General features: G+C 60.0%; 57 protein-coding genes, 2 tRNA genes and 2 pseudogenes (1 of these 61 only partly in view). 21 read left to right on the forward strand and 40 right to left on the reverse strand.

All coding sequences use genetic code 11. The features are described from left to right. Positions 1–235 (reverse strand): annotated as a pseudogene (locus GXB78_RS24810) (IS110 family transposase); the annotation flags it as partial. Positions 236–399: 164 nt separating this feature from the next. Between GXB78_RS24810 and GXB78_RS24815 the strand changes: the two are divergent. After that, positions 400–2,889 carry a ligase-associated DNA damage response DEXH box helicase gene (locus GXB78_RS24815; RefSeq protein ID WP_329517404.1) on the forward strand — a complete coding sequence of 830 codons (2,490 nt, stop codon included), beginning with the start codon at positions 400–402 and terminating at the stop codon, positions 2,887–2,889. Further along, positions 2,886–3,539, forward strand: coding sequence for a ligase-associated DNA damage response endonuclease PdeM (gene pdeM, locus GXB78_RS24820; protein WP_401204697.1), 654 nt, complete (start codon positions 2,886–2,888; stop codon positions 3,537–3,539). The genes GXB78_RS24815 and pdeM overlap by 4 nt, the downstream gene beginning before the upstream one ends. 43 nt (positions 3,540–3,582) lie before the next feature. On the opposite strand, the gene GXB78_RS24825 is transcribed toward pdeM, so the two are convergent. Continuing rightward, on the reverse strand, positions 3,583–3,792 hold the full coding sequence (locus GXB78_RS24825) for a hypothetical protein (protein ID WP_016771389.1): 210 nt from the start codon (positions 3,790–3,792) through the stop codon (positions 3,583–3,585). Positions 3,793–3,899: 107 nt separating this feature from the next. Next, positions 3,900–4,466, reverse strand: a complete 567-nt coding sequence (dcd, locus tag GXB78_RS24830; RefSeq protein ID WP_007940589.1) for a dCTP deaminase — start codon at positions 4,464–4,466, stop codon at positions 3,900–3,902. 355 nt (positions 4,467–4,821) lie between these two features. Between dcd and GXB78_RS24835 the strand changes: the two genes are divergently transcribed. Continuing rightward, positions 4,822–5,031: a cold-shock protein gene (locus tag GXB78_RS24835; RefSeq protein WP_002554837.1), complete on the forward strand. Its 210-nt coding sequence runs from the start codon at positions 4,822–4,824 to the stop codon at positions 5,029–5,031. Positions 5,032–5,209: 178 nt separating this feature from the next. Here GXB78_RS24835 and GXB78_RS24840 read toward each other — a convergent pair whose 3' ends face one another. Then, on the reverse strand, positions 5,210–6,217 hold the full coding sequence (locus GXB78_RS24840; protein ID WP_329517405.1) for a DUF481 domain-containing protein: 1,008 nt from the start codon (positions 6,215–6,217) through the stop codon (positions 5,210–5,212). Positions 6,218–6,382: 165 nt separating this feature from the next. Here GXB78_RS24840 and GXB78_RS24845 point away from each other — a divergent pair, with 165 nt between their 5' ends. From GXB78_RS24845 to GXB78_RS24860, 4 genes are all read left to right on the forward strand, one after another. Then, positions 6,383–6,736: an MGMT family protein gene (locus GXB78_RS24845; RefSeq protein WP_329517406.1), complete on the forward strand. Its 354-nt coding sequence runs from the start codon at positions 6,383–6,385 to the stop codon at positions 6,734–6,736. Between the two features lie 43 nt (positions 6,737–6,779). Further along, complete coding sequence (locus GXB78_RS24850; RefSeq protein ID WP_329517407.1) at positions 6,780–8,339, forward strand: AmpG family muropeptide MFS transporter; 1,560 nt, start codon at positions 6,780–6,782, stop codon at positions 8,337–8,339. Between the two features lie 129 nt (positions 8,340–8,468). Then, entirely contained in the window at positions 8,469–10,184 is a 1,716-nt protein-coding gene (locus GXB78_RS24855) for a proline--tRNA ligase (RefSeq protein ID WP_329517408.1), read from the forward strand. Between the two features lie 17 nt (positions 10,185–10,201). Beyond that, positions 10,202–11,155, forward strand: coding sequence for a hypothetical protein (locus GXB78_RS24860; protein ID WP_329517409.1), 954 nt, complete (start codon positions 10,202–10,204; stop codon positions 11,153–11,155). Between the two features lie 94 nt (positions 11,156–11,249). On the opposite strand, the gene dinB is transcribed toward GXB78_RS24860, so the two are convergent. Next, entirely contained in the window at positions 11,250–12,311 is a 1,062-nt protein-coding gene (gene dinB / locus GXB78_RS24865) for a DNA polymerase IV (protein ID WP_329517410.1), read from the reverse strand. Between the two features lie 278 nt (positions 12,312–12,589). Between dinB and GXB78_RS24870 the strand changes: the two genes are divergently transcribed. The 5 genes and pseudogenes from GXB78_RS24870 (at position 12,590) to GXB78_RS24890 (ending at position 18,238) form a co-directional block, all read left to right on the forward strand. Further along, positions 12,590–12,666, forward strand: a tRNA-Met gene (locus tag GXB78_RS24870). 220 nt (positions 12,667–12,886) lie between these two features. After that, positions 12,887–12,963, forward strand: a tRNA-Met gene (locus GXB78_RS24875). A gap of 279 nt (positions 12,964–13,242) precedes the next feature. After that, the gene (gene mprF / locus GXB78_RS24880) at positions 13,243–15,882 is read left to right on the forward strand and encodes a bifunctional lysylphosphatidylglycerol flippase/synthetase MprF (RefSeq protein ID WP_329517411.1); all 2,640 of its coding nucleotides are present in this window, start codon (positions 13,243–13,245) and stop codon (positions 15,880–15,882) included. Then, entirely contained in the window at positions 15,882–17,177 is a 1,296-nt protein-coding gene (locus GXB78_RS24885; RefSeq protein ID WP_329517412.1) for a virulence factor family protein, read from the forward strand. Before mprF ends, GXB78_RS24885 begins: the two co-directional genes overlap by 1 nt. 747 nt (positions 17,178–17,924) lie before the next feature. Continuing rightward, positions 17,925–18,238, forward strand: a pseudogene (locus GXB78_RS24890) (DUF3077 domain-containing protein). 198 nt (positions 18,239–18,436) lie between these two features. Here the strand turns inward: GXB78_RS24890 and GXB78_RS24895 are convergent. Next, complete coding sequence (locus GXB78_RS24895; RefSeq protein WP_371857548.1) at positions 18,437–20,278, reverse strand: potassium transporter Kup; 1,842 nt, start codon at positions 20,276–20,278, stop codon at positions 18,437–18,439. A 349-nt stretch (positions 20,279–20,627) separates the two neighbouring features. Here GXB78_RS24895 and rimO point away from each other — a divergent pair, with 349 nt between their 5' ends. The 6 genes from rimO (at position 20,628) to tsaA (ending at position 26,141) form a co-directional block, all read left to right on the forward strand. Then, positions 20,628–21,965, forward strand: a complete 1,338-nt coding sequence (rimO, locus tag GXB78_RS24900; protein ID WP_310406802.1) for a 30S ribosomal protein S12 methylthiotransferase RimO — start codon at positions 20,628–20,630, stop codon at positions 21,963–21,965. Positions 21,966–22,396: 431 nt separating this feature from the next. After that, positions 22,397–22,870: a GNAT family N-acetyltransferase gene (locus GXB78_RS24905; RefSeq protein ID WP_329517413.1), complete on the forward strand. Its 474-nt coding sequence runs from the start codon at positions 22,397–22,399 to the stop codon at positions 22,868–22,870. A gap of 191 nt (positions 22,871–23,061) precedes the next feature. Further along, positions 23,062–23,772, forward strand: a complete 711-nt coding sequence (locus GXB78_RS24910; RefSeq protein ID WP_329517414.1) for an rRNA pseudouridine synthase — start codon at positions 23,062–23,064, stop codon at positions 23,770–23,772. Positions 23,773–23,841: 69 nt separating this feature from the next. Further along, the gene (locus GXB78_RS24915) at positions 23,842–24,309 is read left to right on the forward strand and encodes a YehS family protein (RefSeq protein ID WP_329517415.1); all 468 of its coding nucleotides are present in this window, start codon (positions 23,842–23,844) and stop codon (positions 24,307–24,309) included. A 197-nt stretch (positions 24,310–24,506) separates the two neighbouring features. Then, entirely contained in the window at positions 24,507–25,277 is a 771-nt protein-coding gene (locus GXB78_RS24920; protein ID WP_329517416.1) for an SDR family oxidoreductase, read from the forward strand. 165 nt (positions 25,278–25,442) lie between these two features. Then, positions 25,443–26,141: a tRNA (N6-threonylcarbamoyladenosine(37)-N6)-methyltransferase TrmO gene (gene tsaA, locus GXB78_RS24925; RefSeq protein WP_329517417.1), complete on the forward strand. Its 699-nt coding sequence runs from the start codon at positions 25,443–25,445 to the stop codon at positions 26,139–26,141. A 181-nt stretch (positions 26,142–26,322) separates the two neighbouring features. On the opposite strand, the gene fpr is transcribed toward tsaA, so the two are convergent. Continuing rightward, positions 26,323–27,102 (reverse strand): ferredoxin-NADP reductase, encoded by a 780-nt coding sequence (gene fpr, locus GXB78_RS24930; protein ID WP_007908723.1) that lies wholly within the window; start codon positions 27,100–27,102, stop codon positions 26,323–26,325. Between the two features lie 132 nt (positions 27,103–27,234). Here fpr and GXB78_RS24935 point away from each other — a divergent pair, with 132 nt between their 5' ends. Continuing rightward, positions 27,235–28,161 (forward strand): LysR family transcriptional regulator, encoded by a 927-nt coding sequence (locus tag GXB78_RS24935; protein ID WP_329517418.1) that lies wholly within the window; start codon positions 27,235–27,237, stop codon positions 28,159–28,161. Here GXB78_RS24935 and GXB78_RS24940 read toward each other — a convergent pair. From GXB78_RS24940 to GXB78_RS24950, 3 genes are all read right to left on the reverse strand, one after another. After that, complete coding sequence (locus GXB78_RS24940; protein ID WP_016771411.1) at positions 28,158–28,520, reverse strand: diacylglycerol kinase; 363 nt, start codon at positions 28,518–28,520, stop codon at positions 28,158–28,160. The genes GXB78_RS24935 and GXB78_RS24940 overlap by 4 nt on opposite strands. A gap of 74 nt (positions 28,521–28,594) precedes the next feature. Then, positions 28,595–29,245 carry a response regulator transcription factor ErdR gene (erdR, locus tag GXB78_RS24945; protein WP_329517419.1) on the reverse strand — a complete coding sequence of 217 codons (651 nt, stop codon included), beginning with the start codon at positions 29,243–29,245 and terminating at the stop codon, positions 28,595–28,597. Between the two features lie 223 nt (positions 29,246–29,468). Beyond that, positions 29,469–30,215, reverse strand: coding sequence for a tRNA-uridine aminocarboxypropyltransferase (locus tag GXB78_RS24950; RefSeq protein WP_329517420.1), 747 nt, complete (start codon positions 30,213–30,215; stop codon positions 29,469–29,471). A 190-nt stretch (positions 30,216–30,405) separates the two neighbouring features. On the opposite strand from GXB78_RS24950, the gene GXB78_RS24955 reads away from it, so the two are divergent. Continuing rightward, positions 30,406–30,831 carry a PA3611 family quorum-sensing-regulated virulence factor gene (locus GXB78_RS24955; protein ID WP_007908738.1) on the forward strand — a complete coding sequence of 142 codons (426 nt, stop codon included), beginning with the start codon at positions 30,406–30,408 and terminating at the stop codon, positions 30,829–30,831. Here the strand turns inward: GXB78_RS24955 and GXB78_RS24960 are convergent, their stop codons facing one another. Continuing rightward, positions 30,832–31,029 (reverse strand): hypothetical protein, encoded by a 198-nt coding sequence (locus GXB78_RS24960; RefSeq protein WP_253499713.1) that lies wholly within the window; start codon positions 31,027–31,029, stop codon positions 30,832–30,834. It lies immediately after the preceding gene. A gap of 341 nt (positions 31,030–31,370) precedes the next feature. Here GXB78_RS24960 and GXB78_RS24965 point away from each other — a divergent pair, with 341 nt between their 5' ends. Beyond that, positions 31,371–32,486: an LOG family protein gene (locus tag GXB78_RS24965; RefSeq protein WP_329517421.1), complete on the forward strand. Its 1,116-nt coding sequence runs from the start codon at positions 31,371–31,373 to the stop codon at positions 32,484–32,486. Between the two features lie 57 nt (positions 32,487–32,543). On the opposite strand, the gene recX is transcribed toward GXB78_RS24965, so the two are convergent. From recX to GXB78_RS25110, 29 genes are all read right to left on the reverse strand, one after another. Then, positions 32,544–33,014 carry a recombination regulator RecX gene (recX, locus tag GXB78_RS24970; protein WP_024011877.1) on the reverse strand — a complete coding sequence of 157 codons (471 nt, stop codon included), beginning with the start codon at positions 33,012–33,014 and terminating at the stop codon, positions 32,544–32,546. 8 nt (positions 33,015–33,022) lie between these two features. Further along, on the reverse strand, positions 33,023–34,081 hold the full coding sequence (gene recA / locus GXB78_RS24975) for a recombinase RecA (protein WP_024011876.1): 1,059 nt from the start codon (positions 34,079–34,081) through the stop codon (positions 33,023–33,025). A gap of 83 nt (positions 34,082–34,164) precedes the next feature. Further along, positions 34,165–34,665, reverse strand: a complete 501-nt coding sequence (locus GXB78_RS24980; protein ID WP_329517422.1) for a CinA family protein — start codon at positions 34,663–34,665, stop codon at positions 34,165–34,167. Positions 34,666–34,732: 67 nt separating this feature from the next. Further along, positions 34,733–35,251, reverse strand: a complete 519-nt coding sequence (locus GXB78_RS24985) for a lysis system i-spanin subunit Rz (RefSeq protein WP_329517423.1) — start codon at positions 35,249–35,251, stop codon at positions 34,733–34,735. Further along, entirely contained in the window at positions 35,230–35,796 is a 567-nt protein-coding gene (locus tag GXB78_RS24990; protein WP_329517424.1) for a glycoside hydrolase family 19 protein, read from the reverse strand. The genes GXB78_RS24985 and GXB78_RS24990 overlap by 22 nt, the downstream gene beginning before the upstream one ends. Before the next feature lie 36 nt (positions 35,797–35,832). After that, entirely contained in the window at positions 35,833–36,048 is a 216-nt protein-coding gene (locus tag GXB78_RS24995) for a hypothetical protein (protein WP_329517425.1), read from the reverse strand. 34 nt (positions 36,049–36,082) lie between these two features. Next, a complete protein-coding gene (locus GXB78_RS25000; RefSeq protein ID WP_329517426.1) occupies positions 36,083–37,261 on the reverse strand; it encodes a carbohydrate-binding protein CenC in 1,179 nt (392 codons plus the stop codon). Between the two features lie 51 nt (positions 37,262–37,312). Continuing rightward, a complete protein-coding gene (locus GXB78_RS25005) occupies positions 37,313–37,744 on the reverse strand; it encodes a phage tail assembly chaperone (protein ID WP_329517427.1) in 432 nt (143 codons plus the stop codon). A 2-nt stretch (positions 37,745–37,746) separates the two neighbouring features. Beyond that, complete coding sequence (locus tag GXB78_RS25010) at positions 37,747–38,487, reverse strand: gp53-like domain-containing protein (RefSeq protein ID WP_329517428.1); 741 nt, start codon at positions 38,485–38,487, stop codon at positions 37,747–37,749. Positions 38,488–38,516: 29 nt separating this feature from the next. After that, a complete protein-coding gene (locus GXB78_RS25015; protein ID WP_042607031.1) occupies positions 38,517–39,068 on the reverse strand; it encodes a tail fiber assembly protein in 552 nt (183 codons plus the stop codon). A gap of 7 nt (positions 39,069–39,075) precedes the next feature. Beyond that, complete coding sequence (locus GXB78_RS25020) at positions 39,076–40,173, reverse strand: phage tail protein (protein ID WP_329517429.1); 1,098 nt, start codon at positions 40,171–40,173, stop codon at positions 39,076–39,078. A gap of 124 nt (positions 40,174–40,297) precedes the next feature. After that, on the reverse strand, positions 40,298–40,813 hold the full coding sequence (locus tag GXB78_RS25025) for a phage tail protein (protein WP_329517430.1): 516 nt from the start codon (positions 40,811–40,813) through the stop codon (positions 40,298–40,300). Then, the gene (locus tag GXB78_RS25030; protein WP_329517431.1) at positions 40,810–41,967 is read right to left on the reverse strand and encodes a phage tail protein; all 1,158 of its coding nucleotides are present in this window, start codon (positions 41,965–41,967) and stop codon (positions 40,810–40,812) included. Before GXB78_RS25030 ends, GXB78_RS25025 begins: the two co-directional genes overlap by 4 nt. A 13-nt stretch (positions 41,968–41,980) precedes the next feature. Beyond that, complete coding sequence (locus GXB78_RS25035; RefSeq protein ID WP_329517432.1) at positions 41,981–42,580, reverse strand: YmfQ family protein; 600 nt, start codon at positions 42,578–42,580, stop codon at positions 41,981–41,983. Next, entirely contained in the window at positions 42,568–43,614 is a 1,047-nt protein-coding gene (locus tag GXB78_RS25040) for a baseplate J/gp47 family protein (RefSeq protein ID WP_329517433.1), read from the reverse strand. Before GXB78_RS25040 ends, GXB78_RS25035 begins: the two co-directional genes overlap by 13 nt. Then, the gene (locus tag GXB78_RS25045; RefSeq protein WP_101157940.1) at positions 43,604–44,002 is read right to left on the reverse strand and encodes a phage GP46 family protein; all 399 of its coding nucleotides are present in this window, start codon (positions 44,000–44,002) and stop codon (positions 43,604–43,606) included. Before GXB78_RS25045 ends, GXB78_RS25040 begins: the two co-directional genes overlap by 11 nt. Beyond that, positions 44,002–44,511: a phage baseplate assembly protein V gene (locus tag GXB78_RS25050; protein WP_329517434.1), complete on the reverse strand. Its 510-nt coding sequence runs from the start codon at positions 44,509–44,511 to the stop codon at positions 44,002–44,004. The genes GXB78_RS25045 and GXB78_RS25050 overlap by 1 nt, the downstream gene beginning before the upstream one ends. A 142-nt stretch (positions 44,512–44,653) precedes the next feature. Beyond that, positions 44,654–45,697 carry a phage baseplate assembly protein gene (locus GXB78_RS25055; protein ID WP_329517435.1) on the reverse strand — a complete coding sequence of 348 codons (1,044 nt, stop codon included), beginning with the start codon at positions 45,695–45,697 and terminating at the stop codon, positions 44,654–44,656. Positions 45,698–45,701: 4 nt separating this feature from the next. Further along, entirely contained in the window at positions 45,702–46,937 is a 1,236-nt protein-coding gene (locus tag GXB78_RS25060) for a DNA circularization protein (protein ID WP_329517436.1), read from the reverse strand. Then, positions 46,934–48,700: a phage tail tape measure protein gene (locus GXB78_RS25065; protein WP_329517437.1), complete on the reverse strand. Its 1,767-nt coding sequence runs from the start codon at positions 48,698–48,700 to the stop codon at positions 46,934–46,936. Before GXB78_RS25065 ends, GXB78_RS25060 begins: the two co-directional genes overlap by 4 nt. 130 nt (positions 48,701–48,830) lie before the next feature. After that, on the reverse strand, positions 48,831–49,127 hold the full coding sequence (locus GXB78_RS25070) for a phage tail assembly protein (RefSeq protein WP_024011858.1): 297 nt from the start codon (positions 49,125–49,127) through the stop codon (positions 48,831–48,833). Beyond that, on the reverse strand, positions 49,124–49,471 hold the full coding sequence (locus GXB78_RS25075; protein WP_007908779.1) for a phage tail tube protein: 348 nt from the start codon (positions 49,469–49,471) through the stop codon (positions 49,124–49,126). The genes GXB78_RS25070 and GXB78_RS25075 overlap by 4 nt, the downstream gene beginning before the upstream one ends. A 67-nt stretch (positions 49,472–49,538) precedes the next feature. After that, on the reverse strand, positions 49,539–51,035 hold the full coding sequence (locus tag GXB78_RS25080; protein WP_016771428.1) for a phage tail sheath subtilisin-like domain-containing protein: 1,497 nt from the start codon (positions 51,033–51,035) through the stop codon (positions 49,539–49,541). Beyond that, positions 51,035–51,217: a DUF2635 domain-containing protein gene (locus GXB78_RS25085; RefSeq protein ID WP_253499664.1), complete on the reverse strand. Its 183-nt coding sequence runs from the start codon at positions 51,215–51,217 to the stop codon at positions 51,035–51,037. Before GXB78_RS25085 ends, GXB78_RS25080 begins: the two co-directional genes overlap by 1 nt. Further along, entirely contained in the window at positions 51,214–51,798 is a 585-nt protein-coding gene (locus GXB78_RS25090; RefSeq protein ID WP_329517438.1) for a phage tail terminator protein, read from the reverse strand. The genes GXB78_RS25085 and GXB78_RS25090 overlap by 4 nt, the downstream gene beginning before the upstream one ends. A 157-nt stretch (positions 51,799–51,955) precedes the next feature. Next, positions 51,956–52,978 carry a phage late control D family protein gene (locus tag GXB78_RS25095; protein ID WP_329517439.1) on the reverse strand — a complete coding sequence of 341 codons (1,023 nt, stop codon included), beginning with the start codon at positions 52,976–52,978 and terminating at the stop codon, positions 51,956–51,958. A 9-nt stretch (positions 52,979–52,987) separates the two neighbouring features. Next, the gene (locus tag GXB78_RS25100; protein WP_329517440.1) at positions 52,988–53,200 is read right to left on the reverse strand and encodes a tail protein X; all 213 of its coding nucleotides are present in this window, start codon (positions 53,198–53,200) and stop codon (positions 52,988–52,990) included. After that, complete coding sequence (locus GXB78_RS25105) at positions 53,193–53,576, reverse strand: phage tail protein (protein ID WP_329517441.1); 384 nt, start codon at positions 53,574–53,576, stop codon at positions 53,193–53,195. The genes GXB78_RS25100 and GXB78_RS25105 overlap by 8 nt, the downstream gene beginning before the upstream one ends. Beyond that, positions 53,573–55,272: the 3' portion of a phage tail tape measure protein gene (locus GXB78_RS25110; RefSeq protein WP_329517442.1), read on the reverse strand. The gene runs 271 nt beyond the window's last position; 1,700 of the gene's 1,971 nt are visible here — the last part of the coding sequence; its start codon lies off the right edge, out of view; its stop codon occupies positions 53,573–53,575. The genes GXB78_RS25105 and GXB78_RS25110 overlap by 4 nt, the downstream gene beginning before the upstream one ends.

Below are 55,272 nucleotides of genomic sequence, written 5' to 3' on the forward strand. Positions count from 1 at the left end.
TCGCCCATGCTTGAGCGCCGGGCCCGGTTTCAACTAACACCGTAACGCTCGCGGAAAGCCCACGCAGAAATACCTGAAAGGCTTCTCGCGACTTGATTCGATCTTCGAAAATCACCTGACCGAGGGCATCCTCCCCAGCCACCTGAAAAACCCTCTTGGCAAGATCTATCGCAACTGTGGAGCATGCCGACACGTCGGCTGACAAAGATTGATCAATCGTCGTAAGCTTTTTCATGGCCTCGCCCTCGCTGTCGTTGGCTTCTATAAGAATGCCACCGTGGCGCACAGACGCCTCGGCTTGGGCGAGTCCATTTAATTACAAGGGAATCGCGTTGTTTTAAACCTTTGGTCTGTTGCTGTGGTCTCTGAAACAACACCTCCAGAGCGCACGCAGCCGGCATGGCGAAATCCCCCGACTTTGCAAAAACCTGGTTCAGCGCTCGCGCCTGGAAGCCGTTCGCCTTTCAGAAACAGGTGTGGGCGGCGGTGAAAAACGGCGAATCCGGCTTGCTCCACGCCAGCACCGGCGCCGGCAAAACCTATGCGGTGTGGTTTGCCGCGCTCAATCGCTTCGCCCGCTTGCAACCGCCCGTGGCCACGCCGCGCAAACGCAAACCGCCGGCCGAACCGCTGACGGTACTGTGGATCACGCCGATGCGCGCCCTTGCCGCCGACACTGCCCGCGCACTGCAAAACCCGGTGGATGATTTGCAGATTCCGTGGAGCATCGGCCTGCGCACTGGCGACACCAGCAGCAGCGAACGCGCTCGTCAGGGCCGGCGCCTGCCAACGACACTGATTACCACCCCGGAAAGCCTGACCCTGCTGCTCGCCCGCGCCGATGCACGCACCGCGTTGTCGACCTTGCGCATGATCGTCGTCGATGAGTGGCACGAATTGCTCGGCAACAAACGCGGCGTGCAACTGCAACTGGCACTCGCCCGCCTGCGGCACTGGCAGCCGGAACTGATCGTCTGGGGCGTTTCCGCCACCCTCGGCAATCAATCCCACGCCGAGCAGGTGCTGATCCCACAGGGCGGCGGCGCCAGTGTTCAGGGCAAAAGCGAAAAAACCCTGCAGGTCGACACTTTGCTCCCACCGGCCACCGAGCGTTTTCCGTGGGCCGGGCACATCGGTCTGAAGATGCTCCCGCAAGTCGTGGCCGAACTTGATGCCTGCGCCAGCAGCCTGGTGTTCACCAACACCCGCGCGCAATCGGAGATCTGGTATCAGGCGCTGCTGGAAGCGCGGCCGGACTGGGCCGGGTTGATCGCGTTGCACCACAGTTCACTGTCCCGCGACACCCGCGACTGGGTCGAACAGGCGCTGAAAAATGGCCAACTGAAAGCCGTGGTGTGCACCTCGAGCCTGGATCTGGGCGTGGATTTTCTTCCAGTCGAGCGCGTGCTGCAGATCGGCTCGGCGAAAGGCGTCGCGCGTTTGATGCAACGTGCCGGGCGCTCCGGCCACGCGCCGGGGCGCACCTCGCGGGTGACGCTGGTGCCAACCCACAGCCTTGAATTGATCGAAGCGGTCGCCGCGCGCGATGCCGTCGAACAGCGGCGCATCGAGCCGCGCCTGTCGCCGCACAAGCCGCTGGATGTGCTGGTTCAGCATTTGGTCAGCATGGCCCTCGGCGGTGGCTTTATTCCTGAAGACTTGTACGAAGAAGTCCGCGGGGCCTGGGCTTATCGCGACCTGACAGCAGCAGACTGGGCCTGGGCGTTGGCTTTCGTACGCCACGGCGGGATGTCTCTTACAGCGTATCCGGATTATCGTCGGGTCGAGCCGGACGAACACGGCGTCTGGCGTGTGCCGGATGCGCGTCTCGCGCGGCGCCATCGCATGAGCATCGGCACCATCGTCAGCGACGCCAGCATCAACCTGAAATTCTGGAGCAAGGGTGGCGGCGGCAAACAGCTGGGCAGCGTCGAGGAAGGCTTTATCGCGCGACTGAAACCCGGTGATGGTTTCCTCTTCGCCGGCCGCTTGCTGGAGCTGGTGCGGGTAGAAAACATGACCGCCTACGTCAAACGCAGCACCGCGAAAAAAGCCGCTGTGCCACGCTGGAATGGCGGGCGCATGCCGTTATCCAACGAACTGGCCGAAGCGGTGGTCGCGCGTTTCAGCGCCGCTGCTCGAGGTCAATTCAACGGCCCGGAAATGCACGCGCTGCGGCCGTTGCTGGAAACGCAGATACGCTGGTCCGGCTTGCCCACTACGGAAAACCTGCTGGCCGAAGTACTGAAATCCCGCGAAGGCTGGCATCTCTTCCTCTACCCATTCGCCGGGCGCCAAGTGCATCTGGGGCTGGCGAGCCTGCTGGCGTGGCGCGTCAGTCAGCGCCAACCGGTGACCTTCTCGATCGCAGTGAATGATTACGGCCTGGAACTGCTCAGCGCCACGCCGGTGGATTGGGCTACGCATCTCGACGCGCAACTGTTCAACGCCGATGACCTACTGCTGGACGTGTTGGCCAGCCTCAATGCTGGCGAGCTGGCGTTGCGCCGCTTCCGCGAAATCGCCCGGATCGCCGGGCTGGTGTTCGCCGGGTATCCGGGCGCACCAAAGAGTACCCGCCAGGTGCAGGCGTCGAGTGGCTTGTTTTTCCAAGTGTTCAAACAATATGACGCCGACAACCTGCTGCTGGCCCAGGCCGGGGAAGAAGTCCTACGCGAAGAACTGGATATTCGCCGTCTGGAGCAGACGCTGGAGCGCATCAATCAGATGAAACTGGACGTGCATCAGGTTAAACGTCCTACACCATTGGGGTTCCCGCTGTTGGTGGAGCGGATGCGCGAAAGCATGAGTTCGGAAAAACTGGCTGACAGGATCAGAAGAATGGTCGGTGACCTGGAAAAAACTGCTGATAACGGCAAATCGTCGTGAGCGCCTACCCGGTGCGCCTGGCGGGCGAGGAGTTGTGGTTGCTGCCGGAGAAAGCCCTGTACTGGCCAGCGCAGGAGGCGCTGCTGATCGCCGACGTGCATTTCGGCAAAGCAGCGGCCTATCGCAGCCTCGGCCAGCCGGTGCCGCATGGCACGACGGCGAGCAACATCGAGGTGATCGACGCGTTGCTGGCGCGGCTGCCGTGTCGCCAGTTGATCTTCCTCGGCGATTTTCTGCATGGCCCTGGTTCACATGTCCCGACCACCCTGAATGCGCTGGCAGAATGGCGCGCGCGGCACGCTGACCTGCCGATGACGCTGATTCGCGGCAACCATGATAAACGCGCCGGCGACCCACCGGCCTCGCTGAATATCCGCGTGGTGCCCGAGCCGCTACTGCTTGGGCCGTTCGCCTTGCAGCATGAACCCGATCCGCATCCCGAGCGGCACGTGCTCGCGGGCCACGTGCATCCCGTTTATCGCTTGCACGGCAGAGGCCGGCAAAGCTTGCGCCTGGCCTGTTTCAGGTTGGGTGAGCGCATCAGCCTGATGCCGGCGTTCGGTGCGTTTACCGGCGGCTATCAGGTCGAGCGCGACGACAGCTGCAGAGTCTTCGTGATCGGCGACAACGAAATATGGCCCGTCAGCTAGATCGCAGATCGATTGGACTGACGGGCCATTTCATGACAGTGGATCAGGCGACAGGCGCCGGAGGCGGTTCGTCCGGCAGTGTGGGCTCACCTGGTTCGGTCGGTTGTTCGTTGGGAGTATCGGGATCGGGCTGGCCGGGCACGCCACCGGACAGGCTCAAAGACGGATTCGCCAGTAACGACCAGGCCAGAACGCCTATCTGATTGGGCTCAAGCCTTGCCAGTTCAGCGCTGATTCGCGGGTCGATCTTCATAGGGCACTCCTCAGTGAAGGCCCGGATTTGTGTGTAACAAAAACGGGCAGTACACCCCATAGAGTGTCTGCCCGCCAAAGAATTCCCGACATCCGTCGGATGGCTACTCAGGTACGCGGCAAGGTCACGCCACGCTGGCCCTGATACTTGCCGCCACGATCCTTGTAGGAAACTTCACATTCCTCATCGGATTCGAGAAAGAGCATCTGCGCCACGCCTTCGTTCGCGTAGATTTTCGCCGGCAGGTTCGTGGTGTTGGAGAACTCCAGGGTCACGTGACCTTCCCACTCAGGCTCGAGCGGAGTGACGTTGACGATAATGCCGCAGCGCGCGTAGGTGCTTTTACCCAGGCAGATGGTCAGCACATTGCGCGGAATGCGGAAGTACTCGACGGTGCTGGCCAGGGCGAACGAGTTCGGCGGGATGATGCAGACGTCACTATGGATGTCGACGAAGCTGCCGGCGTCGAAGTTCTTCGGGTCGACGATCGCCGAGTTGATGTTGGTGAAGACCTTGAAGTGGTTGGTGCAACGCACGTCGTAGCCGTAGCTCGACACGCCGTAGGAAATCACCCGGCTGTCGTCGCTGCCGCGCATCTGGCGCTCGACGAACGGTTCGATCATGCCGTGTTCCTGCGCCATGCGGCGAATCCACTTGTCCGATTTGATGCTCATGGCGGGGTTGTCCTGAATAGCGAGGTGGAAAAATTCTGTCCGGCATCTTACCGGGCGCGTCGCCTCGTTCAAAGTGCGCAACGCAATTCTCGGCGAACGCCCCGTATTTACGCGATGTGGCGACGAACCGTCGCACCGCCGATCCCTAAAACACAGAAACCTTTGCAAGAAGCATTGGCACGTTCCGGAAAAAGGGTTAAGGTGGCGCCACTGTGCTGCTTGTGTCACTGAGAATCTCTACACGATATGTTGAATTTCGATCCAACCATCTACAAGAATTTTTCCTGCTCTTTGCACTCAGTCTCGGCCAGGGTTCTTCCTGAGTCGCAGTTATCTTTGTTCAAGGAGTTACACCATGTCTAATCGCCAAACCGGTACCGTTAAGTGGTTCAACGATGAAAAAGGCTTCGGCTTCATCACTCCACAATCCGGTGACGACCTGTTCGTTCACTTCAAAGCTATCCAATCCGACGGCTTCAAAAGCCTGAAAGAAGGCCAACAGGTTTCTTTCATCGCTACCCGCGGTCAGAAAGGCATGCAAGCTGAAGAAGTACAAGTTATCTAACTTGTAGCTTCTTTAGAAAAGAGCCCCGCCCTTAAAAGCGGGGCTTTTTTGTGGGCGCTTGTTTTTCATGGCGCGAAAAAAGATCGCAGCCTTCGGCAACTGCTACAGCGAGATATCAAATCCTGTAGGAGCTACCGAAGGCTCGGGCCGCGTTCGGACGATCTTTTGCTTTAAGCTCTTACCAGGCCACGCCAAACCCTGCGGTATAACGGGTCTTGTTCAGATCCGCATCGTTGGTGCCGCTGATAATGTCGCGCTCGGCCTTAAGGTTGAGCGACGCCCAGTCGGTGACCTTGTAGCGCAGGCCCATTTCCGCATCCAGGGCGTAATCGGCAACGCCCGACAACGGCTTGCCGACTTCGCCATTGGTGAAGAACTCGACCTTCTTGCCGATCAGGTAGCGGTTGTAGTCCCACTTCATCGCGACGGAATAGAAGTTGTCCTTGCTGCCATCGCGATACTCGTAATCGGTGCGGTTGAGCAACGAACCCAGCGAGAACGCGCCCAGCTCGTCGTCCCAGAACTGGTAGCCCGGACCGGTACCGACCACACGCTGACGCGCCAGCTCTTCGATGTGGTCACGCTTGTAGTTGATTCGCCCTTGCCAGAACCATTGGTCGGTGAGAAAGCGATCGAGGGAGTATTCGGCGCGCCAGTTGTTGGTGGTGGTTTCAGCATCCTGGACTTCGCGGTTGTATTCACCCTCGGCGGTATGCCGCCAGCGACCGTGCCGCGCCGAGGTCTTGAAGCCGACGTCGTAATCGTCGGTATCTTTCTCGGCGCGTTGATAATCCAGCGCCAGATCGACGTTGCCCTTCCATACAAGGTCGGTGACGATCGGCTTGGGCTTGAGGATCTGCTGAATGCTGGCCAGCTCGACCGTTTTCGGCGCCTCGCCGTTGGCCAGGGTGACCTTGCCGTCGTCCGCCGCTGTCAGCGATTTCGACACTTCGCCAGAGTAGGCGTCCTGCTTCACCAGCAAGTGCTGATCGCTGTCGAGGGTCTTGACCTCTTTCCAGTCAATTGCCACGGCACCGGCGTATTTGGTCTGGATCAACAGCTTGCCGCCATCGAATACCGTGATGGTGCCGCTCAGCTTGTCGCCGTTTTTCAACCAGACGGTGTCGGCAAGCAGGGGCGTGGACGCGCTGAAAACAGCAAGGCACAACAAGGTTCTGGGGAACATAAGCAGATCGCGGGCTCAGAGTTGGCGAAAAGGGTCGGCATTATCCGTAGGATTTTGCCCAAGACAAGGACTGACCGGACTATTTCAATTGAGTTCATTTCTCAACTGCGCCACGAGCGATTACCCTTGTCGCCATCATCACTCCAATGCTCAGGAGCCGCGTACGTGAAAGACCCGCTCGACAGCGTCGAAAACGATGCGCAAATCCGACGCACGGCGCTCTACTCGACACTCGCGCAAGTGCCCGAAGGCAAAGTCGTCAGTTATGGCCAGTTGGCCGAACTCGCCGGATTGGGCCGCGCCGCACGCTGGGTCGGCCGAACCTTGAGCCAGTTGCCCGACGACACCAGGCTGCCCTGGCACCGCGTACTCGGCGCCGGCGGACGCATCAGCCTGCCGGTCGGCAGCCCCTCCGGTGATGAACAACGCGCGCGGTTGCGCATGGAAGGCATCACCGTCCAGAACAATCGTGTGGATATTCGGCGCCATGGCTGGCGTCCGGTAGAGCACAGCGGTTAGAGTGCGCGCTTTGTTTTCGCAATTTTGAGGCAGACTTCAGCCCATGCCCCGTAAAACCTGGCGCGCCGCGCTCGCCGCCTATGCCAGTCCTTCGACGCTCGTGCTGTTGTTGCTCGGTTTTGCCGCCGGCCTGCCGTACATGCTGGTGTTCTCGACGCTCTCCGTGTGGCTGCGTGAAGCGGGCGTAGCCCGTGAAACCATCGGCTATGCCAGCCTGATCGGCCTGGCGTATGCGTTCAAATGGGTCTGGTCACCGCTGCTAGACCAATGGCGCCTGCCCTTGCTGGGCAAGCTCGGCCGCCGCCGTTCCTGGCTGGTGCTCTCCCAGGCACTGGTGATTCTCGGCCTGATCGGCATGGGTTTCTGTGATCCGCAGAAGCATCTGTCCTGGCTGATCGCGATTGCCGTCGTCGTCGCTTTTGCCTCAGCCACGCAAGATATCGCGGTCGACGCCTATCGTCTGGAAATCGCCGATGACAGCCGCCAGGCCGCCCTCGCCGCCAGCTACATGTCCGGTTACCGCGTCGCCGCCCTGCTCGCCACCGCCGGCGCGCTGTTTTTCGCCGAAGGCTTCGGCTCCACTGGCTTCAACTATAAGCATGCAGCGTGGACCGGCACCTATGTGCTGTTCGGCGCATTGATGGTGCCCGCGCTGCTGACGACGCTGTTCATGCGCGAGCCGCCCGTGCCGCTGCGCACGCAATTGCAGGCCGGGCGCTACACGTTCATGCATCAACTGATGTCGGTGTTCGTGCTGATCGTGTTGCTGGTCTCCGTACCGGCAATGTTCACCCAGCTGTACAACACCGATTTCGCTGGCGTGCTGTTCGGCGACATGAGCCCGCTCGATTTGCTGCTCGAAGACCGCGCCTTTCTGCGCGCCATCCTCTATACGCTGCTGACGGGGATGTGTCTGTCGGCCATGGGCCGGCGTGGATTGGCGCCGGTGCTGACGCCGGTCAATGACTTCATTCTGCGTTACCGCTGGCAGGCGCTGTTGCTGCTGGGCCTGATCGCCACCTACCGCATGTCGGACACGGTGATGGGCGTGATGGCCAACGTGTTCTACATCGACCAGGGTTTCACCAAGGATCAGATCGCCAGTGTCAGCAAGATCTTCGGCCTGATCATGACCCTCGTCGGCGCCGGCATGGGCGGCCTGTTGATCGTGCGTTTCGGCATCCTGCCGATCCTGTTCATTGGCGGTGTGGCTTCGGCAGGAACCAACCTGCTGTTCGTCATGCTCGCGGACATGGGCCCGAACCTGCAGATGCTGGTGGTGACCATTTCCCTCGACAACTTCAGCTCGGGCCTGGCGACTTCGGCGTTCGTCGCTTATCTGTCGAGCCTGACCAACCTGAAGTTCTCCGCCACACAATATGCCCTGCTCAGCTCGATCATGCTGCTGCTGCCGCGCTTGATGGGTGGTTATTCCGGCGTGTTGGTCGAGAAGTTCGGCTATCACAGCTTCTTCCTCATTACCGCGCTGCTCGGCGTGCCGACGCTGGTGCTGATTGCGCTGCACTGGTTTCAGGAACGCCGCCGCGAAAGCGCGACCCCAACGCCGGAACCCGCACCGACGCCCGCCACCGAAGAATCGTAGGACGCTTCGCCAGCGGCGGGAGGAATCCCGCCGCTGGACCTCTGCGCCGGCCACACTTCTGTACGTCAGCAAAACTCGCCGGTACACTGCTCCGTCATTTCCAGTCATAGCAACCGACAACGGCCAACCATGCGCACCAGTCAATTTTTGCTCGCCACACAGAAAGAAACGCCTTCCGACGCGGTCGTGATCAGCCATCAGCTGATGCTGCGCGCCGGCATGATCCGCAAGCTTGCCTCGGGCCTGTACACCTGGCTGCCGATGGGCCTGCGAGTCATGCGCAAGGTCGAAGCCATCGTTCGCGAAGAGATGAACGCTGCCGGTTCTCTGGAAGTGTTGATGCCGAGCACCCAACCGGCCGAGCTATGGCAGGAATCGGGGCGCTGGGAAGAATACGGCCCTGAGCTGCTGCGCATCAAAGACCGCCACGGTCGCGATTTCTGCGCGGGCCCGACCCACGAAGAAGTGATCACCGATCTGATGCGCAACGAGTTGAGCAGCTATAAACAGCTGCCAATCAACCTGTACCAGATCCAGACCAAATTCCGCGACGAAATCCGCCCACGCTTCGGTCTGATGCGCGGCCGCGAATTCATCATGAAGGACGCCTACTCGTTCCACGCCGATCAGGCGTCGCTGCAGGTCACTTACGACCGCATGCACGAGGCGTACTGCAACGTGTTCACCCGCCTGGGTCTGAAATTCCGTCCGGTAGAAGCCGACAACGGCTCGATCGGCGGCGCCGGTTCCCACGAATTCCACGTGCTGGCCGAGTCCGGCGAAGACGATATCGTCTTCAGCAACGGTTCTGACTACGCGGCGAACATCGAAAAAGCCGAAGCGGTGCCACGGGAAACCTCGCGCCCTGCGCCAACCGAAGAGCTGCGTCTGGTCGACACGCCGGACACCAAAACCATTGCGGCGCTGGTGGAAAAATTCAATCTGCCGATTGAAAAGACCATCAAGACCCTGATCGTCCACGCCGAAGAAGAAGGCAAGCTGATCGCGCTGGTGATTCGTGGCGACCACGAACTGAACGAAATCAAGGCTGCCAACCAGCCAGGCGTGGCCAGCCCGCTGGTCATGGCCTCCGATGCCGAACTGCGTGACGCGATTGGCGCCGGCGCTGGCTCGCTCGGCCCGTTGAACCTGCCGTTGCCGATCATCATCGACCGCTCGGTCGCGATGATGAGCGACTTCGGCATTGGCGCGAACATCGATGACAAGCACTACTTCGGCGTCAACTGGGAGCGCGACCTGCCGATTCCGACCGTTGCCGACCTGCGCAATGTCGTCGCTGGCGATCCAAGCCCGGACGGCAAAGGCACGCTGGAAATCAAGCGTGGCATCGAAGTCGGGCACATCTTCCAGCTGGGCAACAAGTACAGCAAGGCGATGAAGTGCGAAGTGCTGGGCGAGAACGGCAAGCCGGTGACCCTGGAAATGGGTTGCTACGGCATCGGCGTTTCCCGCGTGGTGGCTGCAGCGATCGAACAGAACAACGACGCCAACGGCATCATCTGGAGCGACACCCTGGCGCCATTCCAGATCGCTCTGGTACCGCTGCGCTATGAAACCGAACAGGTGCGCGAAGCCACCGACAAGCTGTACGCCGACCTCACGGCGGCCGGCTTCGAAGTGCTGCTGGACGATCGCGACAAGAAAACCAGCCCGGGCATAAAGTTCGCAGACATGGAGCTGATCGGCATTCCACACCGGATCGTGGTCAGCGACCGCGGTCTCGCCGAAGGCAACCTGGAATACAAGAGTCGCACCGAAGGCGAGGCGCAAGCCTTGCCGGTGGCCGATGTTGTGTCCTTCCTTCAGGCCCGTATCCGCCGCTGAAACCAGATAGAGACGTCATGTTCAAGCGAAACACCTTAGGCCTCGGTGGCGCCGCCCTGTGCGGCGCCCTGCTGGTCAGCGGCTGCGCCAATCACATGTCGCAACGCAGCGAGCACGAAGAGCGGGTCGAGCGAAAGCTGCTCGATCACAGCCTGCAGATCGATGTCGGCGAGCCCAAGGTGCTCGAGCTGCCGCAGCGACGCGTGAAGATCAACGAGCAGAAGACTTTTGAAGTCACCGAGTTCGAGGTCACCCGCCGTTACGACCGTTATACGCCTTACCAACCCTGGCGCGAAGTCTACGAGATTCCGCTGGGCGCGGTGGCCGTGGTCGGTGGTGTCGGTGCCAACGTGGTCAATGTGTTCGCCCTCGGCAACCTGCCGGACAGCGTTACCAAGGACTGGCTGAGCTACGGTTTCGCCGGGCTCAACCCGTTCATGAACGTGCAGTCCAACGGTCGCGCGCAGCAGAACCTCGCGGGCATCGATGAAGTCCAGCGCGACAAGCGTACGGAGTATTCGAGCTTGCCGTGGAGCGAGCGGCCGGTGCAGGTCAAGGCCGGCAAGCAGACCTTCGACATGAGCACCGATCGCAACGGCGTGCTGCGCTTGAACCTGCTCGACAGTCCGTTTGCCGAACATGATCTGAACCATATCGGCCGCTTGCAGATCAGTGTCGAAGACGCCAAGGACGATGTGCATTCCGACTCGACATTGATGCTCAGCGGCCACCTGCGCGGCAAGTTGCTGGAAGCGCACGGGCTGATTTATGACGATCTGGAAGATGACGAGGTGAGCCAGTGGGTGCACCGGGTCAAACGCCTGTCGGAACTGGGTCTGGAAGAAGAAGCCAGCGAACTGGAACAGAGCCTGATCGAACTGACGCGCAATGATCCCGAGTTGCAGACTGAGTTTCTCAAGTCTTTGGCCAAGGATGCAGGGCGTCTGGTTGCGGATCCAGGACCGAATTAAGCCTTGAAAGATCGCAGCCTTCGGCAGCTCCTACAGGGTGTACACCATCCCGGTGTAGGAGCTGCCGAAGGCTGCGATCTTTTGCTTTGACGATCTACCGCTCAAACAACTCCATCTGCTCAAACCCGTCGCGCAAATCCTCCAGCCTTACCCCCACCCCCAACAATCGCACCGGTTTGCCTCCGCGATTGAACGCCTGCGTCAGCATCAACTGATAGCTGCCCAGGTCACGCCCTGCACCGGCCTGTTCCAGGGTGGTCTGGGTGAAATCATGAAATTTGACTTTGACGAACGGCTTGCCCGGTCGATAACTGCTGTCGATCCGCGCCATGCGGTTTTTCAGGGTGTCGAGCAGTTCGGGCAATTTGTCGAGGCAGCTGCGCAAATCCGGCAGATCAACATCGTAGGTGTTTTCCACACTGATCGACTGACGCCGACTGTCGTTGTGCACCAAACGGTCATCGATCCCACGGGCCAGATTCCACAAGCGCTCGCCGAAACTGCCAAATTCGCGCACCAGCGCCAGCCTACCCCATTCGCGCAGGTGCTGGCAGTCGACGATGCCGAGCTTGCCGAGCTTGTCGGCAGTGACCTTGCCAACACCGTGCAGCTTGCTCACGGGCAGACCGCTGACGAAATCCTCGACCTGATCCGGAGTAATCACGAACAAGCCGTTGGGTTTCTTCCAGTCGCTGGCGATCTTCGCCAGAAACTTGTTCGGCGCGACGCCAGCGGAAACGGTGATGTGCAGTTGATTGGAAACGCGACGGCGAATGTCCTGGGCGATGCGCGTGGCGCTGCCGCCGAAATGTGCGCTGTCGGAGACATCCAGGTAAGCCTCATCGAGCGACAGCGGCTCGATCAGATCGGTGTAGTCGGCAAAGATCGTATGAATTTCCTTCGACGCTTCGCGATAAGCATCCATGCGCGGCTTGACGATGGTCAGGTCCGGGCACAGCTTCAACGCATGCCCTGAGGCCATCGCCGAGCGCACGCCATAGGCGCGTGCTTCATAGTTGCAGGTGGCGATGACCCCGCGCCGGTCCGCCGAACCACCCACCGCCAGTGGCTTGCCGGCCAGACGCGGGTCATCGCGCATCTCGATGGCGGCGTAGAAACAGTCACAGTCGATGTGGATGATTTTTCGCTGGGTCATGTCGGAAAAAGACAACGTAGCAAGCCGGAGCCGCAGTATCTCATTGGCACCTGTATATAGCACCAGTGGTTGAATGTTCTTTTCCGACCGTAGGAGATTTCCGATGAATTCATTTTTTCAATCAGAGATCAGCGGTCAATAGAGCTGAAAGCCTTGCGCTGCCTGCCCTGCACACTTATCACTCGGCCAAAAAAACGCTAAGCGCTTGAACCTCAACAGATTTATCCAGATCGAAGGTTGACACACTCGTGAACCTCTGTAGAATGCCGCCACACAGACGCGGGATGGAGCAGTCTGGTAGCTCGTCGGGCTCATAACCCGAAGGTCGTCGGTTCAAATCCGGCTCCCGCAACCAAACATCAGAAAAGGCTACTCGAAAGAGTGGCCTTTTTTGTGCGCGCCTGTTTTGTCTGACCAGCGTGATGCGACACCGGCAGAGACAAACAGGATTTCTTTGCATTTCCGAAACTTAACGCGCGCCTGCAACCGTTTGCCGCGATTTCGCAGTTATTTGATCCTTTCCAGGATTAGCGGTTGACACCTCGCCGTTCGCCTGTAGAATGCCGCCACACAGACGCGGGATGGAGCAGTCTGGTAGCTCGTCGGGCTCATAACCCGAAGGTCGTCGGTTCAAATCCGGCTCCCGCAACCAAACATCAAAAAAGGCTACTCGAAAGAGTGGCCTTTTTTGTATCTGTCGAAAAAGTCCTTTCGCAACAATGATCTGTCACTGTGCAGTGAACCGCTGGGGATCATCGGAAGTACTGTGTTGCGACTATGCTTGAGTCGCAGACAGGGTTTCTGCAATCCAGGAACTGCCCTCGCCGATGCCCGACGAGAGGCGTAGTATTTTGTGATTATTTTTTTCTACAGGGATTGGTAACTTGGCTGGATACCTCCATCCTGTCGCGCACAATCCAAGAGGTGATTGATGCGCGCCAACTCGTCTGATCCACAAGACACCGTTACAGCAGAACAACCGATCAAACCTCAGCGTTTGCGCTGGCTGGATCGGTTAAGCAAATACCGTCAGCCGATCGGTCTGGCGGTGACGTTGCTGCTGTTTGCCATTGCCCTGATTGCCTGCCGCCATCTGCTCGCCGAGCTCGATCTCTATGCGCTGCACGACTCGATTCTCGACGTGCCGAAACCGGCCCTGCTCGGCGCCATCGGCGCGACCGTGGTCGGTTTCATCATCCTGCTTGGCTATGAATGGTCGGCCAGCCGCTACGCTGGCGTGAAGCTGCCGCCGCGCACGCTCGCCCTCGGCGGTTTCACCGCGTTTGCCATCGGCAATGCGATTGGCCTGTCGCTGCTGTCCGGCGGCTCGGTGCGTTATCGTTTATATGCGCGATTGGGCGTCGGTGCGTCGGACGTCGCGCACATGACGTTGTTCGCCAGCCTCTCGCTGGGCTGCGCCTTGCCGCCGCTGGCTGCGCTGGCAACCCTGAGCAACCTGCCCGCTGCCTCGCAAGCGCTGGGATTGTCCGAAGTCTTGCTCGGCTCCGTCGCTGCTGCGGTACTGATCCTCGCTGCTGTCCTGGCGATCGGCATCTATCGCCGTCGTCTGCCGGAACAACCCTACCCCGACAATCTGCTGGTCCGCGCCGGTCGGCGCACCTTGCGCCTGCCGGGCCGGCGCCTGACCTTCCTGCAACTGGTGATCACCGCCCTCGATGTCGCGGCTGCCGCCACCGTTCTGTATTTGTTGCTGCCGGAAGCGCCGCCGTTTGCGCCGTTCCTGCTGGTCTACCTGTTGGCCCTGGCCGCGGGTGTGCTCAGTCATGTACCGGGCGGTGTTGGCGTGTTCGAAGCGATTCTGCTCGCCGCGTTTGCCGACAAGCTCGGCGCCGCGCCGCTCGCTGCTGCCCTGCTGCTGTATCGCCTGATCTATGTAGTTTTGCCGCTGCTGGTCGCTTGCGTATTGCTGCTGATCAACGAAGGTCAACGCCTGTTTCAAACCCAGACCATGCGCGCCGCGTCCGGTCTGGCGGCGCCGATTCTGGCGGTGCTGGTGTTCCTGTCGGGCGTGGTGCTGCTGTTTTCCGGCGCGACCCCGGAGATCGACACGCGCCTGGAGCACATCGGTTTTCTGATTCCGCATCGACTGGTCGACGCCTCGCACTTCGGCGCCAGCCTGATTGGCGTGCTCTGCCTGTTGCTCGCCCAAGGCCTGCGCCGGCGCCTGTCGGCGGCGTGGATGCTGACCACCATCCTGCTGCTGGTCGGCGCCCTGCTCTCGCTGCTCAAAGGCTTCGACTGGGAAGAAGCCACGCTGATGACACTGACGGCGGCATTGCTGGGCGTGTTCCGCCGCTCCTTCTACCGCCCGAGTCGTTTGACCGAACTGCCGTTTTCGCCGCTGTATCTGGTCGCCAGTCTGTGTGTGCTTGGGGCGTCGGCCTGGCTATTGCTGTTCGCCTATCAGGACGTGCCCTACAGCCATCAACTGTGGTGGCAGTTCACCCTCGACGCTGATGCGCCGCGTGGCCTGCGCTCGCTGCTAGGCGCCGCCGTTTTGCTGCTGGTGGTTTCGCTGACCTGGCTGCTGCGCACCGCGCGTCCAGTGATTCATTTGCCGACGCCAGACGAACTGGATCGCGCGGCGAAAATTCTCATGGCCTCGTCGCAACCCGACGGCGGCCTCGCGCTGACCGGTGACAAGGCACTGCTGTTTCACCCCAACGACGAGGCGTTTTTGATGTACGCCCGCCGTGGCCGCAGTCTGGTGGCGCTGTACGACCCGATCGGGCCGAGCCAGCAACGGGCGGAAATGATCTGGCAGTTCCGCGACCTCTGCGACATCCACCACACGCGCCCGGTGTTCTATCAAGTGCGCGCGGAGAACCTGCCGTACTACATGGACATCGGCCTGACTGCGATCAAGCTCGGCGAAGAAGCCCGGGTCGATCTGCTGCGCTTCGATCTGGAAGCCAAGGGCAAGGAGATGAAGGACCTGCGCTACACCTGGAACCGGGGCACCCGCGACGGTCTGTCGCTGGAAATCCATGAGCCAGGTCAGGCGCCGATGGATGAGCTGAAGGTCATTTCCGATGCCTGGTTGACCGGCAAGAACGTGCGCGAGAAAGGCTTCTCCCTCGGCCGTTTCAGCGACGATTACCTGAAGCACTTCCGCATTGCGGTGATTCGCTTTGAAGGCCGCCCGGTGGCGTTCGCCAATCTGCTCGAGACCTACAGCCACGATCTGGCCAGTCTCGACCTGATGCGCGCACACCCGGAAGCGCCGAAGCTGACCATGGAATTCATGATGGTCGGCCTGATTCAACACTATAAGAGTCACGGATACGCGCGCTTCAGCCTGGGCATGGTGCCGTTGTCGGGGTTGCAGCCCCGGCGCGGCGCACCGCTGACCCAGCGGCTGGGCTCGATGGTTTTCCGCCGTGGTGAGCAGCTGTACAACTTCCAAGGCTTGCGCCGCTTCAAAGACAAGTTCCAGCCTGATTGGGAACCCCGTTATATGGCCGTGCCCGCCGGACTCGATCCGCTCGTGGCGCTGGCCGACACTGCTGCCCTGATCGCGGGCGGCTTGACTGGATTGGTGAAACGCTGATGATTCAACGCTCCCTGAAGTACATCCTGGCCGCCCTCCTGGTGCTGGCCGTGATTGCCGGCGGCGGTTACTGGTACCTCAAACGCCCGGCACCGGAACCGACCGTCGAACAACTGACCCCGGCCGATGGCGCCGCCATGACCCGCGTCATCCCGGGCACCAAGCCCAAGGCGCAGGTGCTGGTCGCGGTCAACGACGACCAGAAACTCTCTGAAAAACAACTGACCACCCTGAGCCGCAGCGCCTCGGCGCAGATCGTTCAGGTGATTCTGCCCAAGGACTGCCTGCTGCAAAGCCGCGCCCTGCAATCGGGCCTGCGCGAACTGAACGGCCCGGCCACTCTGGTCAGCGGCATCGGCCCGGGCGCCGTGCTGGCGTGGCGCTGGCTGGCGGAACAGAAGGACGACAAGGCGCAGGCCATCTCCGTCGATCTGGCCCTGGAAAAACCCGGCTGCACCCACCTGCTGCCGAAATCCGCCGCCCACGGCCACTGGCTGGTGGCGTGGAACGACAACCCCGACGACGCCAGTGCAGGTTTCGTGCGCGATCAGCCGAACGCCGAAACCAGCATCAGCGACTACGACATCAACCTGCCGCAAGTGCTGAACAACGAACTGCGCAAAATCCTCGTCGGCGGCGACAAGGCCAACGGCGGCCTGGCGATCCCGGTCGTGGAAGTCCCAGCCGGGCAGGCCAACGACACCGTGACCCTGTTCCTCTCCGGTGACGGCGGCTGGCGCGACCTCGACCGTGACGTTGCCGGTGAAATGGCCAAGATCGGCTACCCGGTGGTCGGCATCGACACCCTGCGCTACTACTGGCAGCACAAGAGCCCGGAACAAAGCGCCCTGGACCTCACCGAACTGATGCAGCACTACCGGCAGAAATGGGGCACCAAACGCTTCATCCTCACCGGCTACTCGTTCGGCGCGGACGTTCTGCCAGCGATCTACAACCGCCTGCCAGAGAACGAACAGCAACGCGTCGACGCGATCATCCTGCTCGCCTTCGCCCGCACCGGCAGCTTCGAAATCGAAGTCGAAGGCTGGCTCGGCAACGCCGGCAAAGAAGCCGCCACCGGCCCGGAAATGGCCAAGCTGCCAGCGGCGAAGGTTGTGTGCATCTATGGTGAAGAAGAGACGGATGAGAGTGGCTGCACGGACAAGACTGCTGTCGGCGAGGCGTTGAAACTGCCGGGTGGTCATCACTTCGATGAGAACTATCCTGCGCTGGCCAAGCGTTTGGTGGACTTGATCCAGAAGCGTCAGAGCAAGGACTCGGTCGCTGAAGAGTGATCAGAGCCACACCCACAAAAAGCCCCCGCAACTTCGCAGTTGCAGGGGCTTTTACATTCCAGCAGCCACGTAAATCCCCTGTGGGAGCGAGCCTGCTCGCGAATGCGGTGAACCAGTGCACAGATTCGTCGACTGACACTACGCCTTCGCGAGCAGGCTCGCTCCCACAGGGGAATTGCGCTGGACTCAAATAATCGTTAGTCCCGGCAAGCGTATCTTGCCCGCATATCGTCTTGACTGATTGCTTGAGCCGGATCGAGGTTGATCAATCGCTCCATCGCTTCGGCTTCAATTCGAAGGTTCTCGAGATCATCATGCTTTTCTTGTTCCGAGGATGCCGTCATACATGCCTCGCTCATTTGCACACGCCAGTTCGTGTCAGACGTTTAGTATCGTTTACTTCCAGTCTCGCAATATCAGATGACGCCCACGGACCTTGTAGGCAAACTCCGAAACTCGTGTTCGGGCGCTGTGCCGCTCTATTGCGCTGTTTTTTGACGGGATACTCTCCGGATGTCGCTGACCCATTCAGCGATCGGGCTTGGTAACCCGGTGGAATAAGGCGCAACAGCGCACCCGACACGACTCAGGCGTATCCCGTCCGAGCCCCTGTGTTATGGCAGCTGTGCGTGGGACGCTTTCGGGCGTGCCGGTTTCCTTGATTCCCCGGTTTACCAACCTGCGCACAGCTGCCACCCATTCGCTTGGTATCGGATGCGGCAGCTCTCGAAATCAAGGGAACTGACAATGAATAATCCATCTGATCTTAAAACCATCGCTTCACCCCTTTCCTCTACAACGCGGATCAAGCGTTCTTCAATGTCCGCGCCGGCATCCCGATCATCGATGCCTTGTCCCAATCCTCCGACCTGCTATCCCTCGCCAAATCCTTCGCCGAGGATGCTGCCTTCATCAGAGACACCGACCGTCATGCCTGGGCGGCGCATTACCTGACGGTGATGGGCAAGGCCTTGATTGATGATGTGATTCAGGCGTTGATCCCACGACCTGCGCGCACGAAGACTGAATCTGAAGCTGATCTGTCTGAACGCACCTCTTGATTCAACCCAATACCCTGTGGGAGCGAGCCTGCTCGCGAATGCGATGGTTCAGCCACCACATGCTTCGACTGACACTAAGCCTTCGCGAGCAGGCTCGCTCCCACAGGGATATGCGGTGGATTGAAGGTTTATGTGCATGCACAAAAAAGCCCCCGCCAACCACAAGGCTGACGGGGGCTTTTCGGGTTGGGGCCAAGCTTACATTTCGACCTGCGTTCCCAACTCAATCACCCGATTCAACGGCAGATTGAAGAAGCGCAAATTGCCATTGGCATTCTTCAACATGAACGCAAACAACGCCTCACGCCAACGCGCCATGCCCTCAAGTTTAGAAGCGATCACTGTCTCCCGGCTGAGGAAGTAGGTGGTGCGCATCGGGCTGAAGTCGAGGTCTTCGAGGTGGCACAGTTTCAACGCCTGCGGCACGTCCGGCTCGTCGGTGAAGCCGAAGTGCAGAATCACCCGGAAGAAGCCCTCCCCGTGCGCCTCAACTTCAAAACGCCGCGATGGCGGTACGCGAGGGATGTCTTCGTAGACCACGGTCAGCAACACCACCTGCTCATGCAGCACCTGGTTATGCAGCAGGTTGTGCAACAGCGCGTGCGGCACGGCATCGGAGCGTGCGGTGAGGAACACGGCGGTGCCCTGCACGCGATGCGGCGGTTGCACGCGGATGCTGCTGATGAAGATCGGCAGCGGCAGCGCGCCTTCGTCGAGGCGTTCGACCAGCAGTTGTTTGCCGCGCTTCCAGGTGGTCATCAGCACGAACAGGGCGATACCGGCGATCACCGGGAAGGCGCCGCCCTGAACGATCTTCGGCACGTTGGCGGCGAAATACAGGCCGTCGACCAGCAGGAAGCCGAGCAGCACCGGCACCGCGAGGATCGGCGGCCATTTCCACAGCAGCAGCATCACCGCCGAGACCAGAATGGTGGTCATCAGCATGGTGCCGGTCACCGCCACGCCGTAGGCCGAGGCCAAAGCGCCGGAGGATTCGAAGCCAATCACCAGCAGCACCACGCCGACCATCAGCGCCCAGTTCACCGCGCCGATGTAGATCTGGCCCTGCTCGTCGCTGGAGGTGTGCTGGATGTACATGCGCGGAATGTAGCCGAGCTGGATCGCCTGACGGGTCAGGGAGAACGCGCCGGAAATCACCGCTTGCGAGGCGATCACCGTGGCCAAGGTCGACAGACCGACCAGCGGAATCAGCGCCCAGCTTGGTGCCAGCAGATAAAACGGGTTACGCGCCGCGTCCGGGTTTTCCAGCAGCAACGCGCCCTGGCCAAAGTAATTCAGCACCAGCGCCGGCAGCACCAGCAGGAACCAGGCGCGGGCGATCGGCTTGCGGCCGAAGTGACCCATGTCGGCGTACAGCGCTTCGGCACCAGTCAGCGCCAGCACCACGGCGCCGAGAATCGCCACGCCCATGCCCGGATGCACGATGAAGAAATTCACCGCCCACATCGGATTGATCGCGTGCAGCACTTCCGGGGTATGGCTGATGCCGTACACGCCAAGGGCGCCGAGGACGACGAACCAGGTGACCATGATCGGCCCGAACAGGATGCCGATCCGCGCGGTACCGTGGCGCTGAATCAGAAACAGCGCGACCAGCACGACCAATGACAGCGGCACCACCCAATGGTCGATGCCATCAAACGCCAGGCCGAGGCCTTCGATCGCTGACAACACCGAGATCGCCGGAGTAATCATGCTGTCGCCGTAGAACAGCGCCGCGCCGATCAGCCCGCAGACCACCAGCAGCGTGCGCAGACGCTTGCGCCCCGCCGCTGCCCGCCGTGCCAGTGCAGTGAGGGCCATGATGCCGCCCTCGCCCTGGTTGTCGGCGCGCAGGACGAACATCATGTATTTGATCGAGACCACCCAGATCAGCGACCAGAAGATCAACGACAGAATGCCCAGCACGCCGTCGTGATTGACCGGCACACCGTAGCCGCCGGAAAACACTTCCTTGAGGGTGTACAACGGGCTCGTGCCGATGTCGCCATAAACCACCCCGACCGCCGCGACCAGCATGCTCAGCGGTCTGCTCGCCGAACCCTCGGCGCCCGCCGCATGACTACTTGCCTGACCCATCCAACACTCCTGATCTCGATACCGGCTTCTTTGAAGGAAGCACTATGCTTTGTATTGCAGCATGCGCTGTTTTACCTGTTGTTACAGACCAATGATTGACTGCACGAAATTGGTAAAGCTCAACGGCGCGAAGCATAGCGCAGCACTCGTCGTATTTCCCCGTATAAAGCTGGTCAAGTGCGTTGCCCGCCGCTAGAATTGCGCACTTTTTGATCAGAGGCGCGCCCTAAGTGCCCATCCGTCGGTTTGCGCATGATGCAAGCGACGTCACAAAACACCGAGGTTAGACATGTCCACCACTCCTGCGCCGGCCAATCCAAAGGTTGGCTTTGTATCTCTGGGTTGCCCGAAAGCACTGGTCGACTCCGAGCGCATCCTGACCCAGCTGCGCATGGAAGGTTATGACGTGGTGTCCACTTATCAGGACGCCGACGTTGTAGTCGTCAACACCTGCGGTTTCATCGATTCGGCCAAGGCTGAGTCGCTGGAAGTGATCGGCGAAGCGATCAAGGAAAACGGCAAAGTCATCGTTACTGGCTGCATGGGCGTGGAAGAAGGCAATATCCGCGACGTGCACCCGAGCGTGCTCGCCGTGACCGGTCCGCAGCAGTACGAGCAAGTGGTCAACGCTGTGCACGAAGTGGTGCCGCCGCGTCAGGATCACAACCCGCTGATCGACCTGGTGCCGCCGCAAGGCATCAAACTGACCCCGCGCCACTACGCGTACCTGAAGATTTCCGAAGGCTGTAACCACAGCTGCTCGTTCTGCATCATCCCGTCGATGCGCGGCAAACTGGTCAGCCGCCCGGTCGGTGATGTGCTCGACGAGGCCCAGCGCCTGGTCAAATCCGGCGTCAAAGAGCTGCTGGTGATCTCGCAAGACACCAGCGCCTATGGCGTTGACGTGAAGTACCGCACCGGCTTCTGGAACGGCGCGCCGGTGAAAACCCGCATGACCGAGCTGTGCGAAGCCTTGAGCACCCTGGGCGTCTGGGTCCGCTTGCACTACGTTTACCCGTACCCGCACGTCGACGAGCTCATCCCGCTGATGGCCGCCGGCAAGATCCTGCCGTACCTGGACATCCCGTTCCAGCACGCCAGCCCGAAAGTGCTGAAGTCGATGAAGCGCCCGGCGTTCGAAGACAAGACCCTGGCACGGATCAAGAACTGGCGCGAAATCTGCCCGGACCTGATCATCCGCTCAACTTTCATCGTCGGCTTCCCGGGCGAAACCGAAGAGGACTTCCAGTACCTGCTCAACTGGCTGACCGAAGCCCAGCTCGACCGCGTTGGCTGCTTCCAGTACTCGCCGGTGGACGGCGCACCAGCGAATGATCTGGATCTGGAAGTGGTACCGGACGAGGTCAAGCAGGATCGTTGGGAGCGCTTCATGGCGCACCAGCAGGCGATCAGCTCGGCGCGTCTGCAAATGCGCATTGGTCGCGAGATCGAAGTGCTGGTGGATGAGGTTGACGAACAAGGCGCGGTCGGCCGCTGCTTCTTCGATGCACCGGAAATCGATGGCAACGTGTTTATCGACAATGGCAGCAACCTGAAGCCTGGCGACAAGGTCTGGTGCAAGGTGACTGACGCTGACGAGTATGACCTGTGGGCTGAGCAGATCTGATCTGAAGATCAAAAGCCCCTCACCCTAGCCCTCTCCCGGAGGGAGAGGGGACTGATCGAGGTGTTCTTGCGTGCTGCACCGACCTGAACGTTCGAGTCGTGCTCAGGCTTTTGAACAGCACGTAGATCAGCTCCCTTTCCCTCGCCCAGAGGGAGTGGGACTGATCGAGGTGTTCTTTCGAATTGCGGCGACTTGAAATATCGAGTCGAACTCAGGTTTTGAACAGCACGAAGATCAGCTCCCTTCCCCTCGCCCCCTCTGGGGGAGAGGGTTGGGTTGAGGGGGAAAGCTCTTGCAGGCAACACGGACAGCCAGCCAGACACCGCAACAAATACAAAAAGCCCCGCTCTTTTTCCGAGATGCGGGGCTTTTTTGCGGCTATCGTTTAGCGGGGGACGGACTCCCTTGAACCGCACAAGAGGCACACGCACATGCGTCAGCATCCGGTCATTCACACACCGAAAATCAGCGATTACGAAGAACTGACCCGGGTTTGGGAGGCCTCGGTCCGTGCGACTCATCAATTCCTGCCGGACAGTTACATCGAGCTGCTGCGCAATCTGGTGCTTACCCGCTATCTCGACGCGGTGATGCTGATCTGCACCAAAGATCCCCAACAGCGCATCACCGGGTTTGCCGGAGTGGCGGCGGGCAAGATCGAAATGCTGTTCATCGATCCCGACCATCGTGGCCGTGGTTTAGGTAAACAGTTGCTCAGATATGCGATCGAACGGCTGAACGCCGACGAACTCGACGTCAACGAACAGAACCCGCAGGCGCTGGGGTTTTACGAGAAACAGGGCTTCGAGGTGATCGGACGCTCCGAGGTCGATGGCATGGGCCAGCCCTACCCGTTGCTGCATATGCGTTTGCGACAGTCCCAGCAGCGCTCAAGCACCGGCTGACACACCATGGAACCCCTGTGGGAGCGAGCCTGCTCGCGAATGCGGTGTACCAGTCACTGCACACATAGACTGGCAGGACGCCTTCGCGAGCAGGCTCGCTCCCACATTGAATACAGCGCCTGCAAATGGAACCGGGCTTAACCGCTTCCACACAGGTACAATGCCCACCCCTTTTTTGTTACGGCCCTGTCATGACTGACCCGATTCGCCTCTCCAAACGCCTCATCGAACTGGTCGGTTGCTCCCGCCGGGAGGCCGAGCTGTTCATTGAGGGCGGCTGGGTCACTGTGGACGGCGAAGTCATCGATGAGCCGCAATTCAAGGTTGGCGAGCAGAAAGTCGAGCTCGACAAGGACGCCAAGGCCACCGCGCCGGAGCCGGTGACCATCCTGCTCAATGCGCCCGCCGGCATGGATGTCGACACTGCCATGCAGTCGCTCAGCGCCGAAACCCTCAGCGAAGAGCACCGCTACGGCAAGCGTCCGTTGCGCGGGCATTTCCTGCGCCTGACCGCCAGCGCCGACCTGCAACCCAAAGCCAGCGGTCTGCTGGTGTTCACCCAGGACTGGAAAATCCTCCGCAAGCTCACCGCGGATGCTGCGAAGATCGAGCAGGAATACATCGTCGAAGTCGAAGGTGAGATGGCTGCCCACGGCCTCAACCGCCTGCAACACGGCCTGACGCACAAGGGCAAGGAGCTGCCGCCGGTCAAGGCCAGCTGGCAGAACGAAAACCGTCTGCGCTTCGCCATGAAAAACCCGCAGCCGGGAATCATCGCGCAGTTCTGCGAGGCGGTTGGTTTGAAGGTCATCGGCATCCGCCGCATCCGTATCGGCGGCGTCTCGATCGGCAAGGTCCCGGTTGGCCAATGGCGCTACCTGTCCGGCAAAGAGAAGTTCTGAGACTTCCCTGCCGCCACACATTCCGGCAGCGCTCGCGAGCGCTGCCCACAACGCATCAGGATTACCGACATGGTTCATAACGACGTACTGCGCAGCGTGCGCTACATGCTCGACATCAGCGACAAGAAAGTCGTCGAGATCATCAAACTCGGCGGCATGGACGTAGCGCTCGCCGACGTGGTGACCTGGCTCGACAAGAAAGAAGAAGACGAAGAAGGTTTCGTGCGCTGCCCGGACGAAGTCATCGCCCACTTCCTTGATGGCCTGGTGATCTTCAAACGCGGCAAGGACGAAAGTCGTCCGCCGCAGCCGATCGAAGTGCCGGTGACCAACAACATCATCCTGAAAAAGCTGCGCGTGGCCTTCGAACTGAAAGAAGACGACATGCACGCGATCCTCAAGGCCGCCGAGTTTCCGGTATCCAAGCCTGAACTGAGCGCACTGTTCCGCAAGGTCGGCCACACCAACTATCGCCCGTGCGGCGATCAGTTGCTGCGCAACTTCCTCAAAGGGCTCACGCTGCGCGTGAGAGCCTGATAGCAGCTGCAAGCTGCAAGCTGCAAGCTAGAAGCTAGAAGCGGCAAGGCGGAGTACTGTTTTTACTTTGCCGCTTGCCGCTTGCCGCTTGCAACTCGAAGCTGGCCGCATGGCCCCTCATTCCCTGCAAAAATAGTGGCTCCGCTTTTCGCGACTGACGACTAGGGTGTATTGATCTCTAGCACTCAGGACTCGCCATGCATCCCTACTTTTCCCTGCAAGGCCGCACCGCTCTGGTGACCGGCGGCACCCGTGGTATCGGCAAAATGATCGCCAAGGCTTTCGTCGAGGCGGGCGCTTATGTCTACGTGTGCTCGCGCGACGTCGAAGCCTGCCATCAAACCGCCGAAGAACTTGGCGCCTTGGGCACTTGCCACGGCATGGCGGCGAATCTTGCCACCGAAGACGGCGTGCGCGAATTGGCCGCGCGCCTGGGCGAGCAGATCACTCATCTGGATATTCTGGTGAACAACGCCGGCACCACGTGGGGCGCGCCGCTGGAGAGCTATCCGGTCAAGGGCTGGGAGAAAGTCATGCAGCTCAACGTGACCTCGGTGTTCAGCTGCATCCAGCAGTTCTTGCCGCTGCTGCGCAAGGCGGGCTCGGCGGCAAATCCGGCGCGGATCATCAATATCGGTTCGGTGGCGGGGATTTCTTCGTTTGGCGAGCAGGCTTACGCCTATGGACCGAGCAAAGCGGCGCTGCATCAGCTGTCGCGAATTCTCGCCCGGGAACTGGTGAGCCAGCACATCAACGTCAACGTGATTGCGCCGGGACGCTTTCCGAGCAAGATGACCCAGCATATTGGTAACGATCAGCAAGCGTTGGCTGACGATACGGCGCTGATTCCGATGAAGCGCTGGGGCCGTGAGGAAGAGATGGCGGCGCTGGCGATCAGCCTGGCGAGTACCGCCGGGGCTTACATGACCGGGAATATCATTCCGCTGGATGGTGGGTTCAGCCTGTAGGTCGGCGGTGCGGCATTCGCGAGCAGGCTCGCTCCCACAGGATTTGTGCCCGACATAGATCCACTGTGAGAGCGAGCCTGCTCGCGAAGAGGCCAGCCATGTCAGCACCAGACTTGAAGCGAGCCGGGTTATCATGCCCGCCCTACCCCGCTTCGATCCCAGACCATGACTTACAGCGTCTCCCCCATCGGCTTCGTGCGCTCCTGTTTCAAGGAGAAGTTCGCCATTCCCCGCCAGCCACAACTGGCCCCGGCTGCCCGTGGCGTGCTGGAACTGGTCGCGCCGTTCGATCAGGGTGACGCCGTGCAGGGGCTGGAGCAGGTCAGTCACGTCTGGCTATTGTTTCTGTTCCATCAGGCCCTGGAAGACAAGCCACGCCTGAAGGTGCGCCCGCCGCGTCTGGGCGGCAACAAGTCGATGGGCGTGTTCGCCACCCGCGCGACGCACCGGCCGAACGGCATTGGCCAGTCGGTGGTGAAACTGGACAGGGTCGAAGCCGATAGGCTGTTTATTTCCGGGATCGATCTGCTCGACGGCACGCCGGTGCTGGATATCAAACCCTATGTGCCGTACGCCGATATCATCCCGGGCGCGACCAACCACATCGCCAGCGCGTCGCCGCAGTTGATCGACGTGCAGTGGGCGAACTCGGCGCTGCAACAGGCGCACATACACGCACAGCGCCTGGATGAGCCCTTGGTTGCGTTGATTGAACAGTGCCTGGCGCAGGATCCGCGTCCGGCGTATCAGACACCGGCGCCGGAACGTGAATATGGCGCGCAGTTCTGGGATCTCGACGTGCGCTGGCATTATCCGACGCCTGCGCAGATTTGCGTGCTGGAAGTCATCCCGGCTGGGGCTTGATGCTCGCGGTCAATGTAGGAGCTGCCGAAGGCTGCGATCTCTTGATTTTGCCTTGAAAAACAAGATCAAAAGATCGCAGCCTTCGGCAGCTCCTACAGGAGATTTTCGCAAACATGGGGAAATGTATCGGGCATAAAAAAGCCCCCATTGCCTGCAAGGCAATGGGGGCTCTCTGTGGTGCTTACTTCTCTACGAACGCACGCTCGATCAGGTAATCACCCGGCTCGCGCATCCGTGCCGAGATCTTCAGGCCGAAGCTGTCGAGCACTTCGCTGGTCTCGTCGAGCATGCTCGGGCTGCCGCAGATCATCGCGCGGTCGTCCTGCGGGTTGATCGGTGGCAGGCCGATGTCGCTGAACAGCTTGCCGCTGCGCATCAGGTCGGTCAGGCGGCCCTGATTTTCGAAAGGCTCGCGGGTCACGGTCGGGTAGTAGATCAGCTTGTCACGCAGCGCTTCGCCGAAGAACTCGTTCTGCGGCAGGTGCTCGGTGATGAATTCGCGGTAGGCGACTTCGTTGACGTAGCGTACGCCGTGAACCAGGATCACTTTTTCAAAGCGCTCGTAGGTTTCCGGGTCCTGAATGACGCTCATGAACGGCGCCAGACCGGTGCCGGTGCTCAGAAGGTACAAATGCTTGCCCGGGTTCAGGTCGTCGAGCACCAGAGTGCCGGTAGGCTTCTTCGAGATGATGATCTCGTCGCCTTCCTTCAAATGCTGCAGTTGGGAGGTCAGCGGACCGTCCTGTACCTTGATGCTGAAGAACTCGAGATGCTCTTCCCAGTTCGGGCTGGCGATCGAGTAAGCGCGCATAAGCGGGCGGCCGTTGGGCTGTTGCAGGCCGATCATCACGAACTGACCGTTCTCGAAGCGCAGACCCGGATCGCGGGTGCACTTGAAGCTGAACAGAGTGTCGTTCCAGTGATGAACACTGAGGACACGCTCGTGGTTCATGTTGCTCATGTACGTTTGACTCCTGGAGATTGGTCTGCGCGGCTCGTTGAGGCTTAACGTGCGCAATTGCATCGCATTCTAATAGCGACGACAATATCTGTTAACTGGATTATTAAGATAAGGGTTATCGGTTATATCGATATGCGATTTACTCTCCGTCAACTGCAAGTTTTCGTCGCCGTCGCCCAGCAGGAAAGCGTATCCCGTGCTGCGGGTCTGCTCAACCTCTCGCAATCGGCGGCCAGCACTTCGATCACCGAGCTTGAGCGCCAGTCCAGTTGCCAGCTGTTCGACCGTGCCGGCAAACGCCTGAGCCTCAACGCCCTCGGCAAACAACTGTTGCCGCAAGCGGTGGCCCTGCTCGATCAGGCCAAGGAAATCGAAGACCTGCTCAATGGCAAATCCGGTTTCGGCTCTTTATCCGTGGGGGCGACGCTGACCATTGGCAACTACCTGGCGACCCTGCTGATCGGCAGCTTCATGCAGCGCCACCCGGAAAGTCAGGTCAAGCTGCACGTGCAGAACACTGCGAATATCGTGCAACAAGTCGCCCACTATGAAATTGATCTGGGTCTTATAGAAGGCGATTGCAGCCACCCCGACATCGAAGTGCAGAGTTGGGTCGAAGATGAACTGGTGGTGTTCTGCGCGCCGCAGCATCCGTTGGCCAAGCGCGGCAGCGCGACGATGGAAGAGCTGACCCACGAGGCGTGGATTCTCCGCGAACAGGGTTCCGGCACGCGCCTTACCTTCGATCAAGCCATGCGCCACCATCGCAGCGCGCTGAACATTCGTCTGGAGCTGAAACACACCGAAGCGATCAAACGCGCGGTGGAATCAGGCCTGGGGATTGGCTGCATATCGCGGCTGGCGCTGCGCGATGCCTTCCGCCGCGGCAGTCTGGTGCCGGTCGAGACGCCGGATCTGGACCTGGCGCGGCAGTTCTATTTCATCTGGCACAAACAGAAGTACCAGACTTCGGCCATGCGCGAGTTCCTCGAGCTGTGCCGCGCATTCACCGCCGGGGTGCAGCGCAGCGACGAGATCGTCTTGCCGACCATCGCTTAAAGCAGAATCACCGCCCACACCAGTCCGATCATGCTCAACGCCACGAACTGCGCGGCGCTGCCCATGTCCTTGGCATTCTTCGACAACGGGTGCAATTCCAGCGAGATGCGATCAATCGCCGCTTCAACCGCCGAATTAAGCAGCTCGACAATCAGCGCCAGCAAGCAAACAGCGATCAATACCGCTTGTTCGACACGGCTGACATTGAGGAAGAATGTCAGCGGAATCAGCACGACATTGAGCAGTACGAGTTGACGGAACGCCGCTTCGCCGGTGAAGGCGGCGCGCAGGCCATCGAGCGAATAGCCGGACGCGTTGAGGATGCGTTTCAGGCCGGTCTGGCCCTTGAAAGGTGACATAAGGAAGAAACCAACCAAAAAGGAGTGGGGAAGCTAGATCAACAAAAGTCAAAAAAGCGTGAAATCGCCGGCCGTTATTGGCTCGGAATTGACTCAAGTTGTTGCAGCAGTAAAGCCGCTTGCGTGCGAGTGCGCACGTTCAATTTGCGAAAGATCGCCGTGACATGGGCCTTGATGGTCGCTTCCGACACGCTCAGCTCATAGGCTATCTGCTTGTTCAGCAGACCTTCGCAGACCATGGTGAGCACGCGGAACTGTTGCGGCGTCAGGCTGGCAAGACCATCGCTGGCGGCTTTCGCCTCATCCGACACGCTCACCGCTTCGAAGGCTTGCGGTGGCCAGAACACGTCGCCATCGAGCACTTTGCGCACCGCTTCCTGAATCACGCTGAGGTCGCTGGACTTGGGAATAAAGCCACTGGCGCCGAACTCGCGGGACTTGACCATCACCGACGCTTCTTCCTGGGCCGAGACCATCACCACCGGAATCTGCGGATACTGCCCGCGCAGCAGCACCAGCCCGGAAAAACCGTAGGCACCAGGCATGTTCAGATCCAGCAGGACCAGGTCCCAGTCAGCCTTTTCGGTCAGGCGAGTTTCCAGTTCGGCGATGCTCGCCACTTCCACCAGCCGCACATCCGGGCCAAGGCCCAGCGTCACCGCCTGGTGCAGGGCGCTGCGAAACAGGGGGTGATCATCGGCAATCAGGATGTCGTATGTGGCCATTTTTCAAATGATCCTGTTTTTGATGGCAGACGCGGTGCATTCCGCTCTGGCCAAAGCAACTCGAGACAGCGCTTCGAAGCGCTGTCCACAGGGGCACGTTCAACGCCAATCAACAGCAAACACGGCGTTGCAAACCTTGGCCGCTCCCTGAACGGCGCCAAGCATGCCCAGCGAAGCCGGGGTGGTCAAGCAAGATGGCCAGCGCTGTCGACAGTATGGGCCACTATCGGGCCAACTCCGGCTGCGGCTTTCGTATATAAGGCAAAAGCTCGGCGTGCGCGGGAGTCGATTCATTCATGTCCAGTTGCTGCTTGGCACCGAGGTAATGCTGGCTGAACACATCGAAATAGGCGTCCAGCGCCGAGGCGGCAGCGCTGTCGCCAGCCAGTTCCAGGCACAACGCCGCGACTTCAGCGGTGCACAGGTGCTCGCTACGGGTGGAACGGCGCAAGCGATAACGCGAGAGTTTGTCGGGCAGCAGGCTGAGGATCGGCAAGCGGTCGAAATACGGACTCTTGCGGAAGATCTTCCGCGCCTCGGTCCAGGTCGCATCGAGCAGAATGAACAGCGGACGCTTGCAGCTATCGATTGTCACCGTATTGGTCACCCGCGACGGTTCGACATATTCCCCCGGAAACACCAGATACGGCTGCCATTGCGAGTCGTTGAGCAGCGCCAGCATTTGCGGATCGGGCTCGGTGCGTGACCAGATGAACGCGTGGTTGTCGCGCACCACGTCGGCAATCAACCAGCCGGTGTTGCTGGGTTTGAATACTTCCTTGCCGGTCATGATCAGGCACACGCCGGAACGGGTGTCGACGCTCGGCCGCCACGCGCACAGGCAATGGCTGATGATCACTCGGCAATCACGGCAGCGCTCGGAGCGGAACCCGCGCGCCTGAATCGGCTTGATGCCTTCGTCTTCGCGCTGATCGCGCAGGCGGGCCACGGCGTTGGGGGCATGGTTCATCGCAGGCGACACCGGCAGACAGGGAAACTTGACACGAATGACACTCGGCAGGGCAATAAAGGCCGGCAGTTTACCAGAGCGACGGCCACAAGCCTGTACCGTCCAGACCGGCTCCCCTATAATTCGCCGCCACTGAACGCACCGCCCCGTGACGGGTCGAACCAACCAGTCACCGAATCAGGAGAGTTTCATGCTGCGCCTTATCGTTCCCACCGCTGCCATTCTGCTGGCGTCGTCCTTTACCGCTCAGGCTGCGTCCCTGAGTGAGCAGAATCTGAACCGAGAGCTGCGCAACGTCGCCGCCCAAAGCAGCGTCGGCACGCCACGGGCAATCAATGAAGACATTCTTGATCAAGGCTACACCGTCGAGGGTACGCAGCTGATCAACCATCTGAGCGTGCAGAAGAGCCACGCCGACAAGATGCGCGCCGATCCCAAGGCTGTGTATTTCCAGTTGGGCGCGTCGGTGTGCAACAACCCGTCGTACCGCAAGCTGATGGCCAAGGGCGCGATCATGCGTTACGACTTCACCGAAGTGAAAACCAACAAAGCGATCGGCTCGGCCAGCTACCAGGAATCCGATTGCCCGAAAGCTGCACCTGCGAAGAAAAAGTAATCAGCGCGAAGCGTTAGCGCGCCGCTGTTCATCCTCGGCGCGCAATTCCGCCACCAGAGCCTGCAGATAGCGCGAGCGACGCTCGCCGCCGGCCAATCGTCGGCAGCACTCTTCCTCGAGACTCAATTGATTGGTCTTGGCCGACTCTTGCAACATTCGATACAGCTGCGTATCGATCTCCAGAATCACTCTGGCCATGCATCCCGCCTCCTTGCCACCCACGAATCCTTGAATTACCTGGCCTTGCGCAAACGCAAGGTTGTCTTGCGACATCTGTATTTGAGTAAATCAGAGTGATGGCCCTTCGCGACACGTTCAGACGAGCGGCGAGACTTTGTCGCAAATCAGCAAGCGGTTGCCAGGCAAAACGTTACAGCGCACTGTTCAAGTCAGCGCGAATGCGTGCAAGGGTCTAGATTGAGAGTATTCCCGATCATTCGTTAACGGCAGAAATGGAACTGCCGGCCCTGTGTGTTTTTGCAGTGCGGCCCCGACGCTGGTCGTCAGGGCTACCCGCTCTGTGCAGAAGGAGACGTTGAATGCCTTATCAACCGAATGACCTCTTGAGCCGTCATTTTCAGGAAAGCGGCGACCTTATCAGTCAGGTCGAAGCACAACTCAATCATGTGTCCCCCAACAGCCCGAACATCCCTATCTATCGCGACATGATCCTCACCGTGCTGCGCATGGCCCAGGAAGATCACAACCGCTGGAACGCCAAGATCACCCTGCAAGCCCTGCGTGAACTGGAGCAGGCGTTCCGCGTGCTTGAGCAATTCAAGGGCCGGCGCAAAGTCACCGTGTTCGGCTCGGCACGCACGCCGGTGGAACATCCGCTATACGCGATGGCCCGCGAACTCGGCGCAGCGCTGACGCGTGCGGACATGATGGTCATCACCGGCGCCGGCGGCGGCATCATGGCCGCCGCCCACGAAGGAGCCGGCCGAGATCACAGCCTGGGTTTCAACATCACCCTGCCCTTCGAGCAACATGCCAACCCCACCGTCGATGGCACTGACAATCTGTTGCCGTTTCACTTTTTCTTCACCCGCAAACTGTTCTTCGTCAAAGAGGCTGATGCGCTGGTGCTCTGCCCGGGCGGGTTTGGCACCCTTGATGAAGCGCTGGAAGTGCTGACGCTGATCCAGACCGGGAAAAGCCCATTGGTGCCGGTGGTGTTGCTGGATGTACCGGGCGGGACGTTCTGGCAAGGAGCGCTGGATTTCATCCGCAATCAGCTGGAAGAAAACCGCTATATTCTGCCGACCGACATGAAGCTGATGCGACTGGTCTACAGCGTTGAAGAGGCGGTGGAGGAGATCAATCAGTTTTACAGCAACTTCCACTCCAGCCGCTGGCTCAAGCGCCAATTTGTGATCCGCATGAACCACAAGCTCAGCGACCAGGCACTGGCGCAGATGCAGGAAGAGTTCGCTGATCTATGCCTGAGCGACCAGTTTCATCAACATGCCTACAACGGTGAAGAACACGACGATGCGCAGTACAGCCATCTCGCGCGGCTGGCGTTCGCCTTCAATGGCCGCACCCATGGTCGCCTGAGAGAGTTGGTGGACTTCATCAACCTGCCGGAAAACTGGGCGGATTCAAAACCGCCCACCGCACAACGCTCGCGCGAACCTTCCAACGTGATCTGAAGGCAAAAAAAAACGGCCCGCTATTTAAAAATAGCGGGCCGTTTTTATTGAATCGGTTTAATCGTCCATCCCTCGACCACTGAACAAGCGGTTGATCATCTCCATCGAGAAACCCCGATACGCTAGAAACCGGCCTTGCTTGGCTCGCTCTTTAGCATCAATCGGTAAATGTCCGGAGAACTTGCGTTGCCACGTGTCCTGAAGCTGCGCCTGCCAATTGATACCGCTTTCGCGCAGGGCGATTTCGATATCGGTACGTTGCAAGCCCCGCTGGCTGAGCTCCTCACGAATTCGCAAAGGGCCATAGCCGGAACGGGCTCGGTAGGAAACAAAGCTCTCAAGGTATCGCGCCTCGGAAAGCAGCCCCTCTTCCGTAAGTCGGTCGAGGGCTGTTTCGATCAGCTCCGCCTCGGCGCCGCGCTGACGCAACTTACGCGTCAACTCGACTCGACCATGCTCGCGGCGTGCGAGCAGGTCCATGGCGGTTCGCCGCACCGCGACGAGGGTATCCAATACCGCGGTGGTCATCGCTGCACTCAGAGGTCAGCGTCGGCCAGGTCGTCTTCGGTCTCTTTGACCGCCGAGGCCTTGGAGTCCGCGATCACTGCTGGCGACAGCAGCTTGTCACGCAGCTGCTTCTCGAGCTTCGCGGCGATTTCCGGGTTGTCCGCCAGGAACTTGGCCGAGTTGGCCTTGCCCTGACCGATCTTGGTGCCTTCATAGGCATACCAGGCACCGGACTTCTCGACGAAACCGTGCAGCACACCCAGGTCGATCATCTCACCGTTGAGGTAGATGCCCTTGCCGTAAAGAATCTGGAATTCGGCCTGACGGAACGGTGAAGCTACCTTGTTCTTCACAACCTTGACGCGGGTTTCACTGCCGACCACTTCGTCGCCTTCCTTCACCGCGCCGGTACGGCGGATGTCGAGACGAACCGAGGCGTAGAACTTCAGCGCGTTACCACCGGTGGTGGTTTCCGGGCTGCCGAACATCACACCGATCTTCATACGGATCTGGTTGATGAAGATGACCAGGCAGTTGGCGTTCTTGATGTTACCGGTGATTTTACGCAGCGCCTGAGACATCAGACGTGCTTGCAGGCCGACGTGCATGTCGCCCATTTCGCCTTCGATTTCAGCCTTCGGTACCAGTGCTGCCACGGAGTCGACGATGATCACGTCAACGGCGTTGGAGCGCACCAGCATGTCGGTGATTTCCAGGGCTTGTTCACCAGTGTCCGGCTGGGAAACCAGCAGGTCGTCAACGTTGACGCCCAGCTTGCCGGCGTACTCTGGATCGAGGGCGTGCTCGGCGTCGACGAATGCGCAGGTCGCGCCGGCTTTTTGCGCCTGAGCGATCACGGACAAGGTCAGTGTGGTTTTACCGGAGGATTCAGGACCGTAGATTTCAACGATACGGCCTTTTGGCAGGCCGCCAATGCCGAGCGCGATGTCCAGACCCAGAGAGCCAGTCGAGATAGCCGGGATCGCCTGACGGTCCTGATCGCCCATACGCATCACGGCACCCTTGCCGAATTGACGTTCGATCTGACCCAGGGCCGCAGCCAAGGCTTTCTTCTTGTTGTCGTCCATTAAAGTCCTCACGTAATCAATAAGGCCTGACGGCCAACACCTGTATAAGTAGCCAGTATTATTCCACAGCGTTCGAAGATCGCCTACCCCTGATTTTCGATTTCTCGTGCCGCTAGTCGCACAAGCCCCTCTAGCGCGGCCTTGACCGTTTGTCGGCGGACTTCATCACGGTTGCCGGGGAAGTGCTGAACCTCACTGTAAATCGCGTCGCCAACACCCCAGGCCAACCACACCGTGCCCACCGGCTTGTTCGGCGTGCCACCGTCGGGACCGGCCACTCCACTGACCGCCACGGCAAAATGCGCCAGGCTGTGCTGCTGTGCACCGCGCGCCATGGCTTCGACCACTTCGCGACTGACCGCACCGACCGTCTCGAACAAATCCCCCGGCACATTCAGCTGCCGGGTTTTCTGTCGATTGGAATACGTCACATACCCAGCTTCAAACCAGGCCGAACTGCCCGGAATCCGCGTGATCGCTTCGGCGATCCCGCCACCGGTGCAAGACTCTGCGGTGGTGACGTGAGCATTGAGCACTTGCAGACGTCGGCCCAGTTCGGCGGCCAGTTGGGTGATCTCTTTCACGGCGAGCTCCGGATCGTGTGGAATGCCTTCACCGTACACGAGCCGGACGCGCTTTCAATACACAGAATCATTCAAAATGTTCGGGCGCCAACGCTCTGACATAGGCCTGACAGGCCTGCAAGGCAATCAATCCACGGTCGCCGGTGTCAGTGATGGCGACAATTCGTTGAGCATGCGCCGGGTCAAGTCGGGCGCGTAAGGTTGCAGAATCCACGCCGCCGGTGCCGGCGGTGGCTGGCACCGCACAGCCGTGGGCAACGTCGCCGGCGTCGAGAAGGACTGACAGCCGCACATCGGCAGTAGCAAGGCGATCGCGCAGGCGATCCTGATCACGTTGGGCATCGCTCAGCGCTCGATAATGGGTTTGTTCACTGGCCGCGAGTCGTTGCTCCAGTGCCAGGCGTTTATCCTGCTCGGCCTGTTGCGCGTTCGCGGCAGCTTGTGTCAGTTGATTTTGCGTTTCGGCGTTTAACCGCGCCTGCTCGGCCAATTGACGCCCGTAGCGCCAGTCCTGAAACTGCCACGCCGCAGCAAAAGCCCCGGCCACCAGCAACAACAGGCCAATCACCCGCCAGGAGCCGGACATAGCACCGCCCTCGCCCGCGCCCAGATTTCCAGACGATCCTGCAAACCGTTCAACCCGCCGTTGATTCGCCGGGTGATGGTGTTGAACTGGTCCGCGTCGGCCAGTTCATTCAGGCCCTTCTGCGCCCAGAACCACGCCGCCGATTCAGCCGCCCATTGCGGCTGTTCAAGCAATTCCGGCAAGGACAACAAACGCTCATCGCCGAACAAGCCGAGGCTGCATTGTCGATAGTTGGCGCGACCGGTGATTTGAATGAGCCCACGCCCCCGGTACTTTTGCCCGTCGCCATCCGCCTCGGGCGTATTGCCCAGACGCAGCGCCAGGGTGCCAGTGTCGTATTTGTTCAGGTATTGGTTGTTGCCCAGTTCGCGCACGTAACGCAATTGGCCCGACTCGTGACCGACCTGCGCCAGAAATGCAGCGATGCGCTTGGGCGTATCGATGCGTTGCCTGGCCATGGCGGTATTGAGCGGCGAAACAAAAACGCCCGCTTGGGAGCGGGCGTTGGGCATGATGTCGATAAGGTGTCTTTCAGTTAATTGCATGATGCTTGATCCTCCCTGGATGTTGGTCCGATTGAATCACGGCTGACGGCTGATGCTTGCCAGCCATTTATTTGCCAGAGTTTTCAGGGGGCTGTTCAGGGCAGTTTCAAACGAATCGTTTGCCGGCATTACCTTGCCGCCAGATAAAAGCCAGTCTTGATAATCAAGCCAGTCGCGATTGGTTGGATCTTGCGGGATATAAGCTACATCGCTCAGCCTTAGTACGCCGCATGTAGTCAATTGATAACTCATTGCTTACTCCTAGAGCTCGGCATCCGCAGTCCATTCAATCTGCAGTATCTGTCCCGGAACGCTGTCGACGGGCGTCGTCGTGCCAAAGGCAAAACTGCGCTCGGTCACACTCTGCACGATGGATCCAGTACATGCCTTTTATAAGTGAATAATTCCAGATTTCACCGCTGGCCTCGCCGGGGCAATACATCTTGATCGTAGGCTGTACGCGCTTCTGAACCAGCAGGGTTACCGCCATCCCGGACTGGGGGGACTTCGCGGCAGCGGCCTGGGTGAACGTGGCGATACAGGTACTTGGGCCGTTGTTTGCCCGAATGGGCAAGCGGCTTGCAAAAGACTTTTCGAAGTAGCGCTGACATAACATCAGCTCTTCCGCGGCCGGACGGCTCTCGAAGGGGGTAGAAACCGGCCCTTCTTCCAGCTGAATTCTTGCCAGGTCAACCGTTTGAATCACATTCAGCGGAAGATCGAAACTCAGCCTCAGACAATCATTGGCACCGAGCATTTTCCCGGCGATCACAGGTACCTGAAAGGTGGTCGTGTACCTGGTCCAAGCCGTGGTCAATTGAAAGACCTCGACCGCTTTCATCACCGGCTCCGAGCCACCAGTTCCGAAGTACTGGGTTATGAATACCTTCAGCGGCCGCGCAGCATCGGAGCGCGCCCAAAAGGTCATGGTGGCGGTTTTACCGGCCAGTGTCCTGACCGACTCGATATATTGGGAAATTTTGTGTTCAGTGGAACCGACGCCGGCTGTTGTCTGCTGCCAACGCAAAAAATGAGCTGGCTCGCCTGACACTTCGGATTGGCCTGGCGCGAAATCCTGGCGAGAGATATTCACGGCAGCATTGCCGTTCCAGTCACAACGGAAACGATCAGCCACGTACCCGCCGACATTTGGCGCCTGATTGGTCGTCCCGCGTTGCCAGATATCGAATCCGCCATTGATCAGCAGATTCCGGCGATACACCTGCACCGGAAACTGTTGCAGCGGATCTGGCCTGGACAGTTGCCGGATCGCTTGAGCCAACTGATCAGTCTGCTGTTCGTCCGGGCTCAACCCCGCTGCGGTAATTGCGCTGAGTATTTCCTGAGTGACACTGTTGCCCCAGCTCGCTGGAATCAGCGAGCCGGGCGTACCAGCAATGGCGTCCTCATCAACGAACTTGCCGTTGACCAGACCAGAGCCGGGGACGCTTTTTGGGTAATCCACGTGAGTATTCCTTGAAGATTCTTTGTGCGCTGCGCTTTCTCGGCGCGTAACTCAGCTGTTTGCGCGCATCGCTATTTCAAGCCAATCGGGTTCCAGCGGACGCGAGCGACTCTGCGGAAACTCCGGATCATCAGGCCAGTCGCGCAACGCTTGTCGATAAGCCAAAAGTTGTCTGTATTCCTCGGTACGCAGTGTCGTGCCGCCACCCGTTTCCAACTCTTCCATATCGCGAATCACCAACCACTGAGTCAGCTGCAACTGGTGGTCCCGCCACACACGCTCAAGGGAGGCGGCAGTTTGCTCGGCCATCAGGATTCGTTCCGGGCGTCCCTCTTTATCGAGAGAAAGAATTGTTCCCTTGGGTGCATTTGATATCAGCGCGCAATACTCGCCTTCGCTTAATTCATAAGCGTCCGCGGGTATGTTCAGGCCATGCAGTTGCGAATGATAAAAGCCGCTGGTTTGCGGAGAAAAATAATACATATTCAATACCCCACGCCGATGATCCGTGCGGAAATCGAGACATTAGCGTAATCAGGGCAACGCACATTGATGCCCACTTGTCGACTTACCGAGGACACCGCATTCCAAGTGAGAAATGTCGCCGTTGACGTCCCCTCATGGGTTGCAACCGCGAGGAACAATGCATTGGGAAATGCCAACGGCCACAAATTGAGTTCACCGTTGTTATTGTTAGCGGTCTGACTGGCACTTCCGTTGATCCATTGGATGATCAGACCGCCCATCCAGGACGGAAATACCAGGTACCCAGAGGGACCGAGTCTCACCATGAACCCGAGTCGGAGTTTCCTGGGAGTGACCATAACCGAATCACTGGTGCCAGCATTGACCTCAGCTTGAGAAGCGACTCTTGCAGTCCCGGTTATCGTCTCGGTTGCTTGCAAAACTTTCTTGCCAATGGCTTGGAAGACTCGCAACGGAGTCATCAGTTTTGTCGAATTCGAACCCGACTCCGCGTCTTCCTGAGTAGCCAGGCTTTCGCTCTGATTCCTGGAGATCAGGGTATTGATTGCAACCCTGAGCTGAGTGTTGTCACTTTCATCAGCGGTGGCCCCGGTACTCGTGATGACTTCCATGATTTCTTGCGTAACGCCATTGCCCCAACTTGCCGGAATCAATGACCCGGGGACACCGGTGAGTGGGTTTTCATCCGCAAACTTTCCATTTACCAAACCCGCACCGGGCACACTTTTTGGATAATCCATTGCACATCTCCTTGTGAAAAATCAAACGGTCAGGCAGGCAAAACCGGCCAATTGATCGCCTCAGGAAAACCGGGCTGCTTGTCGATGCGGTTCAACTCCACGCTGTAGAGCTTCCATTCGAGCAGCTGTAACTGTTCGTCATGGTTGGCATCACCGGCGTCTTCGGCATATTGCAAGGGCGCGATGCGGAGTAAGGCGTTGCCGAGCAGGACATCGCGCTGAGCCAGAACGACACGCTTCAGATCAGCCAGTCGCGCGACTTCGTCGAGCTGCCAGGCATTATCGATCCAAGCGTGAAAGCCGCCTGGCCAAGGTAATTCGGTGAGGCCTTCCGGCAAATCGCCCAGCTTCGTCCAGCTTTCTCTCAACCCCGTATCGGTGTGATAAACATTGCCGCGACGATCAACTTGCTGTTGTAACGAACCATTGTCATAAACCCAGGCATATCCCCGTGGAGCCGGGGCCAGTTCGATGCTCAGGGTCACGGCATTACTTGGTAATTGAGCGCCGATACCCGGTACCAACGGAAATTCGACCGGTCCTGACAACGCGCCACTGTCATCTATCAGATAATTGAACATGTGCACCTCAGATCAGTTTGATTCGCGCGGGGTAGGCAATATTTCGAGGACGGGTTTCGCCAGAAAAGTTACCGATATTGCCGATGAAGGTATCGGAGTCGAATGCAGGATTAGGGTAGGTCGTCGCCACGGTTGAAGACGTCGGAGAAAAATTCACATCAGTGGCAACGTTCCACACAGGATCTGGGATAGCAGGCGCCGGACGGAAAGAAGAGCCGGTTCCGGTAGGAAGAAAATGGTTGTGGGTTTGCAAGGAATGCATTTGCAGGCTGCCGATAGCTCGCCCGCTGTCCACGTTCCTGCTTTCACTTAGCACTCGCAAAAACTCACCGCGAATTTCCGGAATACGAAAGTTCGAAGCACCATCGCCAGTAGTCCAGCCTCCCTCTCTCCCAGCGCGTAATGCCTCGGTGGTTAACGCGCCAGACGCTTGGGCGAAATCCCACAGCCATGGCCACTCGGCACGCTTGAACAGGTCGCCGTTAGGAATACCGTAGCCACCCGGGTTGAGCAGAGTGGTCGTTTCGAAAAATGGCCGACCCAAGGCACTGGTATCAAGTCGCCCCACCGGCCACCAACTCCCCGCCCCGTCACAGCGCAAATGCCACCAGTCGCCGCTGCCCATCAACACCAAAAACGCGTAACCACTTAGCGAGAGATGAGTATGAAAACGGATTCGGTCAGTACCGGCCGCCTGGATCACCATGCGATTGCCGCTGTTGTCCACCCGACGAACGATCACATCGCGCACACCAAGCGCGGCGTTGGCGGGCGGCAACGTCAACGTGACGGCACCGGGGCTGCCGTCGATCAGCACGAGCCCGAGTTCTTGTTCGGTCAGCGCTTTCGAAGCAGTCAGCCGGGTAATCACCGAACGCATCGGACTGGCGCCGCCGACAATCGCCTGAATCGCCTTGAACAACTGACCGTTGTCCGCTTCGGAAGCCTCCAGCCCCCCGCCGGTAATCACACTCAGGATTTCCTGAGTCACGCTGTTACCCCACACCGCCGGAATCAACGAACCCGGCGTCCCCGCCACCGGATTTTCATCGACGAAACGGCCGTCGACCAGGCCGACGCTGGGGACGCTTTTTGGATAGTCCATATGTTGTTCGTTCCTGTGAAATGACAAATGAGCCGTGCCTGCGCACTGGCAGACACAGGTCTGTTTCGGAAAAAAAAAGCCCACATCGAAGTGGGCTTGGGTGAAGCGGGACGAAAAATATCGCTCAGCTGGAAAGACCGCTGGCAAGTTCGCCAATGGCAATCAAGGCTTCATCGGCCGCGCCGCGCGCCAGATCGATCTTGCCCTTGCCCGCCTGCGCGCGGATCTGCGCTTTGGCCTTCAGGCGCAAAGTGCGCAGAGTGAGCAAATGGTCAGTCAGCTGTTCGGCCTTGGTGAGAATCTGCTCCGCCGCCTGTTTGGCCGTGCGGCCTTTGACGACCCACGCGGCAACTGAGAGAGGGACTTCTTTTTTCGGGTAACCGGCATCCTGAAAAGCCTGAGCATCTGCGGCTGCCTGTGCGTACTCCACGGCTTTTAGCGGATCGCCTGCCAGTGCGCTGCGAGCGCTGTCGGCAGTGGTGTCAACCTTGGTGCAGAGGCGTTCGGCTTCCTGCAGATCCAGAGCAATCTGCATATCTGCATTGAAAACCCAGTTCTGCCCATCCCACTCGTGCGCAGCCGACGGTTGCGGCAGGCGCAACTCACCGTCGCACTGATGAAGTTCCTGTATGACGATCATCGAATAAGCTCCCACGAGAATTGCACGTTCACCGCGTCGGAAAAGTTGATGGCAATTCCCACGCTGTAATCAGTGATTGGATGGGTTTTGATGCCCATGCTCAGCAATAGCTCATCGCTGTCGGCATTCGATTGGCCCAGGTTGTGTTCGGCCTGATAGCACTGCCACAGTGAGCGCAAATTGGCATGGTCGAAACTCGCTGCCAACGTCGAAACCGTGACGTCATTGACGATGTTGTTGGTGAACAATACGCACGGTGAAACCGTTGCCGGGTTCCATCCTCCCGGGTTGTTCGAACTGCCCGTCAGGATCGGCGACAGGAAGCAGTAGTTGCCACCTGCCCAACCGGTGGATGGAAAGGCGACTGAGGTGACCGCCGTCGACGATGGCGTCGGGTTACCGGCGACCAGTCGTGCCGCACGCGCATGCGGGTCGAGCGGTAAAAATATTGCGCCGGTGCCATTCACCGTTTGTGTCCAGGTCAAACGAGCGCGGTTGTAAATGGTCCGCACAACCGGCACCGAACCGGGTGCTCCGGTTATTACCCACGCAAGGCACATGTCCAGAGGCGTGGACTGAAAACCGCCGCCCGCAGCGCCGTTGACCGTGCCTTTCAGCGAGTCAGGCACGACGTCATGAATGCCACCGCGTTGCGTGTAGAACGTCAGTACGCCAGCGACAACTTGCGCTCGCAGAAAGTAATGACTGCTGGGCAGCAGGTCCGCGCTGCTCCACGCCGCCGTCACAAAGGTGCGCGAACGTCCGAGTTGGCCGGCCACTACTTCCTGGCCAAGACTGATAAAGGTTCCCGCTGCGATCGAAACCCGGCCACCACTGGTTGAGGCCGCAGTCGGACTGACCGGCAGACGTGCATCGGCGGTGGCAACTGTAGGCAGTGGCAGCGCCGCCAGCGGCAGCGCCAGATCCTGGTTCCAGCCCTTGGCGGTTACCGATTGAATCGCCTGCAACAACTGATCGTATTTTTTCTCGTCCGGCGTCAGGTCTGCCGCCTTGATCACGTTGAGAATTTCCAGCGTCACCCCGTTACCCCAATCCGCCGGAATCAAAGACCCAGGCGTCCCGGTCAGCGGGTTTTCATCGACAAACCTGCCATTCACCAGCCCGGCACTGGGCACACTAATCGGATAGTCCATCCCTCATTTCTCCCTAGTCATAATTGATATGCACCTTGGTATGCGCCGGCGCACTGCGGTGGATCAGGCACTCCAGTGCCGAGCCCGGGTTGACGCCGAAGCGCTCGCCCCAATAACTAGCGCCATAACGCCGACCGAGCAGCAGGCGGCCGCCGGTGTTGAGCGTCCACATGAACTGCGCTTCCCAGGTGCCCCAATGCGCCGAGCCGAAACGGGCACGGCCCATGCGCGGGGCTTCGTGTTCGGTGATGCTGGCGTTGGGGTAACCCTGGCTTTTGGCGATGTCGAGGTAGTAGCCGATAGCCTGGCTGCCGACCGCGAGCAGGCGGCGGCGTACGGCGAGGCGGCGATCGTCGAACAGCGGCGTGGTGCCCAGGCACGGGTCGGGCAGGTTCATCACCCGCTCCCAGTCGGGCACCAGTTCGCTGACGCCGGCCGGGTCCATTTCGTTGAGCAGATCGGCGGCGCGGGCATCAAGGCGCGCCAGTTCGACGGCGACGCCTTCAAGCACTTCTTCGAGTTCCGGCACCCGTTCCGGATCCCAGGCCGGGCCGCTGGGCAGCAAGGCGCGCAATTGCGCCTGGTATTGCGCGGCGGTTCTTATGCCCCCCATATGCAGCCTCCGAAGGTGAGCAGTTCGCTCTGCCCGGCCGGCACGTCGGCGGCCGGTGCGCTGAGGCTGTGGTCGTATTCGCCGCCGGCACTGCTGATCGCTTCGCGGATATGGCTGATCAGCAGCGGCAGACCCAGATCGGCCTCGCGGTTATGCAGGTCGCGCAGTTGCGCTTCGACGGCGGCGCGAACCGCGGTAGTGTCCGGTTCGACGCGCTTGAAGCGATACACCACCGGCACCTGAACCGGTCGCTGCACATGCACTTGGGCGGTGACCGGACGCAGCGGTTCGATGTACTCCTGAACCTCCGCCAACTGTTCATCGTTCGGCACTGGTTGCGGGTCTTCATCACGCATGATGAACACCGTCACCGTGCCCGGCCCGAGCAGGCCGCCCCGGCACCACGCCCGCGTCACACCCGGCACTTCCAGCGCCCAGGTTTCGTAGTCGCTGGCCGCCCCACCATGGGGAATCACGCGGTAGGAACGGATGACCCGCGAGCGCAGCGATTCGAGGCTTTCGCGGGCCACGCCGCCGCTGAGGCCCGGCGCCAGCACCACGAAGCTGTTGCCGACAATCCCGGCAATCGGTTGCACCGGGGTCAGCGTCAGACCGGCATCAGCGTTTCCAAGGCTGCCGGCTTCCAGCGCGGCAATCGTGGTGCTGTTGCTGCCACTGACGGTGGTGCGCGCGGTGGTGACTTTGTAGGTGCGGCCATCGTTCGCTTGCAGCAGCGTGTCGACATCCAGCACAGCGCCGGGTGTGGCGGTAAAACTGACACTGCCGGTAGCCACTTGCGCTGCTTTACGCGGCTGATTCAGGCGCAACGCGGCGATGCGTTCCAGTGTCGACTCGTCGGCCTTGTCGGGCAGGATCTGCTCGGCAATCCAGTCGAGATAACCGTACAAGCCATAAGCGGCGCCGCCAAGAGTACGAGCCAGCACTTGCGCATCGGACTGGCGCAGCGAATCGCCGGCCAGGTCGCTTTGGGTGCGCTTGATCAGCACCGGCAGCGAAGGGGTTTCAAACGGCATAGATCACCTGCCAACTGTTATCGGGGTTGATGTCCAGACGTTCGCCGTCGGCCAGGGTCAGGACCGTGCGCAGGTTCAGGCGCTGGGCGTCGAGGCGTTCGCTGATGATGTCGATGGCGCTGCAGTGGCCGTCGTCGAGCAGCCACTGCAGGGCTTCGCGGGCATAGAACTCGGCGTCCATTTGCGTTTGCCGAGTGAGCTTGACCCGGCGCAACAGCCACAGCCGCGAGCCGATGCGATCGTCGGCAACCGTAGGGAAACTGTCGCCCCACCAGCCGAAGCGTTCTTCGTCATCGAGGGCGTCGTCGTCGGCGGCGCGACGCCAGGTGAACAGGCTGATGAGCACGGCGCGGGTCAGTGCGGCGTGGAGATTCTGGCTGATGAGCATCATTGGCCTCCTGCCGGTGCGCCGGTCTGGCCGTTGCCGGCCTGCACGCCAACATGGACGTGCTTGATCTGGCTGATGCCGCCGGCCAGTTGATCACCCGTGGAAACGATCTTGCCGGTCTGATTGATCACCGGCGTGTCGAAGTTCACCGCGCTACTGGCGCGGATGTTTAGCGTGGCGGTTTCGATATCGATGATCCGCCCGCGCTTGAAGTGAATCCTGTCGCCCTCGTCGGTGTAGATCGCCACTTCGCCGGCAGCGAGTGCTTGCAAGCGATAGCGGCGGTCGGCAATGACCAGGGCGATGGCGTGGGAACGGTCGCCGCCGAGGAAGGTGACGATCCCTTCGGCGCCGGCCAGCGGATGGCTGGTGAAACCGTAGGGCTCGAAATGCTCGAGGTCGTCGTTGATTTCACCGGCGGTGAGGCGCATTTGCAGCGATTGCAGTTTCGAAGCCGAATTGGCGAGCACGACAGTGCCGCGCGCCAGCAGGCGTGTCAGTAGGCTCATGGTTTTTTCTCAAAAAGGTGGGCACAACGCGATCAACTGTAGGAGTGAGCCTGCTCGCGATGGCGGCATGACAGTCGACACTTCTGTGTCTGTTGAACCGCTATCGCGAGCAGGCTCGCTCCCACAGGGTTCGGGGTCAGGCTCAGGTTTTTTTCGGGGGTGTCGGATCAGGATCGAAGGTATGCGGCGGTGCCACTTGCAACGTGGTCACCGAGCCCTGCGCCGACAACGAATAAGTGACCTTGGAAATCAGCATGTCGCCATCGAAATCGAGCACCGGGTCCTTGACCTTCACCAGCGTGTTGTGGCGCCACAAATCGCCGTTGCTCTGCCGCCAGCCCTGCACCTGATAGGTGGTGGTCTGCGCACGGCCCATGCGGGTCGCGCTTTCCCATTGGGCACGCTGCTGCGCCAACTCAAAGGTCAGTTGCGTGCCTTCATTGATCACCGTGGTGCGCCGACGTTTGAAACTCAGGTCCGCCGCCGTCGATTCGACTTCGCTGACCGCCGCGCCGCTTTTCGCATCCGAGCCTTTTTGCTGGCCGATGACCCGGTACTCGGAAAACACCTGGCTGAAATCCATCGGCGCATTGGCCGACAGGATGTTCTTGCCCAGCTCCAGCGCATCGCTGGCGCGTCCGCCGCTGCCGGGTTTGGCCAACACCAACTGGCCCAGTTCGTTGTCGGTGGAAAACACCCGCAGCAGCGAGAGCAATCGGTCGATCGACTGAAACACCGTTTCACCCGGCACGATGGTGTGTTTGGTCAGGCGAGTGGTTTCGCTGATTTCATTGACGACCCACAGTCCATATTCGCTCGCCAGATCGCGGACGATGCTCAGCAAGGGTTGTTGCTGCCATTGGCTGGGCAGGTTGCGGGCGGCGCAATCGACCAGATCCTGGGTTTTCGAACTGCCTTCAATAGTCAGGTTGATCTGCCGCCCGTCATAGCGGATCGGCGCTTTGAACACGTAGCCGGTGAGCACCAGATCCTTGCCGATTCTTACTTCGCAGGGGTCGCCGGGCTTGATCCTTTGGTCCACGGTCTGTCCTGGCCATTGCCAGGTAATGTCGAGTTTGAAGGTGCGGAACTGACGCTCCAGATCGGCAGTGATTTCGACGCTTTTCCAGCCGCCGTATTCCATGTCGTTGACCGTCAGCGTGACGTGATTGTCCATCTCGTTCATGCCGTCACTCCCGCGAGACTTTCACATCGTTGGGCGAGAAACCGGGATGGGTAATCGCGTTACGCTGAGTCACTTCTTCGACTCGCGTGGCGTCGCCAAACTGCTTGTAGGCCACGACCACTGCCGGAAAGCTTTCCTGAAACGATTTGCTGACTTGGCGCACGCCGGAGGACGCCACCGCTTTGAGATGAGCCACCAGCGCTTCCTTTACATCATTGATTGCCTGGAAGTGCGCAGGCCCGGCTTTCGCCAGCATCGGATCAATGGCGGCAGTCACCGCCGTGCGCAGCGCTTGCATGTCATCGCTGACGGGGACTTCCGGACGGCTGACCGGCGACGTGGACTGTTGAGCCACCGACGGTGTCGACGCCAGTTTCACCGGCGTGGTCGCCACCGGCATCGACGCGACCCACTGCGCGACTTTGACCAGCATCGTGTCCTGCACCAGATCGGCCATCGCTTGCGCTGCGGCATTGGTGTCCTTGCCGGTGGTGATCTTCGGCGCATCGGCCTTGCGAATCGCTTCGAGTTGCTGCGACACGTCGGCGATCACACCCCGGTAGCCTTCCTTGGCGAACGCTTTCAACTCCTTGATATCACCGAGCAGGCCCTTGAATTCTGCCGCCACTTCCTTGGGCAGCTCCTTCACGGCTTTGACCAGCTCGGTGATCTGCCGGTACTGCTCGATCAAAGGTTTCAGTTGTTCCTTGATCACCTCGTAAACCCCGGTAAGGCTGTTGCGCAGGTTGGTGATGCCGATCCGCGCAGCCTTGATCAACGTCATCGCCTGTTCAAAACGCGCCACCGCTGAACCCAGCAGACCGTCGGCTTTGGCCAGCAGCACTTTCTGCGTGCTGACCGTTGCCGTCGGAAACGGCAGCGGCTGATCGGGATAGAACTTCAATGCGAACGTCACCAGCCCGCCGTCCTGGCGGGTGTGGGTCATGTCGCATTCGCCGACCTTGACTTGCAGGCGTCCGAGCCACGGATGCACCAGCTCGCCACGGCCCTGCTCCAGCGCCTTGAGCAACTTGTCACGCTGCTCCAGGCAATCCGGGCCGATGATGAATGCGGTCAGATCGTGGGTTTTGGCCTGCTGGCCGAGGTCCTCGAAAAACGGCAGGTCGCGCTGCGGGTATTCATGCAACTGCCCTTTGCGACCGACCGGGGTTTTCGCCTGGTCGATCCAGAAACCGACACCGCGAAAGGATGCCGGCAACAAACGGTCACGCCAGTTCATTGGGAACCTCCCATCGACAGTGAGCGATAGCCGATGCGCGAAGACACGGCCAGACCCGGTTGATTGGTTTGCGGTTGTTCGGTGCGCAGGCCTGCCGGCGCATTTTCGAAGCGCACGGTCAGCCCGCCTTCGAGTTGCGTGCGGTTGTTGGCGGCGCTCTGCTGGATCAGGGCGCTGGAGGTTTGCGGCAACGAAGCGCTTTGCAGTGTGCCGTTGCCAGCAGGCGCCGGGTTGGCACCGAAGAACGCCGGCGCCAGCTCACCCTTGCCTTCAGCATTGGTCTGGCGTTGCGCTTCAGTGAGAGTTTCAACCTTGCCGGTGACCTTGGCGATCAGTCCGGCGAAGCCACCCTCGAACAACTCTTTGATCGGCGCAATGACGGTTTGCAGCTTTTGCCACAACTCGCCGAACCACTCGGTGATCGGCCCCCAACTCTCGATGATCTGCTCCAGAGGCTTCCATTCGAACAGGCTGTGCAGAAAATCCACGACCGGCGCGGACAGTGCCAACACAACGCCCCAGATCGCCGAAAAGACTTCCCCGATAGGCTGCCAATACTGGGCAATCTGCTCCAGCGGCGACCACTCGAACAGGCTGGTGAAAAAGCCTCTGACCCGCTGCACAGACGTTTGCAGCGCCATCCAGATCGGTTCGAAGAACCCGACAATCCCACCCCAGGCGCTGGTGAGCATTTCCATCGGAAAAAAATCGAACAGCGTGCGCAGGATATCCCGGGTGCTTCGTACGGCCGAATGCAGCGTCGTGAACATCGGTTCGAAGAACGTGACGACACCACCCCACGCATCGGTAATCATCTGCATCGGCGAGAAATCGAACAGGTTTCTGAGAAACGCCATCACCGGCACACTCAAGGCCTTGAGCAATTCCCAGATCGCCGAGAACAGGCCGGTCAGCGGCCCCCAGTTTTCAATGATCATTCCGGCCGGGGACCAGGAAAACACCGATTGCAAAAAGTCAGTCACCGGCGCGGTGACTGCTTTGACTTTGTCCCAGATGCCCGAAAAGAATCCGCCGAGCGGTTCCCACAGCGCTGCCAGTGCAGCCAGTGGTCGCCAGTCGAGCACCGAGCGCAACGTTGCCATCGCCCGCGTCCCGGCGCTTTTCACGCCCTCCCACATCCCTGTGAAGAACGCGCTGATCGGTGTCCAGTTGGCCACGATCAGACCGGCCGCCACGGCAATGCCCATGGCGATCAGCATGATCGGATTGGTCTTTAGCACCATGCTCATGACGTCCATCACCTGCGTCATACCGGTGACGGCGGTTTGCATGGCCGAAAAGGCAATGGCCCCCGCCGCCAAGCCTTCGACCAGTTGCGGATTGTCGGCGAGCAGGCTGCCGACCTGAGTCAGCACCGGCTCCAGGCCAACCACCAGCGCCCCGACGGCTGGCACCAGCGCGGCGTCGACCGAGGCCGAAACCTTTTCCATCGACGCACTGAACACGTTCATGTTCTGCGCGGCGGCTTTCGGCGCGGCGGGAAGATCGACGGTTTTCGCCGTGTCGCTGACTTCGTTCAATTTGCCCTGGAACGCCGCCGCCGACTTGATCCCTTCCACGAACGGCGTAATCACACTGCCGCCCTTGAACAGACCACTGATGTCCAGTTTGCCGAGGCCGGTCTGCTCGAGGTTGTTTTTGAAACTCTCGACCTTCACACGCAGGGCGCCCAGTTTGGGCGAGAGTTCATCGATGCCGGTGATCAGCACCGGTTTCGGGGTTTTCTTCTCTTCGTCTGCCATCACTGCACCTGCTGCATCGCGTTGATCCGTTGCGCGTGCTCCAGCGATTCGCGGAGCACATCCAGTGGCCTGGCCATCATCTGTTCGGGGTCAACCTTCCAGAACCAGGCCAGGTCATAGGCGACGGCGATCAGGTCGGTGATGGCGCCGACGCCGCACTCATGAAAAAACTCGCAACGGCCCAGCTCAGTGCGTTGAGGTCAGCCAGATCCAACTGGTTGACCGACGACGGCGGAATGCCGGCGCACACGGCGATGTATTTGGCCGCCACGTCCATGTCGAGGCTGACTTCTTCGCTCTTGTCGATCTTGTACGGCAGCGCCTTGATCGCTCGCACTTCCTGCACCGTCGGACGGCGCAGAACGAGTTCGGTCAGGGGCTCGCCGTGGGCTTCGATCGCTACCTGAAGCTTCACGGCGGCGCTCATTGCCAGGTCCCCTTGATGCCTTCGAATTTCAGTTCGATGGTGGCGTCGTCGCCCTTGGACACTGGTTCTTCGACCAGATAGGCGCCGGCCAGCACGTAGACTTTGCCATTGCTGAATTCGCAGGTGACGGTGATATCGGTGCCTTCGATCAGCTTCTTCAGCGGGAAGTCGGCGGTGTGCAGCGCGGTCACTTTGAACGACGGCGCGATGTCGGTTTCCTTGTAGAAACCGGGCACGACGGTTTCGCGTTTCACGGCCATCAACGGGGCTTCGCAGCCGCCATTGATGGTCAGTTGTGCGCCGTCGACCTTGACGTAGCAGGTGCCTGCAATCAGTTGACCCATGGTGTTACTCCCTTGAATGAAAAAGCCCACGCGAGGTGGGCTGAATGCTTAGCGCCGACTGCGCGGATCAGGCCGCGTCGTCGTACTGCAGACGGAATTGGTTGAGCAGTGCGAACACGCGCAGGCCGTTGATGTAATCCGGCGGGAACAGCACGTTTACGCGGCTCGGGTCCTGCACATCGCGCTCGACGATCAGGTGCTCGGCGAACAGCTCGGCGTTTTCCACGTGGCCTTCGAGTTCAAGCTTGGCGTACTGCGCGATCAACTCGCCGCGAATGGTCGCCGGGGTGACAATCGGCTGGCCGGCGCCAAAACGCGTGCCGTCGGAGGCCAGTTTGTGGCGCCCGTATTTGCTGGTGATCACGCTTTGCAGACGACGCACGATGAACGCCGACTGGTGCATGGTCTCGCTGTCCAGATAGGAGTTGTCGGCCTGGCCGTAGGCGTTCTTCTGGTACGTGGTGATCGAGCGCTGGATGCGCACGTAGCCGCCTTCGTAGTAAGCGGTGGCGATGCCGTAGTTGAGCAGCGACTGACGCTCGGTCAGGGTGAAACGCTCGCTTGCCGGCGCCGGGTCAACGCCCGGCAGGCTGCCGCTTTGCGTCGGACGGCTGGCGTCGGCGGAGATGAACACCGCCGTGCGCGCAGCCAGCGCAGCGGCCTGGACCCAGAACGGTTGCGGTACGCCCGGTTCCAGCGCCTGAATGGTCATGTGCTGATCATTGCGCGCCTGGCCTGCAGCGACCAGCGTACCGACGGTGCCGCGCTTGGCGCTGTAGACGTGACCGAACAATTGCTTGGCCCACGACCAGCGCCCGGTGCTGTCATCCATGACCGCTTGCCAGGTGTTCAGAGTGGCCAGATCGGACCATGGCAAGGCGATGAATTCGAACGGCTCATCGCCCAGTGCCGCGACGGCAGCGATTTGATCAGGCACACCGGCGCCGCCGGTCATGGCGGTGATCGCGCTGGTCAGGCCGGCCGGGGTTTCTTCGCCGTTGCTCTTGCCCAGGCGATTGAATTGCAGGCTGATGTCGTTGCCGCTGTCGCCAGTCCATTTGGCGTTCAGAGTGACCACGCCTTCGGCAGCCGCCGCGCTGACCGGCAGGTCGGCAGTGGCGTTGATTTTCTGCGCCAGTGCGGTGGCCGCTTGAGCGGCGGTGGCGCCGTTGACCACGGTGGCCTGCACGCGCACGCCGCCGACGTACAGGTTGAGCATGCCCGCCTGAGTCGCAGTGCCAGTCAGGGTCAACACGCCTTTGGCAATAGCGCCTTCAGTGTTGTGCAGCGGCAGGCACCAGATTTCGCCGATCGGGTCGGCCTTGCGGAACGTCTCGTACATCGAAGCGAGCATCGAGCCCTGGCCGCCGATGCTTTTCGCCAGCGCCACGCTGGAGACCAGCACCAGTTTGCCGACTTCAGTCGGGGCAATATTGTCGTTGACCTGCGCGACGATCAAACGGCGCATGGCCGAGGTCGCGCTGTTGGCGGCCGAGTTGTCCATTTCGGCATAGAACAGCGGCACACGAATGTCCGCCGGGATGTTGCTGAATCCGATCGCCATTATTTGGCTCCCTGTGGTTTAGCCGCTTTTGCGGTTTTGAGTGTGATGTCGCCGTCGGCCAGACGTCGGCGCCACCAGGCGCTGTCCAGCACTTCACGGCCTTCGGCAGGCAGCAGATCGCCCGCCTCCGGGTCAGGCACGACACGGCCGGCGGCCGGCAGTACGGTGATGCGGTTGCTCATGGGGTTACGTCTCCAGAGAAAGTCATTTCCACCCGGCCATCAGGGCCCGGGCGTTGCAGGTTGGGGTCGGCCGGATCGATCGCATCGACCCGCACCGTCATCCCGGTAAAGGACGACAAAGCGTCCAGTTCGCGCTCGTGCCAACTCTCCGCAGGCTGCCCGGGCAGATTGCGGCCGAGCTGGAACTCGGCATAAAAACGCAGCCGATAGAAGGCGCGGCTGCTGTTGATCGAGACCAGTTCGCCGCCGTCGTAGACGATGGCGCTGTAGTCAGCGTCAGGCTTGAACCCCACCAGCGCGCGCCACAGTTCGGCGCGCAGGTCGTGCAACAGATCCAGCGCTTTTGTAGCGTCGGTGGCGTCAAGCACGAGGACGATTTCCAAGCGGTCGCGGATTGGTTGGGTCAGGAGGTTTTGTGCGCTGCCAGGACTGGCCAGATCGGCCAGCGGCAGAACGTGAGCCGAGGGTGTCGCCAGATCGGAGTTGCCTTGCAACAACGCCAGATCGACACCCACCGAAACATGATTGGCAAGCCCAGGGCATTGCCCACGCAATTGCGTGAGGATCGGGGTGATCTTCATGGGGGTATTCCGAAGTAAGAGAAATTACAGAGGACGCCGCAGTCCCTGTGGGAGCGAGCCTGCTCGCGAAAGCGGTCGATCAGTCACATCTATGCTGAAGCTGACGTCCCTTTCGCGAGCAGGCTCGCTCCCACAGGAATATGCAGTTGGTTCAGGATTACTGTTCAGCCTTCGGGTCGAGGCACGAGGCATCTATCAGGCAGCGATAGCTGTTCTCTCGACTGCCGCTGGCGGTGACTTTGTCGATCGACCAGCGCCCGCGCATGAAGTCCGGCCAGCTCTCATCGAGCAACACCAGACCTTCGGCGGCCAGGCGTGGATCGCCCGGGCAGGTGATTTTCACCTTGTACTTGTGCCGCAGCATCTTGCGTACTTCGCCCTCGCCGACTGCGATGGCCTCGGCTTCACTGGGCTGCTTCTGGCGCAAGGTCTTGAACGGCGCTACGCCCGTCTCGACCCAACGCAACACCCCGGCCGCCGCATCCCAGAAACAGGTCTTGCAGCCCTTGGCCTGCTCACGGGCGGATTCTTCCAGCGTGGCGCTGATGAAGGCGTGGTCGCCTGGGCGGTTGTCGTGGGTAACCGACAGGGTCACGTCCGGCAGAATTTGCCCCGACAAGGACTTGGTCTGTCCGGGCCGCGCCAGCACATACACATCGCCATAAGGCTTGGCGACGACGTTGTATTTCTTCGCCAGACGCGTGACGAAACCCATATCAGTTTCGTTGGACTGGTCGATGTGCTCGATGCGGATCAACGAAATCTCAGGCGCAACCCGCGGCGAAAAGCCGTGCGGCTCGATCAGCTCACGAAATAATCCACCCAGCGTCGTTGGCCCATGACTGACGGTGCGGCGCTGCTTGAAGCCGGTTTCATCATCCTTGCTGAACGGCGCCGCGGTGGCCACCAGGGTGAGGCGAAACGGAAACAGTGTCGGCGTCAGACGCGTCACTTTGAACAGGCCTTTATCGACCATTGCGGTTTCCCGATAACCGACTTGCAGACCAATCTTTCCACCCAGACTCGGCAGCCCTTCAAGGCCCTCCAGATCGATGGTCAACGTCAGTTGATCGGACTCGAAACCGGCGGCGTCGATGTGCTCCCAACTGATCAGGCGCTGATTGAGCAGGGCCGCGTTGGCCCCGTAGATATTTACTGCGGGCGTGAATCCCAGTGCCATGCCGCCTCCTTAATCCCAGGCCGTCGCCGCCTTGATCACGGCGGGTTTCACATCCAGTTCGGGCAGCACGACCGTGACGCCAGCAGGCAGAATCGGCCCGTGTTCGGCGAGGTTCGGGTTGAGCTCCCACAGTGCCTCTTCGGCGGCGTCATCACTGCGTCCGGTTTCCCGATAGAGCAGCAGATTCACCGAATCACCAGCCACGCTTCGTGCTTTACGCATTGTTGAACTCCGCCAATTCAATAACCCAATCGACCACCATCGCCGTGCCGTCATCAATGATCTGCCCTTGAGTTTCCTGAACCGAATTGATCCGCCACAATCCCCAGTTGCGACCGATGCCATCAATCAACGGCAGCGGGATGCGCAGCGCCTGCAAGGCTCGTAATTCATCGAGCCGATCCATGGCCACGGCGTACATCGACTTGCCGGTGATGGTCAGGGTTTCCGGTTTCTGGCCGGTCTGGCTGGACTTGGGTTTGCTGGTGAGGATCTGTATTTCTGACCAGCCGCCGTCGGATTTGCGCAGCAGCGAGTGGTAAGCAAAGTTGCGCGACAGGCCGAAGATGAAACTGCCCAGTGCCATTTGTTGTTTCATGTGGCGGCTCCATCGGTCAGGGCGGCGTCGCGGCGGGTGGCGAGGGGGTTGTTGGTCAATAGCGGAGTGATCTGCATGAATTGGTTTTGCAGATGCTGCGCAACCAACATACCGATCTTGTCCGAGCTGCCGGGATCGCTGCAGTAGACCTGGACCGAAGGTGCATATGTAACTTGCTGGTTCGGCGCTTGGGCGCTCGCCAGTTCCCTGCTCACCTGGCCGGGCGCAGAGAGCGTGTCAGGCGCGGAGTTAGCAAGTCTTTCATTCAATGCAGCGTGCGCGTTCCTGCCTGATGCGGGAATCACCTTCGAAATCGCCTCCAGAGAAGCTGTCGATGGCTCGAGGCGCGGCGTATCGACCCATGACGTTCGTCCGCCGATTGCCATTTCCCCGCCGGCCGCAGGAGCCAGACTGGCAATCTCTGTCACCCGCTTGTCCGCTGCAAGCCTCGGTGCAGAATCTGCTGTTGGCGAATCATCGGGGGGATTCGCGAGGGCGCTACCGGGTATCCGTTTGCGCAGCCGGTCTTTCGCCTCATCGACACCGGCATCCAACACAAGATCGAATAGCTTTTTCAGGGCTGACCCCAAAACAATGACCCCCGCCGTGATCGTCGGATGGTCTTCCGCGAATTCACTCATCCTGTCGATGCCAGCACCGGCAACGCTCAGTCCTTCAGGAGAAGGCGCCACCGCCTGGGCGCTGGCGATAGCCAAGCGCTCGTTTCGAGCAGTCTGAGCATTCCACTGTCCTTGCGGGGAATTGGAGCGTGCCAGTGCAGACTGGCGCACCGAGCTCTGCTCACCGATCACCGAACTCGCGTACTGACTTTTGTTCTTTACTTGCGAAAAGGCCTCGTTGACATCGCCCGGATTCTGCGCCAACAACTGCACCGCATTGCCGCTGTCAGCAAACAGAGTTCGCGCCAGGGTGGCGCGTTGTTCGACAGGTTTGGCGTGCAGCGCAGCAAGCACCGAGAGCAGCGCACCCTGAGCATTCTGCTTGTCCGGGTCATGCATTGCAGCCGTCACGGCGGCAGGGTCGAGTCCCAACTGCTTCCAGGCGCCACGTTCGGTGGCGGAGACGCTGTCACTTTTGCCCAAGGCGGCTGAGAGACTCTTCAACGCCTCCCCGGCATCATCTTTGCTCGCTCCGCTGTGAAGCAAAGCTGCCGACAGCGCTGCGGCCTGCTCGGGTTGCAAACCTGCAGTTATCGCCGCCTCGCCTGATTGCTTGAGTACGGCGCCGATGTCGGCGGACTTGACGCCCCCCGGCATTTTGCCGAGCTTGTGTGTCGCATCCGCGAGGTCAAACGCCTGATCGCGAGTGAGCTTCATCGAAGTGCGCCACACAGTCATCATCTCGGCGACTTCCATCGCGGGGATTTTGAATGCCGACGCGACCACCGCAGCGTCGCTGGTGAAGTTGAGCAGCTCAAAAGACTTGTCCGATGCGTTGGTCAGCTCATTGCCGATTCCTGCGTCGGCGGCCAGCGTTGCAACCTTGATCAATTCGATACCGCTGGTGCCTCCCGCCGCCACCATCGGCTTACTGGCCATGATCAAGCTCGTCAGTGCCATTTCGTTGGCCTGCACTGGCGTCAATTGTGCTGTGCTACCCAGATCGGCCGCCGCCGAATAAAAGTCAATCGCCGGCCTCACACTTTCTGGTGCCTTGGCCCGCTCGGCGGCCGCAT

The sequence above is a fragment of the Pseudomonas moraviensis subsp. stanleyae genome, assembly GCF_036283065.1.
Taxonomy (GTDB): Bacteria; Pseudomonadota; Gammaproteobacteria; order Pseudomonadales; family Pseudomonadaceae; genus Aquipseudomonas; species Aquipseudomonas stanleyae.

Coding starts and splice junctions, on each gene's coding strand:
- GXB78_RS24955 (WP_007908738.1), top strand. CDS start 30,406: ATGCTGCGCCTTATCGTTCCCACCGCTGCCATTCTGCTGGCGTCGTCC.
- GXB78_RS25100 (WP_329517440.1), bottom strand. CDS start 53,200: ATGCGTAAAGCACGAAGCGTGGCTGGTGATTCGGTGAATCTGCTGCTC.
- GXB78_RS24935 (WP_329517418.1), top strand. CDS start 27,235: ATGCGATTTACTCTCCGTCAACTGCAAGTTTTCGTCGCCGTCGCCCAG.
- fpr (WP_007908723.1), bottom strand. CDS start 27,102: ATGAGCAACATGAACCACGAGCGTGTCCTCAGTGTTCATCACTGGAAC.
- GXB78_RS25020 (WP_329517429.1), bottom strand. CDS start 40,173: ATGGACTATCCAAAAAGCGTCCCCAGCGTCGGCCTGGTCGACGGCCGT.
- GXB78_RS25060 (WP_329517436.1), bottom strand. CDS start 46,937: ATGAACTGGCGTGACCGTTTGTTGCCGGCATCCTTTCGCGGTGTCGGT.
- GXB78_RS25040 (WP_329517433.1), bottom strand. CDS start 43,614: ATGCCGTTTGAAACCCCTTCGCTGCCGGTGCTGATCAAGCGCACCCAA.
- GXB78_RS24990 (WP_329517424.1), bottom strand. CDS start 35,796: ATGCAATTAACTGAAAGACACCTTATCGACATCATGCCCAACGCCCGC.
- GXB78_RS24915 (WP_329517415.1), top strand. CDS start 23,842: ATGGTTCATAACGACGTACTGCGCAGCGTGCGCTACATGCTCGACATC.
- GXB78_RS24815 (WP_329517404.1), top strand. CDS start 400: ATGGCGAAATCCCCCGACTTTGCAAAAACCTGGTTCAGCGCTCGCGCC.
- GXB78_RS25085 (WP_253499664.1), bottom strand. CDS start 51,217: ATGAGCAACCGCATCACCGTACTGCCGGCCGCCGGCCGTGTCGTGCCT.
- GXB78_RS25045 (WP_101157940.1), bottom strand. CDS start 44,002: ATGCTCATCAGCCAGAATCTCCACGCCGCACTGACCCGCGCCGTGCTC.
- GXB78_RS24855 (WP_329517408.1), top strand. CDS start 8,469: ATGCGCACCAGTCAATTTTTGCTCGCCACACAGAAAGAAACGCCTTCC.
- GXB78_RS25050 (WP_329517434.1), bottom strand. CDS start 44,511: ATGAGCCTACTGACACGCCTGCTGGCGCGCGGCACTGTCGTGCTCGCC.
- mprF (WP_329517411.1), top strand. CDS start 13,243: ATGCGCGCCAACTCGTCTGATCCACAAGACACCGTTACAGCAGAACAA.
- GXB78_RS24860 (WP_329517409.1), top strand. CDS start 10,202: ATGTTCAAGCGAAACACCTTAGGCCTCGGTGGCGCCGCCCTGTGCGGC.
- recX (WP_024011877.1), bottom strand. CDS start 33,014: ATGACCACCGCGGTATTGGATACCCTCGTCGCGGTGCGGCGAACCGCC.
- GXB78_RS25025 (WP_329517430.1), bottom strand. CDS start 40,813: ATGATCGTCATACAGGAACTTCATCAGTGCGACGGTGAGTTGCGCCTG.
- GXB78_RS24940 (WP_016771411.1), bottom strand. CDS start 28,520: ATGTCACCTTTCAAGGGCCAGACCGGCCTGAAACGCATCCTCAACGCG.
- GXB78_RS24920 (WP_329517416.1), top strand. CDS start 24,507: ATGCATCCCTACTTTTCCCTGCAAGGCCGCACCGCTCTGGTGACCGGC.
- GXB78_RS25075 (WP_007908779.1), bottom strand. CDS start 49,471: ATGGGTCAACTGATTGCAGGCACCTGCTACGTCAAGGTCGACGGCGCA.
- GXB78_RS25055 (WP_329517435.1), bottom strand. CDS start 45,697: ATGAACGAGATGGACAATCACGTCACGCTGACGGTCAACGACATGGAA.
- GXB78_RS24835 (WP_002554837.1), top strand. CDS start 4,822: ATGTCTAATCGCCAAACCGGTACCGTTAAGTGGTTCAACGATGAAAAA.
- GXB78_RS25090 (WP_329517438.1), bottom strand. CDS start 51,798: ATGAAGATCACCCCGATCCTCACGCAATTGCGTGGGCAATGCCCTGGG.
- dinB (WP_329517410.1), bottom strand. CDS start 12,311: ATGACCCAGCGAAAAATCATCCACATCGACTGTGACTGTTTCTACGCC.
- GXB78_RS25030 (WP_329517431.1), bottom strand. CDS start 41,967: ATGGACTATCCGATTAGTGTGCCCAGTGCCGGGCTGGTGAATGGCAGG.
- GXB78_RS25095 (WP_329517439.1), bottom strand. CDS start 52,978: ATGGCACTGGGATTCACGCCCGCAGTAAATATCTACGGGGCCAACGCG.
- tsaA (WP_329517417.1), top strand. CDS start 25,443: ATGACTTACAGCGTCTCCCCCATCGGCTTCGTGCGCTCCTGTTTCAAG.
- GXB78_RS25065 (WP_329517437.1), bottom strand. CDS start 48,700: ATGGCAGACGAAGAGAAGAAAACCCCGAAACCGGTGCTGATCACCGGC.
- GXB78_RS24905 (WP_329517413.1), top strand. CDS start 22,397: ATGCGTCAGCATCCGGTCATTCACACACCGAAAATCAGCGATTACGAA.
- GXB78_RS25010 (WP_329517428.1), bottom strand. CDS start 38,487: ATGGATTATCCAAAAAGTGTGCCCGGTGCGGGTTTGGTAAATGGAAAG.
- erdR (WP_329517419.1), bottom strand. CDS start 29,245: ATGGCCACATACGACATCCTGATTGCCGATGATCACCCCCTGTTTCGC.
- dcd (WP_007940589.1), bottom strand. CDS start 4,466: ATGAGCATCAAATCGGACAAGTGGATTCGCCGCATGGCGCAGGAACAC.
- GXB78_RS24840 (WP_329517405.1), bottom strand. CDS start 6,217: ATGTTCCCCAGAACCTTGTTGTGCCTTGCTGTTTTCAGCGCGTCCACG.
- GXB78_RS25035 (WP_329517432.1), bottom strand. CDS start 42,580: ATGGGGGGCATAAGAACCGCCGCGCAATACCAGGCGCAATTGCGCGCC.
- GXB78_RS25070 (WP_024011858.1), bottom strand. CDS start 49,127: ATGAGCGCCGCCGTGAAGCTTCAGGTAGCGATCGAAGCCCACGGCGAG.
- GXB78_RS24895 (WP_371857548.1), bottom strand. CDS start 20,278: ATGCTGGTCGCGGCGGTCGGGGTGGTTTATGGCGACATCGGCACGAGC.
- GXB78_RS24985 (WP_329517423.1), bottom strand. CDS start 35,251: ATGTCCGGCTCCTGGCGGGTGATTGGCCTGTTGTTGCTGGTGGCCGGG.
- GXB78_RS24950 (WP_329517420.1), bottom strand. CDS start 30,215: ATGAACCATGCCCCCAACGCCGTGGCCCGCCTGCGCGATCAGCGCGAA.
- GXB78_RS24960 (WP_253499713.1), bottom strand. CDS start 31,029: ATGGCCAGAGTGATTCTGGAGATCGATACGCAGCTGTATCGAATGTTG.
- GXB78_RS24885 (WP_329517412.1), top strand. CDS start 15,882: ATGATTCAACGCTCCCTGAAGTACATCCTGGCCGCCCTCCTGGTGCTG.
- GXB78_RS25080 (WP_016771428.1), bottom strand. CDS start 51,035: ATGGCGATCGGATTCAGCAACATCCCGGCGGACATTCGTGTGCCGCTG.
- rimO (WP_310406802.1), top strand. CDS start 20,628: ATGTCCACCACTCCTGCGCCGGCCAATCCAAAGGTTGGCTTTGTATCT.
- GXB78_RS25005 (WP_329517427.1), bottom strand. CDS start 37,744: ATGTATTATTTTTCTCCGCAAACCAGCGGCTTTTATCATTCGCAACTG.
- recA (WP_024011876.1), bottom strand. CDS start 34,081: ATGGACGACAACAAGAAGAAAGCCTTGGCTGCGGCCCTGGGTCAGATC.
- GXB78_RS24965 (WP_329517421.1), top strand. CDS start 31,371: ATGCCTTATCAACCGAATGACCTCTTGAGCCGTCATTTTCAGGAAAGC.
- GXB78_RS24850 (WP_329517407.1), top strand. CDS start 6,780: ATGCCCCGTAAAACCTGGCGCGCCGCGCTCGCCGCCTATGCCAGTCCT.
- GXB78_RS24995 (WP_329517425.1), bottom strand. CDS start 36,048: ATGAGTTATCAATTGACTACATGCGGCGTACTAAGGCTGAGCGATGTA.
- GXB78_RS25015 (WP_042607031.1), bottom strand. CDS start 39,068: ATGTTCAATTATCTGATAGATGACAGTGGCGCGTTGTCAGGACCGGTC.
- GXB78_RS24825 (WP_016771389.1), bottom strand. CDS start 3,792: ATGAAGATCGACCCGCGAATCAGCGCTGAACTGGCAAGGCTTGAGCCC.
- GXB78_RS24910 (WP_329517414.1), top strand. CDS start 23,062: ATGACTGACCCGATTCGCCTCTCCAAACGCCTCATCGAACTGGTCGGT.
- GXB78_RS25105 (WP_329517441.1), bottom strand. CDS start 53,576: ATGAAACAACAAATGGCACTGGGCAGTTTCATCTTCGGCCTGTCGCGC.